This is a genomic window from Campylobacter sp. RM9334 (assembly GCF_020138145.1).
In the GTDB taxonomy this organism is placed as follows: domain Bacteria; phylum Campylobacterota; class Campylobacteria; order Campylobacterales; family Campylobacteraceae; genus Campylobacter_E.
The window spans coordinates 1-52,692 of sequence record NZ_JACGAX010000014.1 but is presented as its reverse complement, the minus strand read 5'-3'; the positions used below and the strand labels follow the sequence as shown (position 1 = coordinate 52,692).

Sequence of the window (52,692 nt, the reverse complement as noted above, 5' to 3'; positions counted from 1 at the left end):
CTCATTCATTGAGATTAGTGAAGTAAAAGAATTTATATTAAAGCAAGATTTAAATATAAAAGATATTCACGATATACACATTCATTCAATCTCTCAAGATTATCATATACTAACAGCTCATATAATCTTAGATGATTTAAATGAGTTTAAAAGTGTTTTACAAGAGCTTAATTCTTTACTTAAGAATGAGTTTAATATACATCATATTACTATTCAGCCAGAAATTAGCGAATAATTAGGAATTAACTTCCTAATTATTCTTCAATTAATTCTTTTTCGCCTTTTTTACGAGCTGCTATGATTAGTGGGACTCCGCTTAAATCATAATGCTTTCTTAATACATTTTGTAAATAGCGTTTGTAAGAAAAATGAAGTGCTTTTGGTCTATTCATTACAAGTGCTATTTTTGGTGGTGCAACGCTATATTGAGTAGCGTAATAAATCTTAACAAGTTTGCCTTTATCGTGTGGCAATGGATGAGCTAGACAAGCTTCTTCTATGATTTGATTTAGTTTTGAAGTTTGGATTTTTTGAATGTAGTTTGAATGCACTTTTAAGATTAAATCTAAAAGATTTTTAATACGCTTTTTACTAAGTGCTGAAACACTAATAATCGGTGCATAGGCTAAGAATTTAAATCTATCAAGTCTTAAATGTTTGCAAACTTCATCAAATTCTTTATCACTCTTACCACATAAATCCCATTTATTTAAAACTATAATCACGCCTAAATAATTCTTACCTAAAAGCCCAGCTATTCTTTCATCAAGCTCGTTAAATCCTTCAGCAGCGTCTAATACAAGCAAGGCGATTTGAGAGTTTTCTAGCATTTTTTCGGTGCGATTTAGAGCGTATTTTTCTATACCTAAAATTTTACTTCTTCTTCTAATTCCTGCGGTATCAACAAATTCAAGCGTTTTGCCATTATATTCAATACTTTCATTTACAGGATCAATCGTAGTTCCTGCAATGCTACTTACAACACATCTTTCATCATTTACAAGTGCGTTTAAAAGTGAGCTTTTGCCTACATTTACACGCCCTAAAATTGAGATTTTTATATGATTTTCATCAATTTCGCTAACTTCGTTAATACCTTCTTCATCATATTCACCAGCTATATTTTCATCTAAGAAATCTTCTAAGCTAAGCTCTGAATTATCAGGCACGAAAGTATCACGCAAATGTGAGCTTAAAAAATCATTTAATTCATCAATTCCCGTTGCGTGAGATACGCTTATATTAAATATATTTTTAAATCCAAAACGAGTAAATTCCAAGCTTCTTTCTTCATCTTTTTTACTATCTACTTTATTAATTACTAAAGCTGTTGGTTTTTTAAGCTTTAATAAATCATAAAAATAAGCCCTATCATCATCATTTGCACCCAATTTACAATCTACCATATAAACGATTATATCAGCGTCTTTTGCTTCTTTTAAGGTGTTCTTTTTAACATTTTGAAATAATTCATCTTTATCATCAAGCCCACCACTATCTACTAAAATAGCCTTTTTTCCATTAATATCAACTATTTTTCTATTAGTATCTCTAGTAGTGCCACTAATATCAGAAGTTATCGCTAAGCGTTCTTTTGCCAAGCGATTAAATAGTGAGCTTTTGCCAACATTTGGCTTTCCTATTAACATTATTTTTTGCATATATATCCTTTATTAAAAAAGCTCATTTTAGCTATTATTGTTTAAGTCCTAGCAAAGTATCTAACATTTTATCAACCGTTGTGATGATTTTAGCACTTGCACCAAAACTTGCTTGATATTTCATAAGATTGCTTAATTCTTCGTTCATATCAACACCACTTACTGATTGAAATTCTGCTGTTACATTAGCCAAGATAGCTTCGTTTGTTTTGTATAAAGTATTATTGTTTTCTGCACGACTTGCTATATCTGTTGTTAAAGACCTATAAAATCCTTCAAAAGTAGCTTGAGTGCTTTCTCCTTTAGTATCGTAAAAATCAATTTTATTATATTGAAGCTGATTGATTGCATTTGCTACATCGTTATTTCCATCAGCACCAGAACTACTTGCTCTAAGTAAAGTTGGGTCGTGTCTTAGGCTAGTATCTACATTTATATTGCTACCATTAGTGCCTTCAAAGAATTTCCCAAGACCAAAAATTCCAGGAAAATTAGTGCCATGATCTTCTACGCCTACTTTAAATCCATCTAGTTTAGGAATAAGACTAAAAATACCACTATCTTTTGTTTCATCATAAGAATAATCAGCTAAAAAATAATCATCAAAATCGTTTAAATTGTTATTATCATTATTATCATCTGTATTAGAATTAATTTTTTCTAATAAACTAGAACTTCTTACTCCACCTGTCATTGATGTGCTTGTATCAAGAGTGATTGTTTTTCTTGCTACTTCTTGACCATTATCGTTATATACGATTAAATCAAATGTGCCTGTTTTTAATCTATTATCTGCATTCATAATAATATCATCACTCTTTAGATGAGACATTTCATTTGATAATATTTGCTTTTGAGCTGCTCTTGAGTAGATATTGTTTGTTTCTGTAATCATAGTTTTTGCAAAAGAATCAAGATTGTTTATATAATCTTGCAAAATACCATCATCAAATCCATTAGTTTGGGTATTAAACTCACGACCCCTTAAATCAAGTTGAGCTCCTAATTGTCCCCCACTTAATTTAGAAGTTAAATCAGCAGTAGTTCCATCTTGAAGCTCATAATAAATCCTTTGAAAAGGGCTTCCTGCAGCAACACTATCTATTCTTAATGGATGAAATGTTGTCCCATCAACTATAGAAAAACCTTCAATATTTAAATGATAATCTATGCTTCCATCTTTTATATTTGTATCAAATGAAGCATTTTGTTCTAAATTCTCTTTAAAAACTGATGATTTAACGAGTTTTGAAAGTCTTAATTCTAATTCATCTCTTTTATCTCTTAAATCATTTGCCATAGAATCACCAGCACTCTCACTTGCTGCTATTTGAGCATTAATTGTAGAAATATCCTTACCAATTCTATTTATTTCTTCAATAGTTAAAACTACATCATCATTTACTGATTTTTGCATTTTAAACATATCATCTCTAGTAGCTTTTATATCTTTTGCAAGGGTTGTTGCTACTTGAACTAGATTTATTTTTGTAGCACCATCAGCAGGGTTGCTAGCATAATTATTCCAAGCTTTTTGATAAGCTTGTAAATCATTTAAAATTCCAACATCTTTTAAATCAGGAAATCTTTGTGCTGCTTCTTCAAGTTTTGTTTTTAGATATTTAGTATGTTCAAAATTATTTGTATTATCACGCATTTTTGTGAAAACATACTCATCGTGAATTCTTACAATCTTATCAACCTTAGTTCCAAGTCCAATATCACCAGCTGGCACATGTAAAGCATCTGCTGCTGATTGAACCACTCTTTGTCTAGTATAATAAGGATTGTTTGCATTTGTAATGTTATGTCCTGTTGTAGATATTTGAACTTGTGCAGCTCCAAGACCACTTACACCTGTATTTAGTGTTGAAAATATACTCATAATTAACCTTTAAAACTTTAACTTGATTTAAGCTTGTTAGCAAAATATATTCCATATCGTAAAAATTTTATTAATCTTTATATTTATTTGAAATTCTTTTTTTTAGATATTGATTTAAAAAATATTTTTTAATAACTTATATTAAAATTAAAAACTTATAATCCAACATTAAAATATTTATTAAAGGAAGAAATATGAAAATAATGGTAATTCAAGGACCAAATTTAAATATGTTAGGTCAAAGAGACCCTAGAATTTATGGAACTATGACTATGGCTCAAATACATGAACAAATGAGTTTAGCTGCTAAAGAAAGCAATGTTGATATAGAGTTTTATCAAAGCAATTATGAAGGCGAAATAATTGATAAAATTCAAGAGTGTGTAGGAACTTGTGATGCAATTATTATAAATGCTGGTGGATATACTCATACATCAATTGCGATTGCTGATGCAATAGCAGCTACTAGAATGCCTGTAGTTGAAGTTCATATTAGTAATATTTATGCTAGAGAAGAATTTAGAGCTAAGAGTTTCTTAAGTCCTGTTTGTGCTGGAACTATTAGTGGTTTTGGGCCATTTAGTTATCATTTAGCATTACTTAGTGCTATTCAAATGGTTCAACAACAAAGAGCATTTATAGCAGCTCAAGAAGAAGCACTAAAAGCAAATAACGCTTAATGCCAAATATCAAGATAAATGAAGCGAGATATTTTAAAAGGATTAAGTATTATCCGTATTTTAGTAAGGATAATAAAGCTTATAAATATTTAGCTTTAATTTCTCTTGGTAGTAATATAGAGCCTGAGTGTGAAAGATTTGTAAGATTATTTAAAAAATTAAAATCTGATAGAAGATTTAAGATTATTCAAACTTCAGCATTATTAATAAATGAAGCTTTTGGGTATAAAGAGCAAAAAGATTTTACAAATGCTTTAATGTTTGTTAAAACAAGTCTTCACGCAAGAGAGCTTTTAAAAGTTTTACAACACTATGAAAATATTTTTCATAGGACAAGAAGTTTTAAAAATGCACCTAGAACTCTTGATTTAGATATTGTTTATTTTAGTGAAAAAACATATTGCGATAAGAGATTAGTATTACCACATTATGGTGCAGAAGATAGGATTAGTATAACTTTAGTATTAGGAACAATGTAAGGAAAAAATATGGCAATTAGGCAAGATAGTTTTAGAGTAGAAAAAGGACAAGATTATTTAGCTTATGTTAGAGATTATTATGGAGATGAAGCTGAAATAGTTGCTGTAACTCAAGTAGAAGGAAGAACTCCAACAAGCCCTGCTATGGTAGAAGTAGTTGTAGCTATTAATGATACAAAAGAAAAAAAGCAACCAATTGTAAATAAAAGAGCAGCGTTACACTACGAAAATAGTTTAAAAGAATTTAAAAGCGATAATTTTGATAGAAAAATAGCTATAGAAAATAAGCAAAATCAAAATGAAAATAAATCACTTAATCAAGATTTAAATTCTAAAAAAGAATTATCTAGATTAAAGTTTAATCCTAATTCTAGCAATAAGTCAAAAGATGATAAGCAATTATTAAATGAGTTAAATAGCAAAGTAGATTATTTAATGAGTATGAGATGGGGAGAACTTGCTCCTGCTAGAAATAATCTTGAAATTCCACCTGAGTTTGCATTAATTTATGATAAAGCAAAAAAAAGTGATATGTTACAAACTCATTTAGATGAAATTATGAGAGCAACTCTTAAAAATATGCCAAAAGCTTTATTGAGTAATAAAGAAGCAATTACTAGATATTTTACAACCTTACTTAAGAGTATGATACCTTGCAGAGTTGATGCACCTATTAGAAAACAAAAAATAATTATGTTAGTTGGTCCAACAGGGGTTGGCAAGACTACAACATTAGCTAAGCTAGCTTATAGATACGCATACGGAAGCAAAAGATACAAAACTGCTATAGTTTCACTTGATAATTTTAGACTAGGTGCTAAAGAGCAATTAGCTGAATACGCTAGGACTATGAGATTACCAATTGCATTTGTATCAACCGAAGAAGATTTACATAAAAACCTTGAGACTTTAAGTGGTTATGATGTGGTTTTAATAGATTCAACTGGTAATTCTCAATATGATAAGACAAAAATTGAAAAATTAGAAAGTTATTTAAAGGCTAGTGAGAGTGAAATTGAAGTTGCATTAGTATTAAATGCAGGTATGAAGTATGATGATATGGAAGAGACTTTTAATGCTTTTAATGCTTTAAATATTGATACTTTAATACTTACAAAATTTGATGAAACTAGAGCTTTTGGTAATATTTTTTCATTAATTTTTAATATTAAAAAACCTGTTTCGTTTTTTTCAATAGGTCAGAATGTCCCTGATGATATTTTAGTAGCTAATAGCGAGTATTTAATTAAATGCGTTTTAGATGGATTTAAAGGATAAATTATGCAAACACAAGCTGATAAATTAAATGAGCTTATGAAAAATGAGCATAAAGTAAATAAGAAAAATACAAAATTTATTGCAATTACAAGTGGTAAAGGTGGGGTTGGCAAAAGCACAATAAGTGCTAATATTGCTAATTTACTTGCAAATGATGGATATAAAGTAGGTCTTTTTGATGCTGATATTGGTCTTGCAAATCTTGATGTGATTTTAAATGTAAAAATAGGCAAAAATTTATTACATGTTTTAAAAGGAGAATGCAAACTAGCTGATATTATTAAACAAGTAAAACCGAATTTAAAACTAATCCCAGGTGATAGTGGTGGAGAGATTTTAAAATACAATAATTCAAGTTATTTTGACGCTTTTTTAGAAGATGCTGAATTATTAGAAGATTTAGACTTTTTGATAATTGATACGGGTGCTGGTATTGGTGGAACTACTTTACATTTTTTAGAAATTGCTGATGAAGTTATTGTTGTAACTACACCTGATCCTGCTGCAATTACTGATGCTTATGCTACTATTAAAGTTACTTCTGATGTAAGAAATGATTTTTTAATGCTTTTTAATGTGGTAAAAAGCGAAAAAGAAGCACTAGATTTATTTACAAATATTTCAAAAGTTGCATCAGCAAATATTAAAAATAATCCTGAATTAAAGTATTTAGGATATTTAGAAAGCTCTGCTTATGTTATTGATTGTATTAAAAGTAGAGTTTTGTTTTCTCAAAGTTCATCAAGAGAAACTAATCAGTTAAAAAAAGCTACTAATAATCTTTTATCAAGATTGGAACGAAATGTGCTTAAAGATTCTGATTCAGGAAATATAAAAAGCTTTTTTAAGAGATTAATTGATAGGATTTAAGGTATATGAGAACGGATAATTATATTGCTTTTGTTACAGTTTGTGGATTTTTTATAGGTTTTATTTGTGCTGTATTTAAGATTGATGATCCGTTTATGATGATAGGTTTTACCTTATTTACTACTTTTGTTTTTTATATTTTAATCCATCTTGTTGTTCTTAATTTTGTTGATGCGAAGAAATTAGGTAGTAGGACTTTTGATAAATTTGCTTACGAAAATACTACAAATCATTTTATAAAAGAGCTTGAGATTAGAGAAAATAGAATGGATAAGATTATTCAGAGTGTAGAAAGTGAATTAGAAATTATCAAAAAACAAACAAAACCTGCAAGGAAATATAATGCAAAAGCGGCTTAATGCGTATGCAAGTGCTTTAAAAAATGCTCAAGATGAATTAGCTGTTAAATATCAACCAGCATTAAGAGCTATGGCATTTAGATTAAAAGAACGCTTGCCTGCTAGTGTTGATGTTAATGATTTAATAGGTGTTGGGACTGAAGAATTAATCAAATTAGCAAGACGCTATGATGATTTACAAAATGATAATTTTTGGGGATATGCTAGAAAAAGAGTATATGGTTCTATGCTTGATTTTTTAAGAAGTCTTGATACTTTAAGCAGAAGCAATAGAAAAATTGTAAAAGATATAGAAAAAATAATAAATGATTATATAAATGATTTTGATGAAGAACCAAGTGATGAGTATTTAGCAAGTGAATTAGGTATAGAAGTAGATAAGATTAAAGAAGCAAGATTAGCACAATCAATTAGCTATATCGTTCCATTAGATGAACAATTACAAGTATTAAGCGATGAAGACGCTAATGAAAGACTTGATAAAGAAAATTTATTAGAAAAAATTACCGAAGTTTTAGAAGAATTAAATGAAAGAGAACAATTGATTATTCAGTTATATTTTTATGAAGAGCTTAGTTTAAAAGAAATTAGTGAAATTTTGCAAATTAGCGAATCAAGAGTATCGCAGTTGCAAAGTAGGGTAATTAATACATTAAGAAAAAGGCTAATTGATGGCTGATATTTTATCTCAAGAAGAAATAGACGCACTTTTAAATTCCGTTGATTCAGCCGATAGTGTCCCTGAAGTAAAGAAAGAAAACGATGAAAGGCAAATCATAATATATGATTTTAAGCGTCCAAATCGTGTTAGTAAAGAACAACTTCGTGCAGTAAAAGGAATTCATGATAAATTAGCAAGAAGCCTTGCTACTCAAATTTCTCAAATGATGAGAAGTATGGTGGAAATAAAGCTACATTCAGTTGATCAGATGACTTATGGTGAGTTTTTGATGTCTTTACCAAATCCTACTAGTTTTAATGTTTTTTCAATCAAGCCTTTAGATGGAACTTGTGTTTTAGAGATAAATCCTAGTATTGCCTTTCCTATGATTGATAAATTATTAGGCGGAGCTGGAGAAGGAAGTGAAAAAAATAGAGAATTAACAGATATTGAGATTAATTTACTTGATAGTATTTTAAGAATTATGATGGGTAGGCTTAAAGAAAGCTGGTCAATAATTACTGATATGTATCCTAGCGTAGAAGCTAAAGAAAGTAGCCCAAGTGTAGTCCAAATTGTAAGCCAAAACGAAATAGTAATAATGGTTGTAATGGAGCTTACTATAGGTAATAATAGTGGTATGATTAATATTTGTTATCCTGTAATTTATTTAGAACCAATTTTAGGTCGTTTAGCAAATCGTGATGTAATGCTAGGCGAAACAAGTGCTAAAAAAAGTAGAAATAAAGAAATCAAAACCTTAGTAGGTCGTGCTGATATGGTCTATGAAGTGATTTTAGGTAAGGCTTTTATTAGCGTAGAAGAATTTTTAGGACTTGAGAATGGAAATATTATTAAGTTAAATAGAAATGCTGATGATAAAGCTATTGTGAGCGTTGATGGAAAAGATGTATTTTTAGCTCAATTTGGTATTCATAGATACCAAAAATCAATTAAGATTTTAGATTTAATTAAAACTGATAAAGATGAGGTTAAAAACATACTTGAAGCTTATGAGTTAGAGCGTAAAACAAAGGCTGCAGAATTTGATAAAGTAGTAGAAAATCAAGAAGAATTGTCAATGGAAGATGAGGATAAGATAAATGATTGATGAGTTTTTAGGTTTATTTGTAAATGAATGTATTGCCACTATTGAAGGGCTTACAGGAAAAAGTGCTAGATTTAGCGAATATAGTGAGTTTGATATTAAAAACAATGCCTTAAAACCACCTATTTTAAAAGCTGCTTTTAAAAGCGAAGATAAAGAATTTGCATTTTTATCAAGTCCAGTTTTAATGAGTGCGATTTCTGAATGGATGATGGGTGAAGAAGAAATCTCAATGAATGAGAATTTAGGCACAGATGAGCTTGACGCTAGCAAAGAAGCAATTAGCAATATATTTTCAGCATTTTCAACTTCATTAAATGCACAAAAGGATTTGCCTAAATTTAATTTTAGCTTAGAAAAATGTGAGTTTTTGACTGATGAGTGTGATTTATCTAAGTTTTATAAAATTTATTTTTATGATGTAAATATCAATGATTTAAACGAGCAAATAAGTCTTGCTATCAATGAAAAAGCTTATAAGCTTTTAAATCCTAATTCAAATTCTACAAAAGAAAGCGAAGTAAGTGCACCTAAAATGGATTTGGGTGAGTTAAAAAATATTAATTTAATAATGGATGTAAAGCTTCCGATTAGAGTTAGAATTGGTAGTAAAAAAATGCTTTTAAAAGATGTTTTAACAATGGATATAGGTTCTGTTATTGAGCTTGACCAATTAGCAAATGACCCTTTAGAAATATTAGTTGGGGATAAATGTTTTGCTGAAGGAGAAGTTGTTATTGTTGATGGAAATTTTGGTGTGCAAATTACTAAAATCGGAGATAAAAAAGAAAGGTTAGAAAGTCTTAGATGAAATCAGTTACAATTTTTGGCTCGGCTAGATTTGATGAAAATAATAAATATTATAAAGACGCTTTTGAATTAAGTGAAGTTCTAGCAAAGAACGGCTATAGCATTACTACAGGTGGTGGCGGTGGTATTATGCACGCTGCTAATAAAGCTGCTTTTTTAGTTGGCGGGGTTGAGAGTATTGGTATTAATATAAAATTACCAATGGAACAAAGATTAAATGAATATTGCACTAAATCTATTGAATTTAGCGATTTATCTTTAAGAAAAAAAGCCTTAATGCAAAATGATGTAATGATAGTTTGTGCTGGTGGATACGGAACTTTAGATGAATTATTTGAAGTTTTAACCTTAGCTCAAACAAAATTAAGAAATTATAAAATCATTTTGTATAACGAAGAATTTTTTAAACCATTAGTTGATTTTTTTAAAAATACACTTTTAAATTCCGGTGCAATTGATGAGAGTTCTTTAGATATTTTTAGCGTAGCAAATACACCTAGTGAAGTTTTAGACTTAATAAAATAATTTTTTTACCGATATACCCTAAAGATTATTAACAAGGAAAAAGAATGAGAATAACAAGCTCTTATATTTATTCACAAAATTTAGGCAATTTTCAGCGTCAGCAAAATATGATAAATGACGCAAATAACCAATTAACAAGTGGTTTGAAGATTAATCAATCTTATGATGACGCTGGAATTTATTCAGAAGGTTCAAGACTTGTTTATGAGATTTCTACATTTCAGCAAATTAGCGAAGCTGCTAGTAAAGCTATAAATATTACAAAAAACTCTGATAAAGCAGTAGATGAAATGAGTAAGGCACTAGACCAATTTAAAAACAAATTAATTCAAGGTGCAAACGAAGTTCATTCTGATACTTCTTTAAACGCTTTAGCAAATGACTTACAAAAAATAAGAGATCATATTGTAAATATTGCAAATACAAGTATTAATGGACAATATTTATTCAGTGGAACTAATGTTGGGACTAAGCCTTTTGATGAAAAGGGTAATTATTATGGCAATGATGAAAATATGCAAGTTTTACTAGGGTCTAATGTGTATAATGATTACAATATTTCAGGTCAGGAGCTTATGAAAGGTGTTGATAATGATTACAAAAAAATAATCAGCACAAATGTTCGTTTGGTTGATAGAAGATATGATATTAATAAACCAGAAGAAGTGCATTATATTACTCAAGATAGTAAGATTAAAGACTTAATTGGTAAAGAATATTTAAAACCACAAGCTAATGGAAAAGAGCTTAATGTGAATGATCATTTTTTAAAAAATGATGAAGGAAGATTTCCTGATACTTATTTTTATGTTCGTGGGACTAAGGGAAATGGTGAGAGTTTTAAAGCTAAGTTTAAGATGGGTGCTGATGAAGATGTTGGTGCTATGCTTAGTAAAATAGGTGAGTTATACGGAAATACTAAAGAAAATAAAGTAGTAGATGTAACGCTTAGCAATAATGGAACAATAGAAATTACTGATTTAAAAAATCAAGAAAGTAGAATTAATTTTTCTATGTTTGCAGCTACTGCTAAGGCTGATGATTTCGGACAAATTTATCCACCAAAAATACCTGATACACCACCAATGCCTATCATTCCTTTTCCTGTTAAAAGTGAGTTAGCAAGTGTAACTAATCCAAATGATTTAAGAAATAATAATGATGTTTTTGTTTTAGAATTTACAAATACAGGTAATATTGATACTTCTTTTACTAGCGATGGGATTGATTATTCTAGGTCTTTATTTAGTAAAAAAGATAATATCTTAAGCTCAAACATAGCTCAAGTAGATAAAAATAATAATGTAGCTACTAATGAGACTAAATTAGTTGAGGCTTCGCAAGGAACATTAAAGCTAAATCCAAATGATACTACAAGACCTGATAGTGTTTTAAAACTAGAAATTACTTCAAAAAATAAGGTGCATTATTCAATAGATTTTAATATTACTCAAGGCACTGCAACGGCTAGTTATAAACAAAATGGTCAAGATAAAAAAGTAACTTTACCTATTACAAATGTGGTTTATGATAATAATCAGCATATTTCAGATAGTGTTAAAACAAATCCTGAAAATATAACATATAAGCAATTAGGAGATATTATTTCTATGTTTGCTAGTGATAATATCCCAACTAAAGATTATCAATTAGTTAAAAAATATCCAAATCAAGCTAATTCTCCTATGATTTTAAATAATGATGATAAAGCAGAATTAGAAAGGCTGTTAATTAATTCTAAAAATTCAGTTGATGTAGGTCTTAATGAAAAAGGTCAAATGACTTTAATAGACAAAGGTGCGACTACTACTAAAATAGATTTAGCTATATTTGACGCTAATACTATGAATAAAGATGAATTTGATTTTGGAAATGATGCTAATGGTTTGCCAATTGCTGAAGGTTCTAAAAAGGGAGATTTGTTTAATTTCAATACAAATTCTACTTTAATTGTTGATGAAGGTAGGGTTGATATTATAAAAGACCTTGATAAGATGATAGAAGCTGTTAGAAATGGAAATTATAGAGCAGATAGTAATAATCCTGAATTGTTAAAAAGTGTTGGTATTCAAGGAGCTTTAAAAAGGATTGACCATTTACAAGATCATATTAATAAAGTTCATACAAAAATAGGTGCAACTCAAACAAGTATTCAAAATTCTCAAGATAGAGCAGATTTAATGAAAGTAAATGTTGAACAAGTTAAGGCGAAGGTTCTTAATTCAGACCCTGTAGAAAGCCAATTAATGCTAATGCAAGCGACAATTACCTTACAAGCTACTTTACAAGCTAGTGCGCAGGTTTCAAAATTAAGCTTATTAAATTATATGTAAGATGAAAAAAGAATTTATATTTATATTTGTTTCATTTATATTATTTTATTTTAGTTTCGGGCTGTTTTTGCCCGAAGCTAATGGATTATTTTTAGCAAGTGCTTATTTTAGCAAGGGCTTAAGAATTTGTTTTGGAAATCTTTCTTATATTTTTTTATTAGCATTTGTAGGAAATTACTTATTTGTATATAAATCTTTTAAATATGCTTTAAAAATATTAGCCAATATAATTTGTAGTATTTTGATATTATCTTTACCTTTTTCTAGTGTTTTTGATTTTGGAATTATTAGCTTTTTAGGTTTTGTAAATATTGTATTTTTTATCTTGCTTGTATTTGTTTTAATTTATTTTAATCATTCTTATATTTATTCAAAATTACAAGATAAAGATAAGTTTAAAAATCTTTTTAAAAGTAAAGAAAAACCTATTAAAAAAGAAAAAATCATAAAAGAAATAAAAACTCCTAAAGAAGACAAATCAAAACCAAAAGAAGAAATTTTAAGCGATTTAGGCAATATTAGATTTGTAAAATCATATGAAGCAAAAACTCCTAAAGAAGATGAAAAGACTAAAATTAATTTTACAAATGAACAAGGCAAAATAATTAGTGAGCCAAAAATAGTTTTAGAGCCTTTAATGCAGAAAATAAACAAAGATAGCATTAATAAAGATGATTTTAAAATAGTTAAAAACGAAATAAAAGAAGAAAAATCAGTAGAGCAAAACGAAGAAATACAAAATGAAATTCCTGTTTTAAATTCTAATGATTTTCAAGATATTTTGATAGTAGATGAGCAAGATTCTCAAAGTTTTGTCCCTAAAAAAGGCAAAAAAGTAGAGATTTTAAATGAGCTTGAAGAAAATAAAGCAATTTTAAAAGATATTGAATTAGGAGCGATTGAAATACCAAGAGATTTTGAGTTACCTAGTGTGGAATTATTAGATAAAGCCGTAACTACAGAAATAATAATTAATGAAGATGAACTTGATGAGAAAATAAACGAGCTTTTAGCAAAATTAAAGCATTTTAAGATTGATGGAGATGTGGTTAAAACATATTGGGGTCCTGTGGTTACTACATTTGAGTTTAGACCTGCTGCTGATGTAAAGCTTAGCAAAATTTCAGGCTTAGCTGATGATTTAGCTATGGCACTTAAGGCTACAAGTATTAGAATTCAAGCACCAATTCCAGGAAAAGATGTGGTAGGGATTGAAATTCCAAATAAAACTTCTCAAACAATTAATATTAGAACTATTTTTGAAGATGAATTATTTTCAAAATCTAAAAGCAAATTAACAATAGCCTTAGGTAAGGATATAGTAGGAAATACTTTTGTAACCGATTTAAAACGCTTACCGCATTTATTAATAGCAGGAACTACAGGAAGTGGTAAGAGTGTGGGTATTAATGCTATGATTTTAAGTCTTTTATATAAAAATAGCCCAAGGACTTTAAGGTTATTGATGATTGACCCTAAAATGCTTGAGTTTTCAATGTATAATGATATTCCGCATTTATTAACTCCTGTAATTACAAGAGCAGAAAAAGCAACTTTAGCTTTAAAAAATATGGTTTTAGAGATGGAAAGACGATATGAATTAATGGCTAGCGTTTATACTAAAAATATTGAAAGTTTTAATGAAAAAGCACCTAAATTAGGACTTGAGCCTTTTGCTTATATTGTAATTATTATTGATGAATTGGCTGATTTAATAATGACTAGTGGAAAAGAAGTAGAAACTTATATAGCAAGATTAGCTCAAATGGCAAGAGCAGCAGGAATTCATCTAATAGTAGCTACACAACGCCCAAGTGTAGATGTAATAACAGGTCTTATTAAGGCAAATTTACCTAGTAGATTAAGCTATAAAGTTGGAACTGGAGTTGATAGTAAGGTTATACTAGATTCTAAAGGAGCTGAGAGTTTGCTTGGTCGTGGAGATAGTTTATTTACTCCACCAGGAACAAGTCAGATAGTAAGATTGCACGCTCCATTTGCAAGTGAAGAAGAGATAATTAGAGTAGTAGAGCATTTAAAAAAACAAGAAAAAGCAAATTATGATGAGAGTATTTTACAAGATTCAAGTTTTACTCAAACCTATGTTAAAAATAATGATGATAGTGTAGATGAATTATTCAGTGAAGCTGTAAGAATTATGCAAGAGAGCGGAAAAACTAGTATTTCTTATATTCAACGCCAATTAAATATAGGTTACAATAGAGCTGCTAATATTGTAGAGCAGTGCGAAAAGCAAGGAATTTTGAGTGAACCTAATTCAAAAGGTGTAAGAAGTCTTTTATAAAAAAATCTAAGGAGAAATATGACAAAAATAGGAAAAAAAGAATTTTATGTAGTAGCATTAATGTTGTTTGCTATGTTTTTTGGTGCGGGGAATTTTATTTTGCCACCAAAACTAGGAATGGATGCGGGGAATAATTTTTATTTAGCGATTTTGTTTTTTTGTGTAACAGGTGTTGCTTTACCTGTTTTAGGTGTTGCTGCAGTTGCTAAAGCAGGAACATTAAAAGAATTAGCAAGTAGAGTAAATGTAACATTTGCAGTAATTTTTGTAGCAGTTATTTATATTACCATAGGGCCTTTAGTAGCAATTCCAAGAGCTAGCACTATGCCTTATGAAATAATGATTTTACCTTTTGTTGATAATGAATATAATGTATATTATTTAGCTTTTTATAGTTTTATATATTTTGCACTTAATTATTATATATGCTTAAATCCTAGCACTATGTTAGATACATTAGGCAAGTATTTAACGCCGATTTTACTTATTTTAATAGCAGTATTTTTTATATGCACTTTAATTTATTCAGAAGTAAATGTTAGCATTCCTAATCAAAATTACACTACCCACCCAGTAGCAACAGCATTTGTAGAAGGCTATCAGACTATGGATGCGCTTGCTGCTTTAGTATTTGGGATTAGTGTTGTTGGGGCTTTAAAATCATTAGGAGTTACTAATAAACATCAATTATCATTACTTACTATAAAAGCAGGATTATTTTCTGGAATTATTTTAATGATAGTTTATTTTGCTTTAGGGTATTTAGGCTATGTTTATGGTAATACCTTTAAAGACGCTAGTAATGGGGCTATTTTATTATCATTAATTAGTGATGATTTATTTGGTAGTTTTGGTAGATTTATTTTAGGATTTACTGCCTTACTTGCTTGTCTTACTACTACGATTGGTTTGATTGGCTCAAGTGCTAGCTATTTTAGTAGTGTTACTAAGATTTCTTATAAAACTTGGGTTATTATTTGGGTAGTTGCTAGTTTTATTTTATCAATTCAAGGTTTAACGCAGATTTTAAAAGTAAGCGTTCCTATATTAATAGCGATTTATCCAATAGCTATAGTTTTAATAATTTTATCTTTAATAAATAATTTAATAAATGAGAGCAAAATCATTTATAGATTTAGCGTTTATACTGCGGCTTTTATAGGAATTTTAAACGCAATTGATAGCTCAATCTTAAGCATAAACGATGAAAAAATATTATCTTATTTAGGTATAGCTAAATATTTAGAAATGTTGCCATTTTACTCATCTATGCTTGGCTGGGTTATACCTGTGATTGTTATGTTTATATTAGGATATATTATTAATGCCTTTAGTAAAAAAGATGATTTTTAATTAAATCATCTTGTTACAATTCTACACACTTATTTCTTATTAATTAACAATTAATATCAAAAATTAAAATTTTGTGTTAAGATTAAGCATTTTTTAAAAGGAGTGCTAATGAAAGCAAAAATTTTAAAAGAAGCACTTAATTCACAAGAAATTCTAGTAGCACCAGGAGCTTCTTGTGCTTTATATGCAAGACTTATTGAATTAGCAGGTTTTAAAGTTGTTTATGCTACAGGAGCAGGTATGGCAAATATGCAGTTTGGTTTTCCTGATATAGGACTTGTTAGTATGAATGAAATGTTAGAAAATACAAAGAGAATAAACGACGCTACAAATCTTCCCGTAATAGCAGATATAGATAATGGCTACGGCAATGCTTTAAATGTTTATAGAACAGCAAAAGAATTTAGCAAAAACAAAATAGCAGCAATTCAAATAGAAGACCAGCAACTACCAAAAAGGTGCGGGCATTTTGATGGGAAAAAATTAATATCTCAAGATGAAATGTGTGCGAAAATCAAAGCTTGTAAAGACGCTTTAGAATATGATACTTTAATAATTGCAAGAACAGACGCAATTGCTGTTAATGGTTTTGATGATGCTATTAATAGAGCTAATGCGTATTTAGAAAGTGGAGCTGATATATTATTTATAGAAGCTCCTACTAGCATAGAACAAATGGCAAGTCTTCCTAAATTAGTAAAAGCTTATCATATTGCAAATATGGTAGAAGGTGGCAAAACTCCGATATTAAGCAATGATGAATTACAAAAAATGGGCTTTAATATAGTTCTTTATGCAAACGCTACTTTAAAAGCTGCTATTAAAGGTATGAATGATTTATTAAATCATTTAAAAACTACAGGCAGAACAGATAATGCAGAACATTTAATGATTTCTATGAAAGAAAGAAATAGAATATGTGAATTTGATAAGTGGATGGATATAGAAAATAAATTTAAAGGATAATTATGAAAATTAAATGCAGTGTTTATAGGGGTGGCACGAGTAGGGGGCTAATATTTAACGCAAATGACTTGCCTAAAGATAAAAGCACTTGGGCTGATATATTTAAAAAATCCATTGATTGTCATAACCAAAACGCTATTGATGGGCTAGGTGGTTCTATATCATCAACCAATAAAATATGCGTTGTAAAAAGTGTAAATAATAAAAATTATGATATTGAGTGGGAATTCTTTCAAGCTGGGGTTATGAAAGATAGTATAGATAATAAAGGCACTTGCGGGAATTTAATAGCTGCTGTTGGAGCTTATGCTATTAATGAAAAATTATTTAGTTTTGATAGGTTTGCAAGCAATGTATGTGTTAGAATTTACAATACAAATATTAAAAAAATTATTGAATTTAAAGCTAAGATTAAAGATGGAGAATTTGTAGAAAAAGGTTCTAGTATTATGCAAGGAGTTTTTGGTGGTTGTGAGCTAGCTGATGTTTTTATTAAAAATGCAGGGGCTGAGCAAACAGGACTTAAATATCCATTAGGAAAAATTAGCAATTTTAATGGTTATAGAGCTACTTTACTTGATTTAATAAATCCATTTTTGTATGTTGATGCAAGGGAATTTGATTTAGATTTTAATTTAAATTATAATGATTTTAGTGCTTTAAAAGCTATTGAAGATTTAAACAAATTAAGAGATTTTTATGCTATTAAATTAGGTTTTGCTAAAGATGAAAATGATTTAGAAAACAATCAAGCTATACCAAAAATAGCAGCACTTTTTAAATCTGATGATAAAAGTGAATTTGATATAGGAATTAGGGTTTTAAGCCTTAGAAATCTTCACAAAAGTTCGCCTGCTAGTGGATTATATAATTTAGCCGTTGCAGCATTAGAAAATGGCACTTTAGCAAATGAGCTTAGTGGTTTAACTATGATACAAAATGGTATTCAAGATGTAAAAATTAAACATTTTTTAGGCGTAGTAGATGTTAGCGTAGAGATAGAAAGTGGTAAAATCATAGGTGTTGGACTTAAAAGAAGTGCAAGAAGAATAATGGACGGATTTATTTACATTAATTAAAAGGAGAAAATATGAAGAAATTTAAATGTAGTATTTATAGAGGTGGCACATCTAAAGCTGCTTGTTTTTATGAAAAGGATATGCCAGCAAGAGTTAAATGGGGCGAGTTTTTAGCTGATGTTATGGGGACTGCTACAAAGCAAATTGATGGAATTGGTGGTGCTGCGTCAGTAACTTCAAAAGTAGCTATAGTTGATATTAAAAATAATGAATTAACTTATACTTTCGCTCAAGTAAATATTGATAAAGAAATGGTTGATTTTAATAGTAATTGTGGAAATATTAGCTCATGCGTTGGTGCTTTTGCTTATGATTTGGGTTTGATTGATTTAAATGATTCTAAAATGTATGAAAAAATCATTATAAAAGATGAGTGTGATTTAGAAAATAAAATAATTTGCGTTAGGATTTTAAATACTAATACAAATAAATATTTAAAAGCTAGATTCAAATTAAGCGATGATTTAAAAAGTTTTGAACCAGCAGGAGATACTAAAATAGCAGGAGTGCCAAATACAGCTAGTGAAATTAAATTAGGTTTTATTAATCCTGAAGGCTCTATGAATAAAGGATTATTGCCTACAAATTCTGCAAAACAAGTTGTAAATACAAGTTTTGGCAATATTGAAATTAGTATAGTAGATGCTGGAGCAGCGCTTGTGTTTATGAGAGCTAAAGATTTATTAAGTGGCAATATATATGATGAAATTTCTCAAAACGAGCTTGATAAAATTGAAGAAGTAAGAAGCATAGCAAGTGAGCTAATTGGCTTAGCAAAAAAAGAAGAAGCAACAGCAAAAAATCCATCAGTGCCTAAAGCTTGTTTGGTTGATTTCGTGCAAGATTACACTAGCACAAGTGGTGCTAAAATATCAAAAAATGATATAAATGTATGCGTTAGAATGATGAGTATGCAACGCCCACACCCATCAATTGCAGTCACAGGAACGGTATGTATTTCAATGGCAGCAAAGACACAAGGCACATTAATTAATGAGCATTTAAGTAGCTTTTCTAATGAATTAGTAATAGCTCATCCAAGTGGGACAATTACGGGATTTATTGATAATGATAGCGTGAGTGTTATTAGGACTGCAAGATGCTTAATGCAAGGCTATGTATTTACTAGAAAAGATTATTAAGTTAAATTTCTAATTTAAATTCCTTTTTTGGAATTTAAATTAGGATTAAGTATTTTATAAATTAATAATTGCTTATAAAATACTTTAAAAATTATTTGATTTGATATTATTTTTTTCGTGTTTATTTAAAAACTCTTTCATATTAGACACTTCACAAGTAAATCTTCCTAGACTTTCATCAGAGCGAATTACTCTATGGCAAGGTAGTATTATTAAATAAGGGTTTTTTGATAATGCAGTTCCTACTGCACGATAGGCTTTAGAATTTATTCTATATGCTAATTCTTTATAAGTTATAGTGTTTGCATAAGGTATATTTTTAAGTTCATTTAAAACTTCTTTTGTAAAAGTAGAAAATTTATCAAGATTAAGTTTTATATTTGTAAAATCAAAATCTTCTCCCTTAAAATACTTTAAAAGTTCAGATTTTACTAATGAAGTTATTTGATTTGGTTTTTCTTTTAAAGTAGCAAGATTTGTAATATCAACTGAAATCAAATACTCATCATTAGCTTTTATTAAAACTATAAAGTTTTTAAATTTTATAATTTCAATATACATTAAGAGCCAAAACTACCAGAACTATTAGCACCACTTGTGCTTTGGCTTTTAAAAAATCCACTACTTTTTGAAGCTCCTGCACTAGGTGTGCTTTTAAAGCTATTTACACTTCTTTGATATGTGCTTGGGTTTTGATAATGCGTAGCTTTGTTTGCATTAAAATGTGAATTATTAAATAGCTTATTGCCTATCCAAGAGCCAATTATTGCACCTGCTACAGAGCTTAGCAAAACTTCGCCTAATGAATGATTTGAACCAATACTTTCATTTGTTAATGAGCTTTGATTTGCTTCTATTTTTGCATTTTCAGCTTTTATTAGCTCATCCATCTCAGCCTTGCTTAATACTCTTTCATTTCCATTTAATTCTTTTAGAACTACTCTTGTTTCATCGCTTGGAAATTCATCTTTAATTCTGTATTGTTTAGGAGCATATTCTTCTATTATTAAAAATGAGCCTTTAGCTTGTTGTTGCTCTTCACCACCACAAGCACTTAATAATGAACCAGCTACAATTGCAGTTAAAGACGCTTTGTAAGTTAAGTTATTTAAATTCTTAAACATTTTTCCTCCTAAATCTTTGATAATTTTTTGTTTCTTATAAATACTTGATTGTTTTCTAGTTTTATTTTTTTACTTTTAAAAAGCCTTGATATGAGATATTTTTTTATTTTTTCACGCTTTTTTTTCTTAAATCTTAATAAATATTCATCTATTAAAATCCATTTTGCTTTTATAATTACTGGTAGATTTATTTTATTTTTTAATTCTTCGTTTTCTTTTTTTAATTCTTCGTTGCTTAGTTTTAAGATTTTTATTTGTTCTAATAGCTCATCTTTAATAGCTAAACTATTTTGTTCTGGTTCTATTAAAACATAGGTTTTATTATCTTCTTTTATTGATTTTAAAGTGCCTCTTCTAATTCTATTATAAATAGCTTCTTTGCTGATATTTAAGTATTTTGCGGCGTCTTTTACTAAGAGTTTCATTTCTAACCTTTAAAAAGGGGATAACCCCTTTTTATTAAAGCTTTGCTTCGTAATGTCTTAACATATATAGGCGTTTTAGCATTTTTTTTCTAGCTGAAATTTTTTGTTTTTTGCGAATTTCAGTCATAGGTTCAAAAAAGCGTCTTGCTCTAACTTCTGTTACGATTAGGTTACGATCAGTTTGCTTTTTGAATTTGCGATAAGCCTCGTCAAAAGATTCGTTATTATGAACTTTAATCCCTGGCACGGCAATCACTTCCTTTCGTTGTAAAATTAAAAGTGCTAATTTATAAAAAAATTGTTAATAAACAAAATATTTTTTAATTTACTATTCTTAATTTTTAAAGACTAAAATTATCTTAAAATTACAAATTAAGTTAAAATTAAGGAGAGCGTAATGGGAAATATTACAAATTATTTTAAAAAGCGAACTACATTTTATGTTTTACTTACCTGTATTATCTTTATTATTCCATTTATTAGAATAAATGGTAATCACTTATTTTTGCTTAGTTTTGATAAACAAAAATTAGATTTATTTTTCATATCTTTTAATACAAACGAGTTGTATTTAATGCCATTTTTATTAATTATGATGTTTGTATTTATTTTTTTTATTACAAATTTACTTGGTAGAGTTTGGTGTGCTTGGGGCTGTCCTCAAACTATATTTAGAATAATTTTTAGAGATTTAATACAAACTAAATTATTTAGAATTTATAGTGGTAGAAAAAATAAACAAAATAAACCAAGAAATAAAATATTTGCAAGAATTGCAAGTGTTATTGTGTTTTATCCAATTAGCTTAATTGCTGCAAGTAATTTTTTGTGGTATTTTGTTCCACCTGAAGATTTCTTTACTTATCTTGACCATTTTAATGAACACTTACTTTTATTTGGAATTGTTTTATGCTTATCTTTATTTATAACATTTGATATTACTTTTATTAAAGAGAATTTTTGTGCTTATATTTGTCCTTATGCAAGAATTCAAAGCGTTATGTTTGATAACGACACAAAAAGTGTTATATATGATGAAAGTCGTGGCGGAATTATTTATAAAGATGGAGAAAAAATTATAAAAAAACCAATAGGCGGAGAATGTATAGCTTGTGAAGCCTGTGTAAAAATATGCCCAACTCATATAGATATTAGAAAAGGAATGCAACTTGATTGTATAAATTGTCTTGAATGTGCTGATGCTTGTTCAAATGTTCAAGCAAGATTTAATAGACCACCATTAATATCTTGGTCTAGCACAAAAGAAATAAAAACTAAAGAAAAACTTAAATTCTTTAGATTTAGAACTATTGTTTATATAGTTGTATTGTGTGCTATGTTTATTGGGTTAGTTTTAACGGCTGGTAGTAAAGAAACTATGCTTATGAATATAAATAGAACTACTGAATTATACACAATAAATAAAGATGAAAATTATGTTGATAATGCCTATGTTATATTATTTCACAATACTAGCAAGCAAGACCATAGATTTTATTTAGAAATATTAGATGATGATATTAGTATTTTAAAACCTAAAAAAGATTTTAGAGTTAAAGCTGGTGAGAAATTAAAACAAATTGTTATTTTAAGAAGCGAGCTTAAGAAAGTTAAAAAACATCATAAGCATATTAATATAAGAGCTTATGCCTTAGATGATGATAAAATATTTACTATAAAGGATACAATATTTATATATCCTAAGGAGAAAAAATGGAAGGAAAAGAAGAAATAATTTTAAAAGTAGCCCTTGAACTATTTTTAGAAAAGGGCTATGAAAATACAAGTTTAAACGATATTGTTAAAGTAACTGGCGGTTCTCTTGCGACGATATATAAAAAATTTGAAAATAAAAATAATTTATTTTTAAAGGCTTTAAAATTTAGGGCAGAAACTAGGTTAGAGAATTTAAAAATTATGATTTCTTCAAAAGCCAACTTGGATTTACCAGATTTTTTAAATGTATTTGGTAATGAATATTGTAATTTTTTTATAGGCGAAGATAATGCAAAATTTTTAAGATTAGTTCTTGAGAGAACTTATCAAGATATTAATTTTAAACAAGAATGTGCAAAAGCAGATAAAGATGTAATAATTAGATTTTTATGTGAAGTATTTGAGAAAAAAATTAAAAAAGAAATTCTAAATGAAATAAGTGCTTATAATTTAGCTAATTTATACTGCTCTATGATTAGAAGTAATAAGATTTTTGATTTGATTTTTAACTCTAAAGAAATCTTTACAAAAGATGAATTAAGTGAGCATGTAAAAAATGTAAATATCTTATTTTTAAGGGCTTTGCGTTAATTTCATTAACTTAAATGTAATTATAATTACATCTTTCAAATTTAAAATTACAACAAGGAAAATTTATGAAAAGACTTATTAAATTAAGTTTCGTTGCTAGCTTGTTATTATTTACAGCTTGCAATGACAAGGTAGAGCAAAAGCAGCAAGAAATGCCACCTTCTATTGTAGATATTAAAAAAGTAAGTTTAGAAAATGCTGAAATTTATTATCAATATGCAGCGAAATTAGAAGCTAACAAAGATGTAGTAGTTTTGCCAAAAGTATCTGGCGAGATTAAAAAAATATTATTTAAAGATGGCGATTTTGTAAAACAAGGAACAATTTTATATAAGATTGATGATGAGCAATATAAAGCTAGTTTGGATTTAGCGTTAGCTGATGTTGGTGTTGCTAAAGCAAACTACGAAAACGCTAATACTGATTATAATAGAACTAAAGACTTATATGCTAAAAAAGCAGTTAGTCAAAAAGAATTTGATACAAAAGAAGCAGCCTTTAAAAGTGCAAAAGCTAGTTTAGATAAAGCTAATGCAGCTTATAAGATAGCTAAATTAAACTATGATTATACTAATGTAAAAGCTCCATTTGATGGATATGTGCAAGCTTCGTTAGTTGATGCTGGAAGCTATGCTAATGCAAATAATACTCAATTAGTAAAAATTGTAGATCAAAATACTTTAAAAGCTACATTTTTTATATCAGATACAAATATGGAACAAATTAAAAGAAATAATAATGATTTAAAAAGTGCAAAAGCTAATTTTACTTTAAATGGTAAGACTTATGAAGGTAAAGTTGAGTTTATATCAAATTACAATGAATTAGCAAGCACTAAAGCTTATGCGGTTTTTGAAAATACTAATCAAGAATTAAGTGCAGGAACCTTTGTTAGTCTTAAACTAAGCAATATTATGCAAAATGATTCTTTTGTAATTAGTAGAGAAAATTTATTACAAGATATTGATGGATATTATGTATTTGTTAAAGACAAAAATATAACAAAACAAATTCATGTTAAAACAATTTTTGATGATGAGAAAATTGCCGTAATTGACGCAAAAACAAGTGATTTAAAAGTTGATGATGAATTGATTTTAAATAATTATAAAAAGATTTATCCTGGCGCAAAAATAGCAACTAAGGCAGAATTTGGTGCGATGATGCAAAAGCAAGCTCCTAAAGAGCAGACTAAGGAACAATAATGTTTTCTAAGTTTTTTATATATAGACCAGTATTTGCAATAGTTGTTTCAATCATAATTACTATTGCTGGTATTTTAGGAATGAAGGGTTTGCCTATTGAAGAATATCCTAATGTAACATCTCCAACGGTTAGGGTAACTGCTAATTATTCTGGCGTTGATGCAGCTACGCTTTCTCAAAATGTAGCAAGTATTCTTGAAGACGCAATTAATGGTGTTGAAGATATGATTTATATAACTTCAAGCTCAAGTTCAAGTGGTTTGATGTTTTTAAATGTTTATTTTAAGGTTGGAAAAGACCCATCAAAAGCATTAATTGATGTTAATAATAAAGTTCAAAGCGTTCAAGCAAAAATGCCTGAAGAAGTTAAAAAATTAGGTGTTAGTGTTGATGAAACTAGCTCAAATATTTTAGCTGTTGTTTCGTTTTATTCTCCTGATGATAGCCGTGATGAAACTTATCTAAGTAACTATGCTACATTAAATGTGGCTGAAGAGTTAAAGAGATTAGAAGGTATTGGTAGTGCTGAAGTAGTTGGAGCTAAAGATTATTCTATGAGAATTTGGCTTGATTCAGAAAAGCTTAATAAATATGATTTAAATCCAGCTGTTGTAAGTGCAGCTATAAGAGAACAAAACTCACAATATCCAACAGGAACGATAGGCGATTTACCTATGAAAGAAATTAGTCCATTTGTTTATACAATGAGTGCTAAAGGTAAGCTTAGTAAGGTAAGTGATTTTGAAAATATCATAATAAAAGCACTTCCAAATGGAAATATTTTATATTTAAAAGATATAGCAAGAGTAGAGATAGGAACTAAAAACTATGGTTTTGCTGGACTTAATAATGGCAAAAAAATGGTTCCTATGATGATTAATTTAAAATCAGGTGCAAATGCTATAGCAGTAGCTCAAGCTGTGAAAGAAAAATTAGAAGAGCTAAGTAAATTCTTCCCAAGTGGTGTTGCTTATAGTATGCCTTATGATACTACTGATTTCGTAAAAGATAGTATAAGCGAAGTTGTTCAAACATTTGTTGAAGCTATTTTACTTGTTTTAATAGTTATGTATATGTTCTTAAAAAACCTTCGTGCAACTATTATTCCATTAATTGCTGTGCCGGTTTCTTTACTTGGAACTTTTGCTTTCCTTTATGTTTTTGGTTTTACAATCAATCTTATTACATTATTTGCTTTAGTTTTAGCAATTGGCATTGTTGTTGATGATGCTATTGTCGTTGTAGAAAATGTTGAGCGTGTGTTTAGAAGTGGTATTACAAAAGATGTAAAAGCAGCTACTAAAATGGCAATGGATGAAGTAACCGGACCTGTAATTTCTATCGTTTTAGTATTAAGTGCGGTATTTATTCCTGTATCATTTTTAGATGGATTTGTAGGGCAAATTCAAAGACAATTTGCAATTACTCTTGTAATTTCTGTTTGTATTTCAGGTTTTGTTGCATTAACGCTAACTCCTGCATTATGCGGTATATTATTAAAAGACCATGAAGATAAGCCTTTTTATTTAGTTAAAAAATTTAATGACTTTTTTGATTGGAGTATTAATATTTTTGGTAGTGCAGTTGCAAAAGTTTTAAGACATGTAATTCCAAGTTTAATAGTGGTTGCTATATTCTTTTATGGAATTTTTGCCTTACTAAAAATTATTCCTAGTTCTCTTGTTCCTAGCGAAGATAAGGGTGCTGTATTGGTTTTATCACAATTAAAATCTTCTAGCAACCTAGATAAGACTCTAGCCTTTAATAATAAAATCTATGATATGGTTAAGAATAATCCTGCAGTAGAAAGTATGATTTCTTTAAATGGATTTGATGTAGAGAGTTCAGCTCTTTCTCCAAGTGCTGGAATTTCATTTATTACATTAAAAGATTATAAAGATAGAAAAGATTTAGGTATTAATGGAGATAGTGAAAATTTAGCTAATACTTGGATGAAAAATATGTGGCTTGACCCTGATGGTTTTGCATTTTTCTTAAATCCACCACCGATTATGGGGCTTTCTTTAACAGGCGGATTTGAAATGTATGTGCAAAATAAATCAGGTAAAAGTTATGAAGAAATTAAAAAAGATATAGATACTTTACTTGCAGCAGCATCAAAAAGACCTGAATTAACTCAAGCAAGAACGACTTTAAACACTGATTACCCTGAGTTAAAAGTAAGTGTTGATGAGAAAAAAGCTAAAATTTTAGGGCTTAGTTTAAGTGATATATATTCAAATTTAAATTTAATTTTTGGTTCTGTTTATGTGAATGATTTTACTGCTTTAGGTAAAAATTTCCAAGTAAATGTAAGAGGCGATGAAGAATTTAGAAATAAAAGAACAAGTCTTGAAAATATTTATGTTAAAAATAGTGAAGGCAAAAGCATATCTTTAGCTAGTGTTGTTGATATTAAGCCAAGTGTAGCAGCGTTTTCAGTAACTAGATTTAACCTTTTCCCAGCTGCAAAAGTTACAGCTTCGCCAGCTCCAGGATATACTAGTGGAGATGCTATTAATGCTATAGTTGAAGTATTTAATGAAACTATGAATAAAGATGAATATTCTTATGCTTGGGCAGGAAGTTCTTATGAAGAAGTAAATGCTAGTGGTAGCGGTTCTACTGCATTTGCATTAGGTATGGTATTTGTATTTTTAATACTTGCAGCTCAATATGAAAGATGGTTAATGCCACTTGCAGTAATTACAGCAGTTCCTTTTGCAGTATTTGGAAGTTTAGCAGCAACTTATTTAAGGGGTATGCAAAATGACATATATTTTCAAATAGGTTTATTATTGTTAATTGGTCTTAGTGCAAAAAATGCTATATTAATTGTTGAATTTGCTATGGAAGAAAAATATAAACACGGCTTAAATACTTATGATGCAGCTATAAAGGCGGCAAAACTTAGATTTAGACCTATTATTATGACTTCTTTAGCGTTTGGTTTTGGTATTTTACCTTTAGTATTTAGCGAAGGTTCAGGTAGTGCTGCTAGACACTCACTTAGCACAGGGCTAGTTGGTGGTATTATTATAGCTTCTAGTATATCTATTTTATTTGTGCCTTTATTTTTCTATTTACTAGAGAGTTTAAATGATAAGGTTTTTAAAAAGAAAGGAAAGCAAATTAATGAATAAGCTTTTAATATCAGCAATCGCAGCTTTATTTTTAGCTGCTTGCTCTAGTGTTAATAATTATGAGCTTAAAACTCCAAATAATTTAGATAATAATACTAAATTTGAAATTAAAGATTGGAGAAGTTTAGGTAATGATGCAAATCTTAATCGCTTGATTGAGATTGCTATGGAAAACAATGAAGATGTTAAAATGGCTATTAATAATCTTTTAATAGCTGAATCAAATTTAGTAAGTGTTGGCATTAAAAGAGAGCCTAGTATTAATCTTGGAATTAATGCAAATGAGAGATTAATTAAACACCAAAAGCCAACTTACGGACATTCTTTAGGTCTTAATTTATCTTATGAAATAGATTTATTAAATAAATTTGGTAAGGCTAAAGATAACGCTATTTATAGTGCTAATATTAGCGAATTTGATGTAGAAAATACTTATCAAACTATTGGATTTAGTATCGCAAAACTTTATTATCAAGTTGTAGCAACTAATAAAAAAATAGAAATTTTAGAAGACTTTATAAATAGCTATGAAAAAACTTTAAAATTAAAAGAAGAGCAATATAAATTAGGCTTTATTACAAAATCAGTTCTTTTACAAACTAAAGAACAATTTACTCTAAATCAAACTAAATTAAGAAGTTTAAAATTAGAAAGAGATTTGTATATTAATTCTTTAGATATTTTAGTTTATGGATTAAATCAAGAAAAAGAACCAATTAAATTTGCTAATAACTTAATAGAAGATTTTGTTATGCCAGCTACTATACCAAGCTCTGTTATGACAAATCGTCCTGATATAGCAAAAGCAATTTTAGATGTAAAAATAGCTCATAATAATGCAAAAATTGCTTGGGATAGCTTTTTTCCAACCTTTACAATAGGTGCTGGTGTTAGTTGGAGTGGAGATACACATAATGTATTTTCTGACCCTGTTGGCTCGATTACTGCTAGTTTGTTACAACCTTTATTTAATTTAGGTGATGTTGATGAGCAAGTAATTAGAGCAAATTTAGCTCAAGATAATGCAGTATTAAGCTATGAAAAAGTAGTCAAAACTGCGTTAAAAGAAATAGAAGATGCTATTTTAAAATATAATAATGCCGAAGTTAAATTAAGAGATTATGATGAAATAGTAAAACTAGAAGAAGAAATTTATGAGTTTAATAAGCTTAAATTTAATGAAGGAGAAATCAGCTTTTTAGAATTCTTAGATAGCGAAAGAGCTTTGCAAAATAGCTTAATAGAGCAAATTGATTTAAAATTAGGCAAGATAACTGCAGGAATTGATGCTTATAAAGCTATTGGAGTTAAAAAACTTGAATTTAGGAAGTGATTTTTATATGAACCTAGCCTTAAAAGAGGCTTGGAAATATCAATTCTTAACTTATCCAAATCCTGCCGTAGGTTGTCTAGTATTAGATAAATACGGCAAGATTTTAAGTATTAAAGCACACCAAAAAGCAGGAACATTTCACGCAGAAAGATTATGTGTGAATGAAATCTTAGAAAAATATGGAAAAGATGCTTTAAAAGATAGTGTTTTTTATGTAACTTTAGAGCCTTGCAGTAAGCAAGGTCGCACTCCACCTTGTCATGAATTATTAATAAAATATAAAGTTAAAGAAGTAAATATAGGCTCAAGTGATAGTTCTCAAAATGGTATAAATGAATTAAGACAAGCTGGAATTAAAGTAAATCTTGGGATTTTACAAGATGAATGCGATAAATTAATTGCTCCATTTAAATTCTGGCTAGATAATAAGCCTTTTGTTTTATTTAAATTAGCAATTAATCTAAATTATAACAATGAAGGTAGTATTAGTAATGAGTATTTAAGGACATATTTTCACGAAATTAGAACCAATATAGATTATTTAATAATTTGTGGCAATACTTTAAGACTTGATAATCCTATGCTTGATGCTAGATATTCTACCAGCAAAAAAGCACCTAATTTATTAGTATTTTCAAAATATTTTCAAGATTTAAATTCTAATTTTAAATCTCTAAATATTTTTAAAACTAATAGAGAAATTATTTTTGGTAAAAATCCTTTAAAATTAAAAGATGAATTGCAAGAGCAAAATATTAAATTTGTAATGATTGAAGGCGGGTTTAATGCCTTAGAACTTTTCAAAAATCAAATAGATTGGTTGTTTTTACAACAAAGTAATTCTACTTATAAAAATTCAAATAACTTTAAGTTAAGTTTAAGTCCTATTTATCAAAGCACTACAAAAGATTTTTATAATAAACCACACGAATACCAACAATTCGGATTTTATGAAATAAGGGAATAAATGTTAGAAAAATATTTTGAAAAATTCCTAGTAAATTCTAGGTTTATTACAATCTTACCTGTTATTTTTGGTCTTTTAGGTGCTTTTATGTTATTTTTTATTGCTAGTTTTGATGTGTATAAGGTCATAAAAGTTACATATACTTATTATTTTTTAGGTGCTGATATTGACATTCACGAAGAAGCTGTAAGCACTATAGTTGGAGCTGTTGATTTATATTTAATGGCTTTAGTTTTTTATATATTTTCTTTTGGAATATATGAATTATTTATAAGCGATGTTGAAGAATTTAAACAATACAAACAAAGCAAGGTTTTAGAAGTTCATAGTTTAGATGAGCTAAAAGATAAGCTTGGTAAAGTTATTATTATGGTTTTAGTTGTTAATTTTTTTCAACACGCACTTAATTTAAAATTTAGTTCAAGTATGGATATGCTTTATTTAGCAATCGGTATTATGTGTATTTGCCTTGGATTATGGGCTTTACATAAAAGTGATAATAAATCTAAAGAACACTAAGGAGCAAAGATGATATTTATAGATACTTGTTTTGGAAAAAAAAGTGATGTTATGCCTATTTGGATGATGCGTCAAGCAGGTAGATACCTAGCTGAATACAAGGCTACTCGTGCTAGAGCAGGAGATTTTTTAAGTCTTTGTAAGGATTATAAATTAGCTAGTGAAGTTACGCTTCAGCCAGTGGATATACTAGATTTTGATGCAGCTATTATATTTTCAGATATTTTAGTAGTGCCACTTGAGTTGGGCTTACCACTTAGATTTGAAGCAGGTGAAGGTCCTGTGTTTGATGAGATAATATCAAGTGAAATTGATGTAGAAAAATTAAATATAAATGCAGCTAGTAAATTAATTTATGTTTATGACGCTATAAAATTAACTCGTGAAAAATTAGCTTCAAATAAAGCTTTAATAGGATTTTGTGGTGCTCCTTGGACTTTAGCAACATATATGATAGAAGGAAAAGGCTCTAAAACTTATGCAAAAAGCAAAAGAATGATTTATGAAAATCCAGCCCTAGCACATAAATTATTAGCAAAAATTACTGAAGTTTTAAAAGAATACTGCGAAAATCAAATAAAAGCAGGTGCTAATGCTATTCAGATTTTTGATAGCTGGGCTAATGCGCTTGAGCCTAGTGCTTATTTGGAATTTGCTTGGAAATATATTCAAGATTTAGCGAGTTATTTAAAGACAAAATATCCACATATTGCAATAATTGCTTTTCCTAAAGGAGTAGGTGGTTTTATTGAATGTTTAGATGCAAAAATTGATGTTTTAGGTGTTGATTGGAGTACTCCACTTCAAGTAGCAGCAAAAACTCCTTATGTATTACAAGGAAATCTTGAGCCTTGCAGACTTTATAGCAAAAAAGCTATAAAAGAAGGCGTTGAAATCATAAAAGAACTTACAAAAGATAAGGCTCATATATTTAATTTAGGGCATGGAATTTTACCTGATATTCCAGTAGAAAATGTAAGATATTTAATAGATTGTGTAAGAAATGCTTAGTTTAATATCTCTTGGCGGGACAATTTCTATGCTTAATTTAGGCGAAGGAGCAATTCCTAGCCTAAATGCTGATGAATTAACAAGTTCATTTAAAGACATTAATGCAATAACTTTTAGCAATATCTCAAGTCCAAATATAACTTTTTCAATGTTAATTGAAGTTTTAAATCTTGCAAGAGAAGAGATTAAAAAAGGCTCTCGTGCTGTAATTATTACTCAAGGAACTGATACTTTAGAAGAAAGTTCATTTTTTTGTAATTTATTTTGGGATTTAGATGAGCCACTAATTTTTACAGGTGCTATGAAAAATCCTAGCGAGTTAGGAAGTGATTATCTAGCTAATATTAGCAATGCAATTACTTTAGCAAATAGTGAGTTAGCAAGGGGTTTAGGTGTGCTTTGTGTATTAAATGATAGCGTTCATTCAGCACAATTTATCCATAAAAGCAATTCATTTAGTCTTGAAACTTTTACAAGTTTTAATCGTGGTTTGGTTGGAGAGATTAAAGAAGGTAGGTTTTATTTATTTAATAATAATTATAAAAGGCTAAAACTAAAGCCTTTAAAAGAAATTACTAAAAAAGTAGCCTTACTAAAAATGTGCCTTGATTTTGACAATGATATGCTTGAATATGCTTTAAATAATTATGATGGTTTGGTAATTAGTGGCTATGGAGCAGGGCATGTAATGGCTAGAGCTATGCCAATTATTCAAAAAGCAAATATTCCAATAATTATGACAAGTAGATGTGAAAGTGGTAAAGCAGGTCTTAGAACCTATGCTTATGCTGGAGCTGAAGTTGATTTGATTAAAAATGGTGTAATTATGAGTGAATATTTAAGTGATGTTAAGGCTAGAGCTTTATTAATTAGTGCTTTATCTTTAGGAATTACAAATATAAAAGGTATGATTGAAGAATTGATTTAAAGGCAAATAAATTGCCTTTAAACTTATAGTTTTTCTTTTATTTTTTCTGCATCAAATCCAAAATATTTAAATACATCTTTTTCTTTACCACTAGCGCCAAAACTATCCATTATGAAAAGTTCATCGCAGTATTTATATAATTCATAAGACCTTGCAGCTTCTATTCCGATAATCTTGCCTTTTAATAAAGATTTATCAAATTCTTTATCAAATAATTCAAAGCAAGGCATACTTAATACATTTATATTTTTATCTTTTGCAACTTCAAGTGCAAGTGCAACCTCACTACCACTTGCAATTATTGTAGCTTCTGCATTATCGCTATATTTTATAAAATAAGCTCCCTTGCTAATATCAGGAATACTTGTATTTAAGCTTGGAAGTGCTGAGCGACTAAGTGTGAATGCACTTGGATTATTTAGCTTTAAAGCTACTTGCCAACAAGCTATATTTTCAGCCATATCAGCAGGACGGAAAGTGTATAAATTAGGAATATTTCTAAGAGTGCTGATTTGCTCAATTGGTTGATGAGTTGGACCATCTTCTCCTACTCCTATGCTATCGTGTGAAAATACAAAAAATGCTTTTAAATTCATTAAAGCCGCTAATCTTATTGAAGGCTTTAAATAATCACTAAATACTAAAAATGTAGCACAAAACGGATGCAAACCATATCTTGCCATTGCATTTATAATAGCACCCATTGCATGCTCACGAATACCAAAAGCTATATTTTTACCACCATTTCTAATATCTGCATAATCTTTTAGATAAGTTTTATTTGATGGTGCTAAGTCTGCTGAACCACCTAAAAATGTAGGAATTTGTTTTGCTATTTCGTTTAGACAAGCGTGGTTGCTATCTCTTGTAGCGTAATTTTTACTTAAATCAAGTTTAGAAAAATCCACATTTAAATCTTTTTTGCCTTCTAAATAAGCTATAAATTCTAATTGTTCATCATTAAATTTATTTGCTTTATCCCAACTTGCAAAATACTCATCACTTCTTTTACACATTTTCTCAAAGCCATTTTTAGCTTCGCTATCTATATAAAACTCTTCTTCATTCCAATTAGCAGCTTTTTTAGCTTTTAAAGCTAGTTCAGCACCTAGTGGTGAGCCGTGAGTTTTCTCGCTTCCTTCTAATTCACAAGCACCTTTTCCAATCTTGGTTTTAGCTATGATAATACTTGGACGCTCAGCATTTTTAGTCATTTCTAAAGCCTTGCTAATTTCATCAAAATTATGCCCATCAATAGTATAAACATCAAAGCCAACGCTATTAAATCTAGCCTTTATATCATCACGAAATGCTTGTTTTACATCGCCTTCAATACTAATTTCGTTACTATCATAAATTAATACTAAGTTATTTAAATTATGAACATTTGCTAAAGAACAAGCCTCATAGCTAATTCCTTCTTGCAAATCCCCATCTCCACAAAGGCAGTATATTTTATGATTTAACGAATTATTTAGTTTGCTACTAGCAAATTTTGCTGCCATTGCGAAACCAACAGCATTTGCAATACCTTGACCAAGTGGGCCTGTATCTATTTCTACTCCGTGAGTTTTAATTTCAGGATGCCCTGCTGCAAGTGAGCCTAATTGGCGAAAATTTTTAAGCTCATCAAGACTTAAATTAAATCCACTTAAATGTAAAAACGAATATATTAAAGAACTTGCGTGTCCGCCTGAAAATACTAATCTATCACGATTTATATGATTTTTTGTATTTAGATTAATTTTTGTGCTAAGCACTGCTAAAATATCACTAAGTCCCATTGCTACGCCTGGATGGCCACTATTTGCACGATTAATCATATCTACACTTAAAAATCTTAAATTATTTGACATTTTTTCTAACATTTATTTTCCTTTGTTAATTGTTATAAAGAATTGAAAATCCCCGTTTTTATTCTCGTCTTTAATATATCTTTGAATTAATATATTTAAAACACCGCTTTGCTGAATTTGTTTATTAAAATCTGCTTTAGTATTTACTATTACATTATTTACTCTTAGGATTTTATCTTTTAGCTTAAAGCCTAAATTTTTATTTGAAATTCCTATTACATTTAGATTATTATCTAAAGTTATTCCTAAAGAATTTGAAATCTGTTTTTTAACAATTGCTTTTTTTGTTGTAAATACTGGTTGTTCATATATTTTAGGACTTACAACAGAGCTTATATTAATTTCTTCATTATCTCTTAAAACTTTTAAATAAATAGTGCTTTGATTTTCTGCAAAAAGTATTCTTTCATTTAATGCCCTAAGTGATTCTATAGGCTTATCATCTATGCTTAAGATTTCATCATTTAATCTTAAGTTGCTATTAAAAGTAATACCACTTACAAAATATCTATCCCCTCTTTGAGTAAATGTAGCACCAATATCGCCCCAATAAACATCATTATATTTTTTGAAATGATTTAAATAGCGATTGCCTATGAATTCTCCATTTAATAAACTAATACCTAAAACCTTGCAACAAGGAGAATTTAATAAACCAATTTTTGTATTAAAATCAAGCTTATCTTTTTCAAATAAACCTTGAGCTAGATATTTTAAATGTCCTATATATTCTTTTTTAGCATCAATAATTCCTAGCCAATCATTTCTAGTTCTTGTTGTTTCATCATCTGTTATTGGCTTTATTAAAGAAAAATCAGTCCTTACTAAATAAAGATTTAAAAATGGGTCGTATTTAATGTATGAATTTAATTTTGTATCAGGTAATTTTACTACAGCTAAAAGATTTTCATCTAACACAAAAGCAGGTAAGCCTTCGTAATTTAACATACTTGCTTTATTTTTTTCATAACATGCTAAATAATCATCAAATGTAGGTCGCTCTACGCCAAATAAGGTCGCTACTAACATTAAAGATAATGCAAGTTTTCTCATTTTCCTGCCTTAAAAAACATATCAGCCGCAGCATTTTTTGTACTTGAACTTGCACTTTCTAATGCTTCATTTAGTGCAGAAATTAATAATATTTGCATAGATGATTTGTCTTTTAATAATTCATCATCTATTTTTATATCAATTACTTGAAATTTGCCATTTACTTTAACTTCTACCATTCCAGCACCACTTTTTGCTACAAATTCTTTATTTGCTAATTCGTTTTCAAATTCTTTAGCTTTATTTTGGACATCTTGCAACATTTCTTGCATTTTAGAAAAATCAAAATCTTTAAACATATTCACCTTTCAATCTAATTTTTTCTTCATAATTGTGTATTTCATCTAAGCATTCAAGTGCTACTTTTTCATCTAAAAATGTATATTTTACACCTTTTATTTCTTGGTAATCTTCATCACCTTTACCTAAAATCATAACACATTCATTTTTATTTTGAGCTAAAAGTGCTTTATAAATTGCTAATCTTCTATCAATTACAATATTTATATTTTTTAATTCGTTTTCGCTTAAGCCATCTATCATATCTTTAAGAATTGCAATAGGTTCTTCATCTCTTGGATTATCACTTGTTAAAAATAAAGTTTTTGCATAATGACTAGCTATTTTTGCCATAGGAGTTCTTTTACTTTTATCGCGATTACCACCTGCGCCTAATACTACTATTAATTCTTTATGCTTCATTGCTTCTAGCACATTAGCAATTCCATCTGGAGTATGGGCAAAATCTACTATTATTTCTTTATTATATTTATTAGGAATGCTTTGCATTCTTCCCATTACCCCTGCATAATTAGCAATAGCATTAGTTAAATCATCTTTAGTAGGTTTTACTAATTCATTAACACAAGTAAAAGCTGCAAGAAGATTATAGATATTAAATAAGCCTTTTAAAGAAGAGCTAATCTCATAAAGCTCATTTTTAACAGCAAAAACTGCTTCAATACCATCAATTAATGTGTAAGCTTTTACGCTATATAAAGCAGGATTTTCTATACCATAAGTAATAGCACCTTTTACATTATAAGAAAATTTATAAGCATCTTGATTTATTATTTTTAAGCATTCATCTTGAAAAAAACTTGCTTTACAATTTGCATAATTTTCAAAAGTTTCGTGAAAATCTAAATGGTCTTGAGTTAAATTAGTATAGATTTTAGCAGCGAATTTCATATCTCCACAGCGATTTTGTGCAATTGCGTGAGAGCTTACTTCCATTACAAAATATTCGCAATTATTTAAAGTTGCAATTTGTAAATACGATAACAATTCTAATAAAAATCCTGTTGTTAAAGATTTTGCAGCAACTTTTTTATCATTACAAAATGCCCCACGAGTTCCACATAAAAATACTTTTTTACCTAAATCAAGCAATATAGAATAAATTGCAGCAGCGGTAGTGGTTTTACCATTTGTGCCTGTTATACCTATAATTTTTATATTTTCATTGATTTTTAAAAGTTCTCTTGCTTTTGCTTCGTTAATTACTAAAGCACCTTTAGATTTTGCATCGTTTTCGTATTTGGAATTTGAATTAGTTAGTAAAAAATAACAACCTTTTTCACATTCATTTGAATTATCTGTTATGTAAGAATTATCTAAATTAACTTTCATAGTTTTTCAAAAGCTTCCTTTCCACCTTCAAGATTTATTAGCGAAATATTGCTATCAATTTGTTCTTTTAAAGCCCTTTCAAGCCCTAATTTTAAAGTGGTATTTGCAGCAGCACAACCATGACAAGCACCAAGTAATTTTATATAAACAACCCCGTTTTTAACACCCAAAAACTCCAAATCGCCACCATCATTATGAAGTATGTGAAGCTTTGATTTTAGGACATTTAAACAAGGTTCAATTAATTCTTCATCACTAAATATCATAATTTTTCCTTATTGTAATTTGTGTTATTGTGCTTTAATAAAATAAATATTCATTAACTAAGTTAGATGATAATTTTTATTTACAAATATTTTTTTAGGAGAATAAAATGGCAAAAGAATTAACAAGTGAAAATATTAATTTAGCTAAAAAAGGCGTTGCTTTAGTAGATTTTTGGGCACCATGGTGTGGACCTTGCAGAATGCTTGCACCTGCTATTGAAGAATTAGCAAATGAATTTGAAGGTAAAGCATTAGTGGCTAAAGTTAATATTGATGATTGTGAAGAATTAGCTGCTGAGTTTGGAATTCGCTCAGTTCCTACTATGTTGTTTTTCAAAAATGGCGAAATAGTTGATACAGTAATTGGTGCTCAAGCAAAACAAGCTTTAGCTGATAAATTAAACTCACTATTATAATAAAATGATAAATCTAGCAGTATTTGGGGCAAATGGTAGAATGGGTAAGGAGCTAGTAAAACTAGCTTTGGCTGATGAGAATATTGATTTGGTATATTCTTTTACTAAGGAAAATAATGATTATAATGAGCTTTTTAAAGCTAATGTTATAATAGATTTTTCTACTCCCGCTGCTAGTGTTGAGTTACTTGAAAAAGCTAGCTTATTAGATAATCCACCAGCTTTAGTTGTTGGAACTACTGGGCTTAAAGATGAATATTTTAAAAAAGCTAAAACTTATAAAGGTAAGTTTTTTTGGGCTTCTAATACTTCATTGGGTGTTGCAATATTAAATGAACTTACGAAAATTGCTGCACTTGCTTTAAAAGAATTTGATATAGAAATTTATGAAAAACATCATAAACATAAAGTTGATGCTCCTAGTGGAACAGCTCTAACATTAGCAAAAAATGCACTTGAAGCTAGAAATAAAGCTTTAAATAAAGAGCATAAGATTTGCTTTAACAGAGAAGGCAAAAGAGAAGATAACGAAATAGGTTTAGTAAGCCTTAGAGGTGGAAGCGTTGCAGGGTATCATAGTGTTGGGTTTTATGGAGATGATGAAAGTATAGAATTAATTCATAATGCAAATTCTAGAGTAATATTTGCTAAAGGTGCTATTAATGTAGCAAAATGGCTTATTACTAAAGAGAATAAAAATTATTCTATGAGTGATTTTGTAGGTGAATTATTAAATAAGTAAATTATAAAAACATATTTTATTTTTAAGATTGCTTATAAAATTTGCAATTAGTATTGCTTAATAACGAATAAAAATAATACCCTTAAACAATACAGGTTTAAAATTTATAATCGTTATTTGAGCTTAATTTTTACAATATAAGTGATTTATAAAAAGGGCTTTTGCTTTATAAAATGTTTTTAAAATCCTTAAAATGTAATTTAATAATTTTTGTAAAATCTGCTAAGTTGATTTTTAAAATTAATTGATTTGCAAAAGTTGATAGAATTGTTTATTAAAACAAATATTAAATTTTTAATAGAATTTTAACTGATATATTTTACAACTTCATAAGATAAATTAGTATTTAAATTTATGGATTGTATTTGCTTTAAAATATTGATAAAGTTTTTTATTGCAAGATAATTGTCGTTGTAAAATAAACTTGTTTTTATATTCTTTTATATTCATAAATTTATATATCAAACTAGAAATAAACTTATAATTCAAAGAATTTAATAGGCGTATTTTTCTTGGTTTATTATGAAACCTTTATCTAATTATATGTTAGTGTGATATTTAGAAATTACGATTTCTCGTAATTTCTTAGTTTTAATGTAAATCTTTATTTAGTTTAATTGCTTTTTTATTAAAGCCTACTTGAAGTTTTCCATTAGTTGAGTTTAGTCTAAAGTGTAGGGCATTTAATCCTGATAATTCTTTAGCTTTATAAACATTTTTATCAAAATTAAAATTAGGATTTGCATTCTTAAGTCCATCGCACAATAATAATTCAACCTTGCTTCCACCTAAAATCGCAATACCTGCATCAATTACACAATCATCTCCTAAAACTATTCCTGTAACACTATTTGCTCCTAATAAACATCTTTTACCAACACTAATTGGTGTGCCATCAGTCCCGCTTAATACTCCTAAAATACTTGCACCACCGCCAACATCACTACCTTCGCCTACTATTGCAGAGCTTGAAATTCTACCTTCGCACATTACCGAACCTAGAGTTCCTGCGTTAAAATTCACATAACTTGCACCTGGCATAATCGTTGTTCCATTAGCTAAATGTGCTCCTAATCTAACCTTAGAAGTATCTAAAATCCTTGTATTATCAGCTGGGATTATTGTTTGTAAATATCTTGGGAATTTATCTACAAAATCAATTTCAGGATAAGTTTTGCTAAATTTTAATTCAGCTTCAAATTCTCTTAAATATTCTAATTCATAAGGTTTTGAATTGCTCCAAGCAAGATTTTTTAATAGTCCAAAAGCTCCATTTAGATTAATCTCTCTTGGTTTTACGAATTGTCTTGATAATAAATGTAGTTTTAAATAAACACTAGCAATACTTTTAGGTGCTTCATCGCTATTTAGTGCAACTAGGAAAAATCTTTCATTTTTTATATTTTTTAAAGCTGCTTTTAGACTTATTATATTTTCGTGTCTTTTGCCATCGTTTTCAAAGCATTCAAAATGTTTTAAGATATTTTTGATTTGCTCTTCTTTAAGCTCGATACAAAACTCACTTTCATTTTTGTAATTATTTAGTGCTAATTCTTTAAAATACACAGCAAAAGTGCCGAAATTTTGCATATAATTTACATTTGCAAAATCAATATAAATTAATTCTTTGCTTTTTTGTCCGAAATACCCAACTCCTAAAGCAAAAGCAAGTGGTTTAAAAAAGTCTTTTTCGCTTTGAACTTTTTCACAAAATTCATTAAAATTATTCATAAAATCTCCTTAAATCATATAACTTGTTTGATATAAAGTAATTAGCTCTTTATAAAGGTCTTCATCACTTCGTTTTTCTATAATACCATTACTTGGAAATAATCCATCATAAATCATTTGAACATTTTTAAATCTATTAGGGTGCAAATGTGCTAATAGCTTTGCTGATATTTCTTTTCTTACTAAAACGGTTGGCGGGATTAGCCCTGAATGAAGCATTTCTCTAATCATTGATGAACGATATTTTATGTGATGATGAGCTCCGTGTGGGCATGATTTTGTGCTTACCATTACATTGCATTTATTACAAAATACAAATTCAGGTAAAACTATTAGCTCTAAGCCTGTTTTTTTAGATAATTCATCTATGGCTGTATGAGCTAAATTATTATCATAAAACAATCCTAAACCTTGATGATTTTGTCCTATTACTAGCTTATTTGCACCAAATGAACTTGCCAATAAACATTCGTAATTTGGGTCAAGGTAAGGACTAAATAAATCTATGTTTTTTAAATACACAGGGAAAATTCTCTCAAGTGGTAAAAAGTTTTTCGCATAGTATTCAAAGCATTCTTTTTTTGCTTGAAAATTTAAAGAATTTGTATCATATCCTTCAACTACGAAAATTATCACTAAATCAGCCTTATCAATAGTCCATCTTAGCATTCTTTCGTGTGCTCTTGTAATTGGGTCGGCATTTAGGATTAGGGCTGTTATTTTCTTGGCATTATTTTTTTTGATTTTATTATTTAGAGCAGTTTTTACTTTTTTAAATTCATTATTAAAAATCTCAACCTTTCCTGCTATGCAAGGATTTAATTCTTTATCTAATTTGCAAGTATTTGCACTAAATATATTTGTATATGCTTTATCATTATCAAAAGTAGTTGCTTGAGTGATTTTTCCTACTTTTTTATCATTTAATATTAATGTAATTTCATTGTTAAATTGATAGTTTTTAATATTATCATTTAATTCATAATTAGGAGAAAAAGCTAAAGTACAGGCTGATATATTTTTATCAATTGTGGCGGAATTAAATTCTTTAAAAACTTCTTCTTTATTTGGTAAATATCCATTGGTATTAAAAGAATTAATTTCAATTAAACTTAATATACTTAATTCTTTTTCAGTAATTTTTATTTCTTTTATTTTATTTTTTATTGATTCCATATTTTCTCCTTTTTTCCCAAAGTGATTTTCTGCTTAATCCTAATTTTTTACTAAGTTCTGTATCAGAATAGCTTTTTTGCCAATTAATTATCATATTTTTTATGTAATCATCAATTGTTAGAATTTCTCCTAATGCTAGTGTATTTGAATTGTCTTCTAGCTTAATTATATTAAAGCCTTCAATATCGGCATTTCCATTAGTGTGAAATATAAAATTTTGCCCTTTACTAAGCTTGATAATTTGCTCTAATTTAGAGCCTTTTAAAACTTGAAAATTTGTAAAATATCTAATATCTCTATCTCCTACTAATAAATTATTTAGATTAAATGAGCTACTTAAATCAGTAAAATGAATATTTACATTATGAGAAAATACATAATTAAAAACATAGCTATCTGCTAAGATTTGCTTATTTGTTTTTATTAGTGTTGGAAATACTAATCTTTTTGCTGTATGAAATTTTGAATCAATAACTGATTTTATATAGCTACTTAGTGCGGTATTTTGAGCTTTTAGCTTGTTGTAGCCATAAAAATAGTTTATTTTTCTAATAAGTTCTTCTATCATAAAAGGTTTTTGTATGTAATCATACGCTCCAGCTTCAATAGGCATACTAACTGTATCACTACTCACATAAGAAACTAACAATAATATAACGCTATTTTTATGATTTTGAATAACCTTTAAAAAATTATCTATATTAGTAGATAGCAAAATAACATCATAATATTTGTTTTTTATATCTTTAAAATCATTTGCAACTTCACAAATATATCCAGCATCATTTAGCTTTAAAGCCATACTTTGAGCTAAGTAAATCTCATTTTCAACTATTAATATTCTCATACTCGCTCCAATCAAATAATTTCATATTAACAACTACGCTTACGCTTATACCTTCGCATCGCCCAACAAAACCTAGTTTTTCTGTTGTAGTAGCTTTTATATTAATATTGCTTGTTTTTAGGGTAGTGATTAAATTTTTTAGCATTTCTTGTTTATGTTTTAAGAGTTTTGGTTTTTCAGCACATATTGTAATATCAGCATTAATTAGCTCGTATCCATAAGATTTGCATTTATCATAAGCAAGTTTTAATAGTTGCATAGAATTTGCGTTATGATAATTATCATCATCAGGGCTAAAAGCAGCCCCAATATCTCCTAAGCCACAAGCTCCAAATAAAGCATCAGTAAATGCGTGAGCTAATACATCTCCATCAGAGTGTGCTTTTAGAGCATATTCTTTTCCTAGTCTTACACCTGCTAAGATTAATTCTTCATTTTTATTATCTTCATCTAATTTATGCCCTACATTAGAGTGGCAAAACTCATGAACATCGTATCCATATCCAACAAAAATATCTTTACTTGGCTTTGCTAGATTGAGTAATTTTAATTTTTGCAAGTCATTTTTTGTAGTTATTTTAAAGCTTAATTCATCTCCATTTATAGCTTTTATTGTTCCGTTATTTGCTAATATTGCCGAGCTTTCATCTGTAAAATTTTTTAAATTCGCAGATTTTAAAGCAGAGCTTTTGCTAAGTTGTGGGGTTTGAACCAATCTTAGTTCATTTCTATTTAAATAGCATTGTTTTTCTTCATTATAAATTGTATCAACAATTTTAATAGCTGGAAAAACGCAATCATAATTTTTAGCATTTAATATAAGTTCGTTTAACACATTAGGATTTATAAAAGCTCTTGCTACATCAGTAATTAAAACATATTGAGAATTTACTTTTTCTAAAGCATTTTCAATACTTTCAAATCTTTCTTTACCGCCTTTAACATAAATATAATTTGGCTCTTTAACTTCATAAAAACAAGGCTCATCACAAACAATTATTATTTTTGAAAACTTATATAATTTCTCAAATTCTTTTGCTAAATATAGCCATAATGGGGATTTATTTATATATAAATTTTGCTTTTTACAAGGTAAATTAAACCTAGTAGAATTACCTGCAGCTAATAAAATAAGCGTTATATCCAACATAATTATCCTTAAAATTATGATTTTGAGTAAGTTTTTAACATAATTTTATTTAAATCTTATCTAAAATGTAACATTTTTATAAATTAAATTAAAAATTGTTACATTCCGTAACAAGTTATAAAGATACTATGATTTTTTTAGCGGGAATTTGAAATTGAATTACATCATTTATTGAGTAATTTTTACATAATTTATTTTTTTTACCAATTGCTTTGATGATTTGATTATTGAAATTTAATGTAAAATAAATTAGCTCATCTTTAATATCTATATTTTGAATAATTGCATTAAAGCTATTTTCTTTATTATTTTCTAATTCTATAAAATTAATTTTTGTTATTAATATAACTTCATCAAATAATTTTAGATTTAATTCAGTAAGAGCAGCTACTGAAATATTTGCTTTTATTAAGTCATCACCGCATTTGCAAGTTAGATTTATATAATTTTTCTCATTTTTAATCTCAACTATTTTAGCCTTAATTTTATTTTGAGCTGATAGTTTATAGGTAAAATCATCATTGAGTTTGGCTTTAAATTTGCAAAACTCTTCATATTTTTTTAATATATCTTCACTAAAAGCACTTAATTTACTTCCTTCTTTTCTTGAAGTATTTGAAAATAGATTATACTCACTAGCTTTGCTTATTTCATCAAGACTATCCCAAGCATTTTTATAAGAAATATTTAAATTCTTAGCAGCTTTGCTAATGCTTTTGTCTGTTTTAATTTGTTGTAAAAGCAATATATGTTTTTTTGTAATTTTTACATTATCATTTAAAATAAATTCAATTTCTAGATTAATTTTCATAGTTTGTTCTTAATATTTTTTTGTTATTATTTGCCAAAAATACTAAATATGGAGTAATTTTGTGATAAAAAAATTATTTTTTATCCTTTCTTTGATTACACTAGTAGTTGCGAACGAAATTGATGATTTTGAAGCAGAATTTAATCAAGTAGAAAGAGTAGATAAATTTTATAATTACAATAAAGCTGTTACTAGTTTTAATTATGCAGTTTATAATATGAGTTTAAGACCACTTAGCAATATTTACAATACTATCACTCCTCCAATAGTTAAAAAAGGTGTTAATAATTTTTTCCACAATTTAGGGTCTCCGCTTAGATTTATTACTTTATACTTGAGTGGAGAATTTAAATCAGGAACTGCTGAATTAGGAGCATTTTTAGGTAATACCACATTGGGTTTAGGTGGTATTTTAAGACCTTTTAAATATGAAAAAGAAAGTGATTTTGGCTTGATGCTTGCTAGATGGGGTGTTCCACCAGGAGAGCATATTGTTTTACCATTTTTAGGACCTTCAAATGTAAGAGATGCTTTGGCTTTGCCGTTTGATTATGCTTTAAAGCCTAATTTTTATTTAACTAATAATGCTAGTATTAGCGTTTCTACTTTTGGGCTGATTGATAAAACAAGTAGTAATTCTGCTTTAATTAATGAAGCTTATAAAAGTATAAATCCTTATGTAACAATAAGGGATTTTTATGAAAAAAACCGAAAGGAATTAGAATGAAAAAATTATTAATAATAGCTTTAAGCTTAGCAAGTTTATATGCTTACAAAATTGATACTTTTAAAGATGACATTGTTTTAGATGTTGCAAAAATACAAGATATCTTTAAAGGTGATGGCAACGATAAATCACAAGATTTATTTAATTTATTAAAAGATGATTTAGATATTGAATTAATGACAAAATTAGTTCTTTCAAAAAACGCTAATGAGTTAAGCGCTGAAAAATTAGCAGAATTTCAAAATATTTTTATAGAAAGACTTAAAAAAGATTTTTCATCTAAAATTGATTTGGTTAAAGGCAGTAGCCTTGAATTAACAAGCACTAATATAGATGATAAAAGATGTCAGGCAAATATGAAAGTTGAGTATGAAGAACAAGTTAAAGAAATGATATTTAAGTTTAGAATTATCAATAACGAATGTAAGTTATATGATATTGATATTTTAAATACAAGTTTAATAGCTAGTTATAGAGCTCAGTTTTTAGATATTATAAAACAGAGTGGAATTAATGGCTTATTTGAAAAGCTTAAATGAATAAAATAATTAATTTTCTTCTTGTAAATTCTAAAAAAGTTTTTATGATAACTCTTTTACTTTGTTTAGGGTTATCATATTATTCTACTAAGATAGAAGTTGAAGCAAAATCAACTAGCTTTTTCTTAGAAGATGATAAGGATTTACAACTATTTAATGAAAGTATAAAAACTTTTGGTTCTCAAGATTTTTTAGTATTAGCCTATAAAAGCCAAGGCGATGTCTTTAGTATTGAAAGTATTGAAAAACTTCAAAATATAGAGAAAAAACTATTAAAAATAGATGGTGTTAAATCAGTTCTTAGTATTTTAAATGCTCCATTATTTTTAAGTGATGGAAAAAGTATAAATGAAGGAGCTAATTTATTAAAAGCTAAAGATGAAATAAGTAAAAATAAATTTTATTTAAAGAATTTAATTAGCAAAGATTATTCGGTTGTTGATTTTTTAATATATGCAAACAATCCAGATGATTTGATTGTTACATTAAAGCAATTTGCGCTTGATAATGATTTGATTTTAGGTGGGATGAGCGTTATTGCAAGTGATATGATTACTTATGTTAAATCTGATTTATATGTTTATGGAATAGGGTTGTTTGTATTATTATCAATTGCTATTTTTATATTTTTTAGAAGTTTGTATTTTGTATTTGTTTGTATGTTTATATGCTTAATTTCTCTTTTTAGCACGACGGGAATTTTGGCGATTTTGGGTTATAACATAACCGTTATTTCAAGTAATTATGTAGCATTGGTTTTAATTATTACAATTTCTGTTATAGTGCATTTATTATCTCATTTTTCAGAACTTATAAACTTTAATAAAAATACAGATAGATTAACACAAGTAAGACACACATTATTAGCTAAGGCAAAACCTAGCTTTTATGCTATTTTAACAACCGTAGTTGGTTTTTTAAGTCTTGTTTTTTCAGGAATAAAACCTATTAGTGAATTAGGCGTTATGATGAGCATTGGTATTAGTGTTAGTTTGCTTTTATGCTATTTATATTTGCCTTATTTGTTACTTGCAAAAAAAGATTTTAAAAATGTATATTTTGCTAAAGAGCCTAAGTTTTTATTATTTTGTGCAAATACTGCAATAAATCATAGAAAAATAGTATATTTTGTAAGCTTGATAATAGTTGTTTTTGCCATTGTTTCAATTCCAAAGCTTAGTGCTGAAAATAGTTTTGTGAATTATTTTAAAGATAGTAGTGATATTAAAAAAGGTTTATTATTAATTGATGAAAAATTAGGCGGAACGCTTCCGTTAGATGTAATTGTTAAATTTAACGATGAAGACGATGAACAAGCTGATGAGTTTGCTGAATTTTTAGATAATAGTGATAAGTATTATTTAACACCATCAAAAGTAGAAATTCTAAAAAAAATTCATAATTTCTTAGAAAATCAAAATTATGTAGGCAGTGTTTTAAGCCTTTATTCGCTTTTAGATTTTGCAAAATCTATGAATAATGGTAAAGATATTGATGGCTTTTTGCTAAATATATTGCAAAATAACCTTGAAGAAAGCACTAAAAAGCAAATTATTTATCCATATTACAACGAAAAATCAAAAGAATTTAGAATAGCAATTAGAATGGTTGATAGTGATAAAACTTTAAAAAGAGCTAAATTTTTAAAAGATTTAAATGATAATTTAAGAGAACTTACAAAAAATGATAATATAAATATTCAAGTAAGTGGAGTTATGGTGCTTTATAACAATATGCTAAGCTCACTTATAAGTTCTCAAGTAGATACTCTTAATTTTGTTATACTTAGCTTATTTGCATTATTTTTAATAATTTTTAGAAATATAAGATTTAGTATTATTGGAATAATTGCTAATTTAATTCCTATTTCATTATTGTTTGCGATTATTGCTTTTAGCGGGCTAAGCCTTGATTTAATGAGTATTACAATTGCTGCAATTTCTATTGGAATTGGAGTTGATGATATAATACATTATGTGCATAGGTTTAAAGAAGAAATCAAAAAAAGGAATTTAAATGATGCTATTAGGGCAAGTCATCAAAGTATTGGTTCAGCACTTTACTATACAACTTGCACTATTGTTTTAGGATTTTGTCTTATGATGAGCTCTAATTTTACACCTACTATTTATTTTGGATTACTGACTGTTTTAGTTATGATTTTATTATTATGCGGTTCTTTGTTTTTATTGCCATCACTTATAATTAGTTTATATTTTAAGGGTTATTTTAAAAACGAATTATCAAAGAAGGATTTAAGTGCTTAAGTTTAATAATATAATTTGGCTTTTAAGAAAAAATTTTTTTATTACTTTTATTTTGCTTGTATTGGTTTTGTTTTTTAGTTTTTATGTGAATTTTACAACCGTCAATGATAAGCTAATTAACAATAATAAATTGATTTCTCATAGTATTCAAAATGCTATAAAACAGCATAAAATTAGACTAGATTTATATTCAAAAGCACTTGAGATGGATCCTGATTTAAAGAGTTTGGATTTAAATACATTTTCAGCATTTTATTATCTTAACGAAGATGGAGAAGTCTTAGATAAATTTAGTAGTGATGAGGTTGACCCTTTAAAAAAATTCATAGAAATTAATACTAGAAATTTAGTAGATAAGACTACTTATATTAGTGAATTAATAACCACAAAAGATTTACAAAGTAGCATATATTTTGCAAAAAAATTAGAGAATAATAAAAATACATTTTTGGTTGCAAAGCTTGATTTAAAAGAACTTTTAAAAAGTGTGAATAAATTTAATACAGATTATATATTAGTAGATTCTTTTGGTAATGTTTTGTATTCAAGTAATCAATCAAAATTAGATTTATCTGTCAATGTAAATGAGTTTAGTTACTATTGGTATTTATCTGGAATTTATCAAACAGCAAGTAATTCTGATAATATTATTAAAGAAGTAGAATATAGTGGCTTTAATGTAAGAAGCTTTATATCTGTAAGTGAGTATTTTAATTATTATTTTATATTGAGTGCATTTTTACTAATAATATTAGTTATGTATTTTTGGAATGCTTATCTTGATTCTATGTTGGTTGAAAATGGTTTAGTTAAGCAAGTAAGATATTGTTATGATTTACAAGGAGCTAGCGATATTGATGAGTTTCAAAATTTTGAGCTAATAGAAGGCTCTGATTTAGAAGACTTGCAAAAACAAACGGCATTTTCGGTTCTTGAATATAAAGATATTAAAAAAGAATATAGAGAATTAGAACAAAGACTTAGCTCTATGTTTAGTAAAAGCACAATTCCTATGCTAATGATTGATGCTTTTACGGCTAAGATTTTTAAAGCAAATCAATCAGCACTTGATTTTTATAATCAAAAAATTACAGGTATGTCTAAAATGAATTTGTATATGCTTGGTAAAAAAGAGCAAAGAGATACCATTATAGACCCGATAAATTTTGCAAACAATATGCAAAATTCTATTAAAAATCAAGGATTTTATATACAAACTGAACACTATGTGAATGGAGAAGACTTTAAAGAAGTTAAAATATATCCATTCGTTATGAGATCGGAGAGATTTTGCTATGATATTTTGATGATTTTAGATACTAATATGGTTAGTAAAAGTTATGAAAATATTAAATCTCAATATGAAGCTTTAGAAAAAAGTTTCATTATTACTATGAATTTTACCCTTAAAGGTGGTAAGTTAAAAATAAGAAGTTGTAGTAAAAATATAGATAGAATTTTAGGTTATACAGCTTTAAGTTATACTTATTTTAAAGAGCTTTTACATAAAAGTAGCTATCCTGCTTATATTGAATTTTTATTAAAATTAAAAAATCTTAAAGATAATAGTTTTACAAATTATTCTAAAGTAATTGAACAAAATTTATATTTAAGACAAAATAATGGTAGATATGCAGAATTTAAAGTTAGCTTTAATATTTCAAGAGATTATAATTATGATAGTAAACAAGCTAGGTTTTTAAATATAACAGCTCATCTTGCTTTATTAAAACAAGATATATTAGAAGATGAAATAAAAGAACCTATATCTTTTAGTGATATTTATAAACAAAGTAATTCTATCATAGGTATATTTGATAAAGAATTTAAATGTATTAGTGCTAATAAAGAACTAAGAAATTTATTAAATACTCAAAATGTACCTAAGATATATTTAAAAGACTTGTTAGCAAAAGAACAAGATAAAATTATTGCAAATATATTAGATGGCAAAACTTGTTCTATTAAGGATATTGTTTATTTAAAAGACTTTAATAATATATTGCATCCTAATAAATTAAGCTATGTTGTAACTAAGAATTCTTTAGGTGAGAATTTATATTGTTTAATTTTTAGACAAGAATATGACCCAGCAGAATTGGATAATTTTGTTGTATTTTGCAAAAATAGAATTGTAAATAATGAGAATTTAGATATTTTGTATTGCGAATATTACTATAAAGTAATTGGCAATAGAATTAACAATAATGAATCTTTTGATAATTTAGATTTTGATAAATTCTTAAATAATATTAGAAATTTTGATTTTACTAATGAAGAATTGGCTATTAAAGCAGATTATATGAGTAGATTAGTATCTTTAGTGAAAGAAAAAAATAGAGATAAAATTATGCAAATGTATGAAAACGGAAATAATATTTTTATAGGAGATATATATGAGCAAAGCTGACATATTAGTAGGTATTCAGTGGGGAGATGAAGGTAAAGGCAAAGTTGTAGATAAATTATGCGCTAACTATGATTTTGTATGTAGGAGTGCAGGAGGACACAACGCAGGTCATACTATTTGGGTTGATGGAGTTCGTTATGCTTTACATTTATTACCTAGTGGTATTTTGCATCATCGTTGCAAAAATGTAATAGGAAACGGGGTTGTATTAAATCCTGAAGTTTTGATTACAGAAATGGCTCAATTTGATAATTTAGAAGGTAGATTATTTATTAGTGATAGAGCTCATCTTAATTTAAGCTATCATGCACAAATTGATATTGCTAAAGAAAAATTTAAAGGTGATAATGCAATAGGAACGACTGGTAAAGGGATAGGACCTTGCTACGCTGATAAGATTTCAAGAAGTGGGCATAGAGTAAGTGAGTTGCTTGAACCTGAAAAACTTTGTAATGCAATTTTGAAAGATTTTGTGATAAATAAACCATATTTTGATACTTTAGGTGTAAATGCTCCTGATGCAAATGAGCTTTTAGCTAATCTTAAAAGATATAAAGAAATGTTAGCACCATTTATTTGTGATACTACAAGACTTATATGGAAAGCTTTAGATGAAGATAAAAAAGTCTTGTTAGAGGGTGCTCAAGGTAGTTTATTAGATATTGACCACGGAACTTATCCTTATGTAACTAGTTCAACAACTATTGCTGCAGGAGCTTTAAGCGGTTTAGGATTAAGCCCTTATGAAGCAGGCAAATCAATAGGAATAGTAAAAGCTTATACTACAAGAGTTGGACACGGACCTTTCCCTACAGAAGATAAAACAGAGCAGGGCGAAAGAATAGGCGAAATAGGAAAAGAAATAGGTGTTAGCACAGGTAGAAAAAGACGCTGCGGATGGTTTGATGCAGTAGCTGTAAGATATACTGCTAGATTAAACGGGCTTAGCGAACTTGCTTTAATGAAATTAGATGTTTTAGAAAATTTTGATAGCATTAAAATTTGTAAAGCATATGAATATAAGGGCGAAATAATTGATTATGTTCCAGCTGATTTAGAAAATGTAAAACCAATTTATGAAAGTGTTGATGGCTTTGGTAAAATTTATGGAATTAGAAGATACGATGATTTACCTGTAAATGCGAAAAAATATATCTCAAAAATTGAAGAATTAGTTGGTGTAAAAATAAAAATGATTTCTACTTCTCCTGAGCGTGAAGATACAATCATTTTATGAAATTTAAACAAATATTAAGTGTAAAAAAGCAAGCTTTACAAAATGCAGAGCTTGCTTTAAATAAAGCAAAACTTAAAAAAACTGCAATTGAACAAGAATTTGAATTAGTAAAAAAAGAATTAGACACATATCCAGAACCAAAAACTATACTTGAAATAAAATTAGCAAATGAAGCGATTTTTTTTAATTTAAATAAACAAAAAGAATTACTAGAAAAAATTAGTTTATGTGAAAAAGAGATAGTACATTTTACTCATTTGTATAAAAAAGCTTCGCTAGATTATGAGAAAATAAAATACTTACACGATGAAGAAATTAAAAAAAAGAAAAAAGAATTTGAAAAAAAACAAGCATTAGAGTTAGATGAGATTGCAACAATGAGATTTTTTGCAGCTAATCAAGATATAAATTAAGTTTAAGGTTTTTAGTAAGATATTTTATAAATTATTAAAAAAGGCTGTAAATCAAAAATAGCTTTATTTTAGATATACAACCGATATTCAAAAGAATATAATTAAAGCCATTGTTAATAATAAAGATAAGTATAGTAATATTTTTTTATTCTTACTACACGGAAGAAGAAAAAACGAAGTATTAAGCCTTAAGTGGAAAGATATAGATTTTAAAAACGAAAGCTATATAATACGCTCCGAAAATTGTAAAATCTCTAAAACTATGGAATATTCATTAACACCACTTTTAAAAGATAGATTAAAACTACATTTTGAATGGACTTTTTTCAATTCCGAAGAAGATTTCGTTTTTACAAACCCAGATACGGCAAATAAATATATAGATTTACGCAGAGCTTGGAATAACTTTTTAAATAAAAACAATCTACCAAAAATGAGACTTCACGACATAAGGCATTTAATAGGAACTTATGCTATTAATCATTTAGGACTTAGTATGGAAAGCGTAATGCTTACCTTAGGACATTCAAACATTACAACTACATACGGCTACTTAACACGCAATAAAAACCTTTCAAAAATGGTAATTAATAGCATTTTAGAAAGCGTTATAACTCCTTTAAATAACAATAATTAATTTTTACTAATTTATGCTTTATGCTTTGTGGGGGTATGGGGGAAACCCCCATAAAGGCTTAAAGTGTGTTCCACTTTAAGCCGTAGCATAAAAACGCTAAAGCGTTTTTACCCTAGTTAATGCGTTAGCATTAACACCACAAACGCATAAAAATGCCTTTTATTTCAAAAATCTACTAAAAACAATATTTACTTTATTATTAGCCCTTTAACGATTTAAAGCACCATTAAACGCATTTAAAGGCTATATCTTTAAGTTTATTAAATCTAAAGCTAAATAATCTAAGAGAGAATAAAAAGGGCGTGAGTTATGGCGGGGGGGGGGGG

At 28.0% G+C, this 52,692-nt stretch carries 50 protein-coding genes; 34 read left to right on the top strand and 16 right to left on the bottom strand.

Annotated elements, in window-relative coordinates:
* Window positions 1-235 (top strand): cation transporter dimerization domain-containing protein (locus AVBRAN9334_RS06875; RefSeq protein WP_442862421.1); only part of this gene is annotated, 235 nt, incomplete at its 5' end.
* A gap of 19 nt (window positions 236-254) precedes the next feature.
* Here AVBRAN9334_RS06875 and der read toward each other — a convergent pair.
* Both der and flgK read right to left on the bottom strand, forming a co-directional pair.
* A complete protein-coding gene (der, locus tag AVBRAN9334_RS06870; protein ID WP_336607341.1) occupies window positions 255-1,661 on the bottom strand; it encodes a ribosome biogenesis GTPase Der in 1,407 nt (468 codons plus the stop codon).
* 34 nt (window positions 1,662-1,695) lie between these two features.
* On the bottom strand, window positions 1,696-3,546 hold the full coding sequence (gene flgK, locus AVBRAN9334_RS06865) for a flagellar hook-associated protein FlgK (protein ID WP_214119941.1): 1,851 nt from the start codon (window positions 3,544-3,546) through the stop codon (window positions 1,696-1,698).
* Window positions 3,547-3,740: 194 nt separating this feature from the next.
* On the opposite strand from flgK, the gene aroQ reads away from it, so the two are divergent.
* From aroQ to AVBRAN9334_RS06790, 15 genes are all read left to right on the top strand, one after another.
* Window positions 3,741-4,226 (top strand): type II 3-dehydroquinate dehydratase, encoded by a 486-nt coding sequence (aroQ, locus tag AVBRAN9334_RS06860; RefSeq protein ID WP_336607340.1) that lies wholly within the window; start codon window positions 3,741-3,743, stop codon window positions 4,224-4,226.
* Window positions 4,226-4,705, top strand: a complete 480-nt coding sequence (gene folK, locus AVBRAN9334_RS06855) for a 2-amino-4-hydroxy-6-hydroxymethyldihydropteridine diphosphokinase (RefSeq protein WP_214117274.1) — start codon at window positions 4,226-4,228, stop codon at window positions 4,703-4,705. Before aroQ ends, folK begins: the two co-directional genes overlap by 1 nt.
* Before the next feature lie 9 nt (window positions 4,706-4,714).
* Window positions 4,715-5,983 carry a flagellar biosynthesis protein FlhF gene (flhF, locus tag AVBRAN9334_RS06850; protein WP_214117273.1) on the top strand — a complete coding sequence of 423 codons (1,269 nt, stop codon included), beginning with the start codon at window positions 4,715-4,717 and terminating at the stop codon, window positions 5,981-5,983.
* Between the two features lie 3 nt (window positions 5,984-5,986).
* The gene (locus tag AVBRAN9334_RS06845) at window positions 5,987-6,853 is read left to right on the top strand and encodes a P-loop NTPase (protein WP_214117271.1); all 867 of its coding nucleotides are present in this window, start codon (window positions 5,987-5,989) and stop codon (window positions 6,851-6,853) included.
* Between the two features lie 5 nt (window positions 6,854-6,858).
* Window positions 6,859-7,212 (top strand): hypothetical protein, encoded by a 354-nt coding sequence (locus AVBRAN9334_RS06840; protein WP_214117269.1) that lies wholly within the window; start codon window positions 6,859-6,861, stop codon window positions 7,210-7,212.
* Complete coding sequence (locus AVBRAN9334_RS06835) at window positions 7,196-7,891, top strand: RNA polymerase sigma factor FliA (RefSeq protein ID WP_442862352.1); 696 nt, start codon at window positions 7,196-7,198, stop codon at window positions 7,889-7,891. Before AVBRAN9334_RS06840 ends, AVBRAN9334_RS06835 begins: the two co-directional genes overlap by 17 nt.
* Entirely contained in the window at window positions 7,884-8,984 is a 1,101-nt protein-coding gene (gene fliM, locus AVBRAN9334_RS06830) for a flagellar motor switch protein FliM (protein ID WP_214119942.1), read from the top strand. The genes AVBRAN9334_RS06835 and fliM overlap by 8 nt, the downstream gene beginning before the upstream one ends.
* Window positions 8,977-9,792, top strand: a complete 816-nt coding sequence (fliY, locus tag AVBRAN9334_RS06825; RefSeq protein WP_336607339.1) for a flagellar motor switch protein FliY — start codon at window positions 8,977-8,979, stop codon at window positions 9,790-9,792. The genes fliM and fliY overlap by 8 nt, the downstream gene beginning before the upstream one ends.
* Window positions 9,789-10,316 carry a TIGR00730 family Rossman fold protein gene (locus tag AVBRAN9334_RS06820; RefSeq protein WP_336607338.1) on the top strand — a complete coding sequence of 176 codons (528 nt, stop codon included), beginning with the start codon at window positions 9,789-9,791 and terminating at the stop codon, window positions 10,314-10,316. The genes fliY and AVBRAN9334_RS06820 overlap by 4 nt, the downstream gene beginning before the upstream one ends.
* A 44-nt stretch (window positions 10,317-10,360) precedes the next feature.
* Complete coding sequence (locus AVBRAN9334_RS06815) at window positions 10,361-12,649, top strand: flagellin N-terminal helical domain-containing protein (RefSeq protein ID WP_336607337.1); 2,289 nt, start codon at window positions 10,361-10,363, stop codon at window positions 12,647-12,649.
* A 1-nt stretch (window position 12,650) separates the two neighbouring features.
* Window positions 12,651-14,954, top strand: a complete 2,304-nt coding sequence (locus AVBRAN9334_RS06810; protein WP_336607336.1) for a DNA translocase FtsK — start codon at window positions 12,651-12,653, stop codon at window positions 14,952-14,954.
* Window positions 14,955-14,972: 18 nt separating this feature from the next.
* A complete protein-coding gene (brnQ, locus tag AVBRAN9334_RS06805; protein ID WP_336607335.1) occupies window positions 14,973-16,307 on the top strand; it encodes a branched-chain amino acid transport system II carrier protein in 1,335 nt (444 codons plus the stop codon).
* 108 nt (window positions 16,308-16,415) lie between these two features.
* Window positions 16,416-17,273: an isocitrate lyase/PEP mutase family protein gene (locus AVBRAN9334_RS06800; RefSeq protein WP_214119946.1), complete on the top strand. Its 858-nt coding sequence runs from the start codon at window positions 16,416-16,418 to the stop codon at window positions 17,271-17,273.
* Between the two features lie 2 nt (window positions 17,274-17,275).
* On the top strand, window positions 17,276-18,352 hold the full coding sequence (locus AVBRAN9334_RS06795) for a PrpF domain-containing protein (protein ID WP_336607334.1): 1,077 nt from the start codon (window positions 17,276-17,278) through the stop codon (window positions 18,350-18,352).
* An 11-nt stretch (window positions 18,353-18,363) separates the two neighbouring features.
* Window positions 18,364-19,494: a PrpF domain-containing protein gene (locus AVBRAN9334_RS06790; protein WP_214117255.1), complete on the top strand. Its 1,131-nt coding sequence runs from the start codon at window positions 18,364-18,366 to the stop codon at window positions 19,492-19,494.
* Window positions 19,495-19,578: 84 nt separating this feature from the next.
* On the opposite strand, the gene AVBRAN9334_RS06785 is transcribed toward AVBRAN9334_RS06790, so the two are convergent.
* Genes AVBRAN9334_RS06785 through rpsU form a run of 4 tightly spaced genes read right to left on the bottom strand, consistent with a single transcriptional unit; the run spans window position 19,579 to window position 21,290 of the window.
* Window positions 19,579-20,055 (bottom strand): methylated-DNA--[protein]-cysteine S-methyltransferase, encoded by a 477-nt coding sequence (locus AVBRAN9334_RS06785; RefSeq protein WP_239803544.1) that lies wholly within the window; start codon window positions 20,053-20,055, stop codon window positions 19,579-19,581.
* Entirely contained in the window at window positions 20,055-20,618 is a 564-nt protein-coding gene (locus AVBRAN9334_RS06780; RefSeq protein ID WP_336607333.1) for a UPF0323 family lipoprotein, read from the bottom strand. Before AVBRAN9334_RS06780 ends, AVBRAN9334_RS06785 begins: the two co-directional genes overlap by 1 nt.
* Window positions 20,619-20,626: 8 nt before the next feature.
* Window positions 20,627-21,043, bottom strand: a complete 417-nt coding sequence (locus tag AVBRAN9334_RS06775) for a helix-turn-helix domain-containing protein (protein WP_214117248.1) — start codon at window positions 21,041-21,043, stop codon at window positions 20,627-20,629.
* 34 nt (window positions 21,044-21,077) lie between these two features.
* The gene (rpsU, locus tag AVBRAN9334_RS06770; RefSeq protein WP_214117291.1) at window positions 21,078-21,290 is read right to left on the bottom strand and encodes a 30S ribosomal protein S21; all 213 of its coding nucleotides are present in this window, start codon (window positions 21,288-21,290) and stop codon (window positions 21,078-21,080) included.
* Window positions 21,291-21,440: 150 nt separating this feature from the next.
* Between rpsU and ccoG the strand changes: the two genes are divergently transcribed.
* The 9 genes from ccoG to AVBRAN9334_RS06725 all read left to right on the top strand — a co-directional run bounded on the left by ccoG (window position 21,441) and on the right by AVBRAN9334_RS06725 (window position 32,456).
* Complete coding sequence (gene ccoG, locus AVBRAN9334_RS06765; RefSeq protein WP_336607332.1) at window positions 21,441-22,778, top strand: cytochrome c oxidase accessory protein CcoG; 1,338 nt, start codon at window positions 21,441-21,443, stop codon at window positions 22,776-22,778.
* Entirely contained in the window at window positions 22,757-23,350 is a 594-nt protein-coding gene (locus AVBRAN9334_RS06760; protein ID WP_214117243.1) for a TetR/AcrR family transcriptional regulator, read from the top strand. Before ccoG ends, AVBRAN9334_RS06760 begins: the two co-directional genes overlap by 22 nt.
* A gap of 65 nt (window positions 23,351-23,415) precedes the next feature.
* Window positions 23,416-24,555, top strand: a complete 1,140-nt coding sequence (locus tag AVBRAN9334_RS06755; RefSeq protein ID WP_239803546.1) for an efflux RND transporter periplasmic adaptor subunit — start codon at window positions 23,416-23,418, stop codon at window positions 24,553-24,555.
* On the top strand, window positions 24,555-27,698 hold the full coding sequence (locus AVBRAN9334_RS06750; RefSeq protein ID WP_336607331.1) for an efflux RND transporter permease subunit: 3,144 nt from the start codon (window positions 24,555-24,557) through the stop codon (window positions 27,696-27,698). The genes AVBRAN9334_RS06755 and AVBRAN9334_RS06750 overlap by 1 nt, the downstream gene beginning before the upstream one ends.
* Window positions 27,691-29,031: a TolC family protein gene (locus tag AVBRAN9334_RS06745; protein ID WP_336607330.1), complete on the top strand. Its 1,341-nt coding sequence runs from the start codon at window positions 27,691-27,693 to the stop codon at window positions 29,029-29,031. Before AVBRAN9334_RS06750 ends, AVBRAN9334_RS06745 begins: the two co-directional genes overlap by 8 nt.
* Window positions 28,985-29,998 (top strand): bifunctional diaminohydroxyphosphoribosylaminopyrimidine deaminase/5-amino-6-(5-phosphoribosylamino)uracil reductase RibD, encoded by a 1,014-nt coding sequence (gene ribD, locus AVBRAN9334_RS06740; RefSeq protein WP_250325123.1) that lies wholly within the window; start codon window positions 28,985-28,987, stop codon window positions 29,996-29,998. The genes AVBRAN9334_RS06745 and ribD overlap by 47 nt, the downstream gene beginning before the upstream one ends.
* Entirely contained in the window at window positions 29,999-30,517 is a 519-nt protein-coding gene (locus AVBRAN9334_RS06735; protein ID WP_214117232.1) for a YqhA family protein, read from the top strand.
* Window positions 30,518-30,526: 9 nt separating this feature from the next.
* Window positions 30,527-31,528, top strand: coding sequence for a uroporphyrinogen decarboxylase (hemE, locus tag AVBRAN9334_RS06730; protein WP_336607329.1), 1,002 nt, complete (start codon window positions 30,527-30,529; stop codon window positions 31,526-31,528).
* On the top strand, window positions 31,521-32,456 hold the full coding sequence (locus AVBRAN9334_RS06725) for an asparaginase (RefSeq protein WP_336607328.1): 936 nt from the start codon (window positions 31,521-31,523) through the stop codon (window positions 32,454-32,456). Before hemE ends, AVBRAN9334_RS06725 begins: the two co-directional genes overlap by 8 nt.
* 23 nt (window positions 32,457-32,479) lie before the next feature.
* Here the strand turns inward: AVBRAN9334_RS06725 and AVBRAN9334_RS06720 are convergent, their stop codons facing one another.
* Genes AVBRAN9334_RS06720 through AVBRAN9334_RS06700 form a run of 5 tightly spaced genes read right to left on the bottom strand, consistent with a single transcriptional unit; the run spans window position 32,480 to window position 37,266 of the window.
* Window positions 32,480-34,324: a transketolase family protein gene (locus tag AVBRAN9334_RS06720; RefSeq protein ID WP_239803550.1), complete on the bottom strand. Its 1,845-nt coding sequence runs from the start codon at window positions 34,322-34,324 to the stop codon at window positions 32,480-32,482.
* Window positions 34,325-35,365, bottom strand: a complete 1,041-nt coding sequence (locus AVBRAN9334_RS06715) for a DUF7488 domain-containing protein (RefSeq protein ID WP_336607327.1) — start codon at window positions 35,363-35,365, stop codon at window positions 34,325-34,327. It lies immediately after the preceding gene.
* Window positions 35,362-35,664, bottom strand: coding sequence for a YbaB/EbfC family nucleoid-associated protein (locus tag AVBRAN9334_RS06710; protein WP_214117222.1), 303 nt, complete (start codon window positions 35,662-35,664; stop codon window positions 35,362-35,364). Before AVBRAN9334_RS06710 ends, AVBRAN9334_RS06715 begins: the two co-directional genes overlap by 4 nt.
* The gene (locus AVBRAN9334_RS06705; RefSeq protein ID WP_336607326.1) at window positions 35,657-36,997 is read right to left on the bottom strand and encodes a UDP-N-acetylmuramoyl-L-alanyl-D-glutamate--2,6-diaminopimelate ligase; all 1,341 of its coding nucleotides are present in this window, start codon (window positions 36,995-36,997) and stop codon (window positions 35,657-35,659) included. The genes AVBRAN9334_RS06710 and AVBRAN9334_RS06705 overlap by 8 nt, the downstream gene beginning before the upstream one ends.
* Window positions 36,994-37,266, bottom strand: coding sequence for a NifU family protein (locus AVBRAN9334_RS06700; protein WP_214117289.1), 273 nt, complete (start codon window positions 37,264-37,266; stop codon window positions 36,994-36,996). The genes AVBRAN9334_RS06705 and AVBRAN9334_RS06700 overlap by 4 nt, the downstream gene beginning before the upstream one ends.
* A gap of 104 nt (window positions 37,267-37,370) precedes the next feature.
* On the opposite strand from AVBRAN9334_RS06700, the gene trxA reads away from it, so the two are divergent.
* Together trxA and dapB are read left to right on the top strand one after the other, a co-directional pair.
* Window positions 37,371-37,679 (top strand): thioredoxin, encoded by a 309-nt coding sequence (gene trxA, locus AVBRAN9334_RS06695; RefSeq protein WP_214117217.1) that lies wholly within the window; start codon window positions 37,371-37,373, stop codon window positions 37,677-37,679.
* 4 nt (window positions 37,680-37,683) lie between these two features.
* Window positions 37,684-38,421, top strand: a complete 738-nt coding sequence (gene dapB / locus AVBRAN9334_RS06690; protein WP_214117215.1) for a 4-hydroxy-tetrahydrodipicolinate reductase — start codon at window positions 37,684-37,686, stop codon at window positions 38,419-38,421.
* Window positions 38,422-39,012: 591 nt separating this feature from the next.
* Here dapB and AVBRAN9334_RS06685 read toward each other — a convergent pair.
* From AVBRAN9334_RS06685 to AVBRAN9334_RS06665, 5 genes are all read right to left on the bottom strand, one after another.
* Entirely contained in the window at window positions 39,013-40,152 is a 1,140-nt protein-coding gene (locus AVBRAN9334_RS06685; RefSeq protein ID WP_214117213.1) for a tetrahydrodipicolinate N-succinyltransferase N-terminal domain-containing protein, read from the bottom strand.
* Between the two features lie 9 nt (window positions 40,153-40,161).
* Window positions 40,162-41,328 (bottom strand): sulfate adenylyltransferase, encoded by a 1,167-nt coding sequence (locus AVBRAN9334_RS06680; RefSeq protein ID WP_214117211.1) that lies wholly within the window; start codon window positions 41,326-41,328, stop codon window positions 40,162-40,164.
* Window positions 41,309-42,175, bottom strand: a complete 867-nt coding sequence (locus AVBRAN9334_RS06675) for a response regulator (RefSeq protein WP_336607325.1) — start codon at window positions 42,173-42,175, stop codon at window positions 41,309-41,311. Before AVBRAN9334_RS06675 ends, AVBRAN9334_RS06680 begins: the two co-directional genes overlap by 20 nt.
* Window positions 42,156-43,325 carry a 2-C-methyl-D-erythritol 2,4-cyclodiphosphate synthase gene (gene ispF / locus AVBRAN9334_RS06670; RefSeq protein ID WP_336607324.1) on the bottom strand — a complete coding sequence of 390 codons (1,170 nt, stop codon included), beginning with the start codon at window positions 43,323-43,325 and terminating at the stop codon, window positions 42,156-42,158. Before ispF ends, AVBRAN9334_RS06675 begins: the two co-directional genes overlap by 20 nt.
* Before the next feature lie 115 nt (window positions 43,326-43,440).
* Window positions 43,441-44,136, bottom strand: a complete 696-nt coding sequence (locus tag AVBRAN9334_RS06665; RefSeq protein WP_214150508.1) for a molybdenum-dependent transcriptional regulator — start codon at window positions 44,134-44,136, stop codon at window positions 43,441-43,443.
* A gap of 61 nt (window positions 44,137-44,197) precedes the next feature.
* Here AVBRAN9334_RS06665 and AVBRAN9334_RS06660 point away from each other — a divergent pair, with 61 nt between their 5' ends.
* The 7 genes from AVBRAN9334_RS06660 (at window position 44,198) to AVBRAN9334_RS06630 (ending at window position 52,366) form a co-directional block, all read left to right on the top strand.
* Window positions 44,198-44,863, top strand: coding sequence for an MlaA family lipoprotein (locus AVBRAN9334_RS06660; protein WP_336607323.1), 666 nt, complete (start codon window positions 44,198-44,200; stop codon window positions 44,861-44,863).
* Entirely contained in the window at window positions 44,860-45,402 is a 543-nt protein-coding gene (locus tag AVBRAN9334_RS06655; protein ID WP_336607322.1) for an MlaC/ttg2D family ABC transporter substrate-binding protein, read from the top strand. Before AVBRAN9334_RS06660 ends, AVBRAN9334_RS06655 begins: the two co-directional genes overlap by 4 nt.
* A gap of 44 nt (window positions 45,403-45,446) precedes the next feature.
* The gene (locus AVBRAN9334_RS06650; protein ID WP_336607321.1) at window positions 45,447-47,669 is read left to right on the top strand and encodes an efflux RND transporter permease subunit; all 2,223 of its coding nucleotides are present in this window, start codon (window positions 45,447-45,449) and stop codon (window positions 47,667-47,669) included.
* Entirely contained in the window at window positions 47,662-50,079 is a 2,418-nt protein-coding gene (locus AVBRAN9334_RS06645) for a hypothetical protein (protein ID WP_336607320.1), read from the top strand. The genes AVBRAN9334_RS06650 and AVBRAN9334_RS06645 overlap by 8 nt, the downstream gene beginning before the upstream one ends.
* Window positions 50,066-51,316: an adenylosuccinate synthase gene (locus AVBRAN9334_RS06640; RefSeq protein WP_214117184.1), complete on the top strand. Its 1,251-nt coding sequence runs from the start codon at window positions 50,066-50,068 to the stop codon at window positions 51,314-51,316. Before AVBRAN9334_RS06645 ends, AVBRAN9334_RS06640 begins: the two co-directional genes overlap by 14 nt.
* Window positions 51,313-51,729: a hypothetical protein gene (locus AVBRAN9334_RS06635; protein ID WP_214117182.1), complete on the top strand. Its 417-nt coding sequence runs from the start codon at window positions 51,313-51,315 to the stop codon at window positions 51,727-51,729. The genes AVBRAN9334_RS06640 and AVBRAN9334_RS06635 overlap by 4 nt, the downstream gene beginning before the upstream one ends.
* 85 nt (window positions 51,730-51,814) lie before the next feature.
* Window positions 51,815-52,366 (top strand): tyrosine-type recombinase/integrase, encoded by a 552-nt coding sequence (locus tag AVBRAN9334_RS06630; protein ID WP_336607342.1) that lies wholly within the window; start codon window positions 51,815-51,817, stop codon window positions 52,364-52,366.
* Window positions 52,367-52,692 lie beyond the last annotated feature (326 nt).

Bases quoted from the DNA above. Each gene is read 5' to 3' on its own strand.
- der (WP_336607341.1), bottom strand. From the start codon at position 1,661: ATGCAAAAAATAATGTTAATAGGAAAGCCAAATGTTGGCAAAAGCTCA.
- flgK (WP_214119941.1), bottom strand. From the start codon at position 3,546: ATGAGTATATTTTCAACACTAAATACAGGTGTAAGTGGTCTTGGAGCT.
- aroQ (WP_336607340.1), top strand. From the start codon at position 3,741: ATGAAAATAATGGTAATTCAAGGACCAAATTTAAATATGTTAGGTCAA.
- folK (WP_214117274.1), top strand. From the start codon at position 4,226: ATGCCAAATATCAAGATAAATGAAGCGAGATATTTTAAAAGGATTAAG.
- flhF (WP_214117273.1), top strand. From the start codon at position 4,715: ATGGCAATTAGGCAAGATAGTTTTAGAGTAGAAAAAGGACAAGATTAT.
- AVBRAN9334_RS06845 (WP_214117271.1), top strand. From the start codon at position 5,987: ATGCAAACACAAGCTGATAAATTAAATGAGCTTATGAAAAATGAGCAT.
- AVBRAN9334_RS06840 (WP_214117269.1), top strand. From the start codon at position 6,859: ATGAGAACGGATAATTATATTGCTTTTGTTACAGTTTGTGGATTTTTT.
- AVBRAN9334_RS06835 (WP_442862352.1), top strand. From the start codon at position 7,196: ATGCAAAAGCGGCTTAATGCGTATGCAAGTGCTTTAAAAAATGCTCAA.
- fliM (WP_214119942.1), top strand. From the start codon at position 7,884: ATGGCTGATATTTTATCTCAAGAAGAAATAGACGCACTTTTAAATTCC.
- fliY (WP_336607339.1), top strand. From the start codon at position 8,977: ATGATTGATGAGTTTTTAGGTTTATTTGTAAATGAATGTATTGCCACT.
- AVBRAN9334_RS06820 (WP_336607338.1), top strand. From the start codon at position 9,789: ATGAAATCAGTTACAATTTTTGGCTCGGCTAGATTTGATGAAAATAAT.
- AVBRAN9334_RS06815 (WP_336607337.1), top strand. From the start codon at position 10,361: ATGAGAATAACAAGCTCTTATATTTATTCACAAAATTTAGGCAATTTT.
- AVBRAN9334_RS06810 (WP_336607336.1), top strand. From the start codon at position 12,651: ATGAAAAAAGAATTTATATTTATATTTGTTTCATTTATATTATTTTAT.
- brnQ (WP_336607335.1), top strand. From the start codon at position 14,973: ATGACAAAAATAGGAAAAAAAGAATTTTATGTAGTAGCATTAATGTTG.
- AVBRAN9334_RS06800 (WP_214119946.1), top strand. From the start codon at position 16,416: ATGAAAGCAAAAATTTTAAAAGAAGCACTTAATTCACAAGAAATTCTA.
- AVBRAN9334_RS06795 (WP_336607334.1), top strand. From the start codon at position 17,276: ATGAAAATTAAATGCAGTGTTTATAGGGGTGGCACGAGTAGGGGGCTA.
- AVBRAN9334_RS06790 (WP_214117255.1), top strand. From the start codon at position 18,364: ATGAAGAAATTTAAATGTAGTATTTATAGAGGTGGCACATCTAAAGCT.
- AVBRAN9334_RS06785 (WP_239803544.1), bottom strand. From the start codon at position 20,055: ATGTATATTGAAATTATAAAATTTAAAAACTTTATAGTTTTAATAAAA.
- AVBRAN9334_RS06780 (WP_336607333.1), bottom strand. From the start codon at position 20,618: ATGTTTAAGAATTTAAATAACTTAACTTACAAAGCGTCTTTAACTGCA.
- AVBRAN9334_RS06775 (WP_214117248.1), bottom strand. From the start codon at position 21,043: ATGAAACTCTTAGTAAAAGACGCCGCAAAATACTTAAATATCAGCAAA.
- ccoG (WP_336607332.1), top strand. From the start codon at position 21,441: ATGGGAAATATTACAAATTATTTTAAAAAGCGAACTACATTTTATGTT.
- AVBRAN9334_RS06760 (WP_214117243.1), top strand. From the start codon at position 22,757: ATGGAAGGAAAAGAAGAAATAATTTTAAAAGTAGCCCTTGAACTATTT.
- AVBRAN9334_RS06755 (WP_239803546.1), top strand. From the start codon at position 23,416: ATGAAAAGACTTATTAAATTAAGTTTCGTTGCTAGCTTGTTATTATTT.
- AVBRAN9334_RS06750 (WP_336607331.1), top strand. From the start codon at position 24,555: ATGTTTTCTAAGTTTTTTATATATAGACCAGTATTTGCAATAGTTGTT.
- AVBRAN9334_RS06745 (WP_336607330.1), top strand. From the start codon at position 27,691: ATGAATAAGCTTTTAATATCAGCAATCGCAGCTTTATTTTTAGCTGCT.
- ribD (WP_250325123.1), top strand. From the start codon at position 28,985: ATGCTTATAAAGCTATTGGAGTTAAAAAACTTGAATTTAGGAAGTGAT.
- AVBRAN9334_RS06735 (WP_214117232.1), top strand. From the start codon at position 29,999: ATGTTAGAAAAATATTTTGAAAAATTCCTAGTAAATTCTAGGTTTATT.
- hemE (WP_336607329.1), top strand. From the start codon at position 30,527: ATGATATTTATAGATACTTGTTTTGGAAAAAAAAGTGATGTTATGCCT.
- AVBRAN9334_RS06725 (WP_336607328.1), top strand. From the start codon at position 31,521: ATGCTTAGTTTAATATCTCTTGGCGGGACAATTTCTATGCTTAATTTA.
- AVBRAN9334_RS06720 (WP_239803550.1), bottom strand. From the start codon at position 34,324: ATGTTAGAAAAAATGTCAAATAATTTAAGATTTTTAAGTGTAGATATG.
- AVBRAN9334_RS06715 (WP_336607327.1), bottom strand. From the start codon at position 35,365: ATGAGAAAACTTGCATTATCTTTAATGTTAGTAGCGACCTTATTTGGC.
- AVBRAN9334_RS06710 (WP_214117222.1), bottom strand. From the start codon at position 35,664: ATGTTTAAAGATTTTGATTTTTCTAAAATGCAAGAAATGTTGCAAGAT.
- AVBRAN9334_RS06705 (WP_336607326.1), bottom strand. From the start codon at position 36,997: ATGAAAGTTAATTTAGATAATTCTTACATAACAGATAATTCAAATGAA.
- trxA (WP_214117217.1), top strand. From the start codon at position 37,371: ATGGCAAAAGAATTAACAAGTGAAAATATTAATTTAGCTAAAAAAGGC.
- dapB (WP_214117215.1), top strand. From the start codon at position 37,684: ATGATAAATCTAGCAGTATTTGGGGCAAATGGTAGAATGGGTAAGGAG.
- AVBRAN9334_RS06685 (WP_214117213.1), bottom strand. From the start codon at position 40,152: ATGAATAATTTTAATGAATTTTGTGAAAAAGTTCAAAGCGAAAAAGAC.
- AVBRAN9334_RS06680 (WP_214117211.1), bottom strand. From the start codon at position 41,328: ATGGAATCAATAAAAAATAAAATAAAAGAAATAAAAATTACTGAAAAA.
- AVBRAN9334_RS06675 (WP_336607325.1), bottom strand. From the start codon at position 42,175: ATGAGAATATTAATAGTTGAAAATGAGATTTACTTAGCTCAAAGTATG.
- ispF (WP_336607324.1), bottom strand. From the start codon at position 43,325: ATGTTGGATATAACGCTTATTTTATTAGCTGCAGGTAATTCTACTAGG.
- AVBRAN9334_RS06665 (WP_214150508.1), bottom strand. From the start codon at position 44,136: ATGAAAATTAATCTAGAAATTGAATTTATTTTAAATGATAATGTAAAA.
- AVBRAN9334_RS06655 (WP_336607322.1), top strand. From the start codon at position 44,860: ATGAAAAAATTATTAATAATAGCTTTAAGCTTAGCAAGTTTATATGCT.
- AVBRAN9334_RS06650 (WP_336607321.1), top strand. From the start codon at position 45,447: ATGATAACTCTTTTACTTTGTTTAGGGTTATCATATTATTCTACTAAG.
- AVBRAN9334_RS06640 (WP_214117184.1), top strand. From the start codon at position 50,066: ATGAGCAAAGCTGACATATTAGTAGGTATTCAGTGGGGAGATGAAGGT.
- AVBRAN9334_RS06635 (WP_214117182.1), top strand. From the start codon at position 51,313: ATGAAATTTAAACAAATATTAAGTGTAAAAAAGCAAGCTTTACAAAAT.